Source organism: Bacillus sp. GW821-FHT01G09 (assembly GCF_059422205.1).
In genome coordinates, this window is record NZ_JBWKWL010000001.1 from 807,813 (window position 1) to 865,483 (window position 57,671).

Genomic DNA, 57,671 nt, shown 5'->3' on the forward strand with positions numbered 1-57,671 from the left:
TTTATCAATCATTTTATGCGCTAGGCATCTTCCTCGGGCCCCTTCTTGCCGGAAAAATCGCACAGCTTGTCGGGCTTGCGGGAGTTTTTTATGGAGCCGGGTCTCTGGCATTTGCCGCCTTTTTTGTGATGCTCGCGCAAAAACGTAACATGATCAATTAATAGCTTTCATACCGCCGGAAGCGCCACACAGAAAACACGGCCAGAAGCATGATGCACAGAATGGAGAAAGTGAGTGACCATCCGAAAAAATCTGCCCGCTCTCCATGAAGAAGGATATGCTCCGCCTGCTTGCAAATCTCAGCCGGAAGCCACTTCGCACCATCTGGAAATAGTGAAACAGCAAAGGAAACAGCTGCTGTGAGCCCGATCCCGCAAGCCGCAGCTGCTCCGACAGACCGGAATATCGTACTTCCGGCAAGGCCGGCGGTCACAATAAATATCACCCAAAGAGCGTAAAGGCCAAGGCTTGCGGCAAAGCGGCTGAATGATGCGTCCTCAAACAGCAGCCGGACGTAATAGTAAGCAAGTCCGTATCCAGCTGCAAACGACATAATGCCGATCACGCTTTGGATGAGCCATTTACTCACGATATAATGGGCTGCCGTCACAGGCCGCGACATAATCAGCGCTGTTACCCCTTGATTTCTTTCATTGGCTACACTGCCCATCACGCTAAAGATGACCAGAGCCATGCCAAGCGTGTTGAATTGAGAAAGCGTGCTGACCATCACTTCAGACCCGGAGGGCATCGTAAAACTGATTTTCATGCCGTCAGGAAGGTTCCCTCCATGTGCGATGATTTCCGGCATATAATAAATGGTCAGCGGCTGTGTCAGACCGACGATCATCATCGCAATCGGCAGCCAAATCAGCTTGCCGCTTTTCCATCCTTCAAGCCACTCCTTCTGCAATAGCGCCATCATCACCTTCATGCGTGCACCACCTTTAGATAGACGTCTTCTAGAGACTCCGTTTTCTGTTCAAAGCGGGTGACGGTCAATCCCTTTCGGATACAGTCACTTAATAATGACCGGCCAGCGTGTATATCAGGCAGCTCGAAAACAGCTTGGGACGGATTCTTATAGACAATAGCTGAGACGTAAGGCTTCTCTTCAAGCCAGCCTTCCAGCTTCTCTTTCACTGAAAGGGTAAAAACGTTCGTTTGCTGCTGTTGTTTCAGCTCCTGTAACTCGCCTTTCCATGAAATTTCACCGTTTTTCATCATCACCACTTGATCACACACCTGCTCTGCATCGTGCAAAACATGTGTAGAAAACAGAACGGCCATATGCTTTTTCAGCTCCCGCATCATGTCCAGCACCTCGAACCGTCCTGTCGGATCAAGTGCAGACACCGGTTCATCCAATATCAAAAACTTCGGTTTATGGAGCAGTGCCTGTGCCAGACCGAGTCTTTGTTTCATGCCTCCTGAATAGCCCCCGATCCTTTTGTGCTCCGCTTCGTGCAAACCCACAAATTCCAGCATCTCGCCGATTTCCTCTTGGCATTTTCTCTTCGAAAGACCGGACAGTCTCCCCGCAAATGTCAAAAATTCATTTGCGGTCATCCAGGAATAAAAAGCTGGATACTGCGGGAGGTACCCAATCAAACGCCGATCCAGCTTTTTTTCTCCTAACAGCTTAATGTTTCCGGAGGTTGGTGAAAGCAGCCCGGCAAGCATTTGCAGAGTCGTGGTTTTGCCGGCTCCATTAGGTCCTAATAGTGCGACACACTCGTTTTCATTCACGTGAAAACTGACATTCTTTACAGCTTCATGATGCCTGTACGATTTGCATAATGATTCAATAGACAGCATATCGGCTTACCTTTGCTTTCTGCCGACGGTGAAAAATAAAATCGGCCCGATAATATTGATACATACGATGATTGCAGCCCACATCCACTTTGGCCCGTTCGTCCGCTCTTCTTTTATACAGCTGATAAGGGCAAACACCGCCAAAGCCAGCTGTAATACAATCAGCGGCAAAATCATTTCCCAAGAAATATTCATTGCTTGATCCCCCTTTTCTTCCGATCCGGCCTAATGACAAAAAAGTAATAACAAATCAGAGGCATCGGTGCTTGAATCAATCCGACAATCCCCCAAACCCATGCCATGCGATTACGTTTTTTCGCATCAATAAATAAAAAGATTCCCTGCGCCAATACGATGAGACAAGCCGCAACCGTTATGATAATTTCTGTTTGTGTCATCCGCGTTTCACCTCGCATTCGCCGAGATGCCTTTTTTTCTCAGCCGCAATCAAAATCGGCAGCACCGCAAGCACACAAACCTGAAGCACAATAAACACAGCAGGAACTTGAGTGAAAGCTAAGATTGCAGCACTCACAACCATCAGCGCGCAGAATACAAATAAAATGATCTCTTGAAGAAGTTTTTTTCTGTATTCAGCTTTCATTTGTGACAGCTGGTGAAGCAGTTCTTTTTGATTCGGTATAGAGGGATTGGCTGTTTGATCAATTTTTTTCCATTCTGACTTTAAATGATCAGAAAGCTTTTCTTTATTCATCATCCCACTCCTTTCTGATTTGCTGGAGCCCTTTATGAACTCTGGACTTTACAGTGCCTTCTTTGATTTGAAGCATCACCCCGATTTCAGCGTAGGTATAGCCGTAGTAATGCCTTAATAAAACCGGTGTGCGCAGTTTAGGGTCCAGCTTTGAAAACAGATCGAGCGTTTCGCTCCACTCTGCCCCTTTCGCCGACACGTCCCACTTGATCTTGCGGATTGTTTCCTCCGTAACTGTCTGATTCCGTTTCCATTCTCTCTTTCTCTTTTTCTGGTGATCGAGATAGAGCCGCGATGCAATGGAGATCAGCCATGTGGAGAATTTTGAACGGCCCTGAAAGCTTCTTAAATGGATGTACCCTTTCAGAAAGGTTTCCTGAACAAGTTCCTCGCTGAGATCGGGGTGAAGGGAAAGCTTTAACAAGTATTTATATAAGAAAGAATAGTGATAGTGGAAAAGGGCTGTAAACGCCTCGTCGTTTCCCTCTTTCGCCTGCTGGATCAGCCGCTGTTCTTCATGTGTATCCAATGACCGTGATCCCCCCTTTTTTGTTTTTCTGCCTTATGAGACGACACCGGATTCAAAAGCGTTCATCTTTTTTACAATTCTTTTCAGCCATTGACAGATCAGGCTTCCCGGCCGTTTGGCTGCATATCCTTATTTGTAAACCCCCTTATAGTCTGTTAAGCTATGACTTTATGTCGATTTCAAAAAAACATCCAATATGGAGGACGATGCATTGAAAGTAGAAAGGCGAACGATTGAATATATTCCGAATGAAGAAAGACATGGTAAAGCGAAAGATTTATTTCCCGTATGGTTCGGGGCTAATATGCATATCACCACGTTAGTGACCGGCACGATTCCCGTTGCAATGGGACTTAATCTGTTTTGGAGTGTTGCCGCTATTATTTGCGGAACCTTAATCGGTGCCATATTTATGGCGTCTCATTCCGCGCAAGGCCCTCAGCTAGGCATCCCGCAAATGATTCAAAGCCGTGCCCAATTCGGCGTAATCGGAGCGATTCTTCCCCTCTTCTTAGTCATGTTTATCTACCTTGGTTTCTTCGCAAGCAGCACGATTCTGGCGGCCGGAACCTTAAGCAGCTTTGTTCCCATCCCGGGATCATGGAGCATTATAGGCTTAAGCGCCGTATGTTTTTTACTCACCATTTTCGGCCATGATTTGATTCACAAAATGCAAAAAATCCTTTCTTGGACCTCTTTTGCTGTATTTTTTGCTGCAACGATTCTCATTTTTCAATTGCCGATTCCAGCAGGCAGCTGGATTCCCGGAGCGATTGATCTGCCAATTTTCTTGGTGGCAGTCAGCGCAGTTGCGACGTGGCAGCTTGCCTACGCGCCGTATGTTGCCGATTATTCAAGATATCTGCCAGTTAAAACACCGGCTTCAAAAACATTTTGGTACAGCTATGCAGGTACATCTGTCAGCTCCATCTGGATGATGCTGCTCGGCGCATTGCTGACAACCTCACTTCCTGACTTTACGGCAAACTCAGGCAGCCAGATTGTCCAATTGTTCGGTCCCTTCTCGTTTATTATGCTGATCATTGTGTTATTTGGGCAAATGGCAATCAATGTTTTTAACCTGTATGGGGCCTTCATGTCCACGACAACAACGCTGGAGCCGTTTCTGAAATTAAAAGTCACGCCCAAAGTCAGAATCATCATGATCCTGGGTGTCACGCTTGTCGGCACAGTCTTAAGCCTACTGGGACAGAGCAATTTTATGGAGCTGTTTTTGAATTTTATCTTTTTCATCAGTTATTTCTTAATTCCGTGGACGGCAATCAATTTAGTCGATTACTACTTCGTTCGCCACGGAAAGTATCAAGTCAAAGCCATGTTCGACGTAAACGGGCCTTATGGAAAGGTCAATTGGATCACCACAATTGCGTTCGTTCTGTCTATCTTGCTGGAAATTCCGTTTATCAACACAAGCTTTTACATCGGACCGCTTGCCAAAATGTTTGGCGGCGGAGACATCGCATGGATTATCGGCTTGGCCGTGCCTTCTGTGCTTTACTATGTATTAATGAAACCGCGTCTGAAAAAACGGGCGGGGTATCAAGAAAAGCTGTCTTCTCTCTGAAGACAGCTTTTTTATCATTCAAATCGTTTCCACACGCGGGGCAGGATGTCAGATAGCTCATGAGCGAGCAACGTATGAGCGGAGTGCTCGTCCGTCCAGAGCTCGGCGCACGCACCATGCAAATAGACCGCGTTTAATATGGCGTGCTTTGGATCTTCATGGCAGCAGAGCATCCCCAATATCATGCCCGTCAGCGTGTCACCGGTTCCGCCCTTGGCGAGCGCCCCGTTTCCGGTTGGATTGAGCCAGCAGTCTCCATCAGGAAACGCGATGACGGTTTGGTTTCCTTTTAACACAATGACAGTCTGCAGCTGAGCCGCCCATTCCTTTGCATATTCCGCTCTTTTTTTCTGCAATTCGTTCACGGGCACCCCTGTCATTCGGGAAAACTCGCCCGGGTGCGGCGTGAGGGTGACGGGGGCCTCCCGTTTCGGATATGTGCGCTTCGCCAGCGCTCCGGCATCCAAAATAACAGGACAATCAGCCGCAAGCACATGATCGACTGCCTGCTGTACGCTTTCCGTTTGCGGAAGGCCCGGTCCGATGGCAATGGCCCGGTACGTCTCTTCAAGCTGAGCATCCGCCGCCTTTTTCCAGCCGTCACGCCAATAGGTCGCCTCGGGCAAAACAGGAACAATTAGCGGGATTACGCTTTCTGATGTACCGATGACAAGCTTGCCGAGACCGCTCCGCATGGCCCCAAGCCCTGCAAGCAGCGCTGCCCCCGGCATGTCGTCACTTCCAGCCAGCAGCAAAGCCGTACCGTACGTGCCTTTATGGCTCTCCGCATCTCTTTCAGGAAGCGTGGCCCTTACATGCTCTTCCGTCCAATATGGAACATTCATCTCTATCCCTCCTCTGCTTTCTTTTCCTATTTTTCCTGTCCCTTTTCTTTTTCAAACAAAAAAGACAGCCTTTTAGGGCTGTCTTCTATTTTACAGGAACATCAAGGTGATACAGGCGGCTGTACCGTTCGTTTGCCGCCAGAAGCTCCTCATGGGTTCCTTCCATTTCTGTTTTGCCGTTTTCGAGAAATACGATTTTATCAGCCGCTTCCACTCCCGCGAGATGGTGGGTAATCCATAAAATCGTTTTTCCTTTCAGCACCTCAAACACCGTTTCCATCAATTCACGTTCGGTAATAGGATCGAGGCCGACTGTTGGCTCATCGAGGATGATGATCGGTGTATCCTGCAGCAAAATCCTCGCAAGTGCGATCCGCTGGCGCTCTCCACCGGAAAAACGGATGCCGGTTTCTTGTACAGAGGTATGATATCCATCAGGCAATGACTCAATGTAGTCATGCAGGTTGACCTGCTTTGCGGCGCGGCGCACATCCTCGTCGCTTGCTTCTCCGTTTCCGAGCCTGATGTTGTTCAAAATACTTGTATCAAACAGGTGCGGTTTTTGATTTAACACGGCCACCGCATCCGCAATCTGATCCTTTAACAGCGCTGTCTCCACTCCGTTTAACGTCACAGAACCGGAGTCCGGTTTCAAGGCGCCTTCGATTAATGCAAGCGATGTTGATTTCCCAGAGCCGCTTCGGCCGAGCAGCGCCATTTTTTCTCCTTGGCGCAGCGTAAAGGAAAAGTTGTGCAGCACTTGGCTGCTGTTATCATAAGAAAACGCCACATCACGAAAGACCAAGGTGACATCTTGAAGATCGAGCATTTGATCCCCTGATTCAGTTTGTGACGCCTCCAGCTGAGGAGCCACCTTGTTCATGCGTCTGATAGAATCCTGATAGCCCGGCACTTCGCCTAAGGCATCCGAAAGCGGCAAAAAGGCTTCCGTCAACGGAAACACCACTAGCACAAAAGCGGCAATCATCGTTTTAGCGAGCTCGCCGTCCGCTTGCTGTCCCGCTGTCCAAAACAGCATCAGCAAAATAAGGCCGGCGACAAGGCATTGCGCAGCAAAATCCCGCCATCTTGTAAAGCGTTGTTTTTTCCGTTCAAGCTCAAACCAATCATGTTCCTCTTTTTCATAAGCATCAATAAAAGCATGCCGGCGTCCGCTGAACATCCAGTCGCTGACACCCATCACAGCATCTGTCAGACGGCTGTACAGCACATTCCGTCCGCTTTTCAGCTTCGCATTCTTCGCTCTCGTCACGAGCAAAGACACAACCGGAAACAATACAACAAGAACAAACAAATACAGCGCAAGCAATATGGCAAACGGCCAAGAGAAGAAGCCGAGCGCTATCACTGACACAGCATACAGGAGCAAGGCTGAGATCGCAGGAAAAATCGTTTTTAAGAATGCATCCTGCAAATGCTCAATATCCTCAGACAAAATGCCGAGCATATCCCCCGTGCGAAAACGGGAACGCAGCATCAAAGCACCCGGCTCAAGCATATTGTAAAGGCGGACGCGCATGTCGGATACGATTTTCAAAATGATGTGATGCCCGACGAGCCGTTCCACATATCGCGATACAGAACGCGCAATCCCAAAGGTGCGCACTGCGACAATCGGCACATAAATGAGCAGAATGTTTTCCGGCCTTGTCGCCGCTTTAGAAATCAAAAACCCTGAGGTGAACATGAGAAAAGCAGCAGAAAAAATCGTCACCGCGCCCAAAAAGATAACCAGAACAAACAGGCGGGCATTTTGCTTGATATACGGCAAAATCCATTCTTCTTTCTTCATGCTCTTTCCCCCAGTTGTGCCTTCACGAGTTTGGTATACACACCGTTTTTCTCCAGCAGTTCATTGTGAGTCCCGATTTCCGCAACCCTGCCCCCGTCCAGCACGATAATTTCGTCCATATCGAGCATCCAGTGAAGGCGGTGAGTCGCGAGAAAGACAAGCTTATCCTCAAATAAATCCAGCATCGTTTCTTTTATTTCATATTCTGTTTCGATATCAAGATGGGCGGTCGGCTCATCCAGCAGCAGGATCGGACGGTTTCCCAAAAAGGCGCGGGCCAGCGCGACACGCTGTGCCTGGCCGCCGCTGAGCGCCCGGCCGCCTTCCCCGATCCGCCCCTCTAATCCTTCAGGAAGGCTATCCACCAGCTCCGCCAGTCCCGCCGCCGCAGCAGCACGGGCTGTATCCTCTGCCGAAGCGCTTGGATGGTAGAAGCGAATGTTGTTCCCAAGCTTGTCATCAAAAATGTACGGATGCTGGGGGATGTAAAGAAGGTTCTTCTGCCAGTTGCCGTCCTGCAAATGGGACCGGCTTGTACCATTAACCTCAATCATCCCGCCATCCGGCTCTAAAAATCCGCCGAGAATATCAATTAATGTTGATTTTCCGGCACCGCTTGCACCGATAATGCCGATTTTTTTCTTGCCCTTGAATGAGAGATGAATATCAGACACCGAACGGCCGACTGACACGCCTGACAGCTTCAGCTCATCCTGATCGGACCAAGCCTCGAGCTGAAGCGGCGTCTCTTCTTTAAAACCAGGCTGCGACAAAATCTCTTGAATGGTTTTTCCTGCTTCCTGGCCGTTCAGCGTTGCATGATAATCATTCCCCACTTCCCGCACCGGCAAAAAATACTCAGGCGCCAGAATAAGCGCCGTTAAAGCAGGGCCAAGCAAAATATCGCCGTCAATAAGGCGCAGGCCCAGAAATACTGCGACTGTCGCCACCGACAGCATCGTGAAAAAATCGAGGGCGAATGATGACAAAAACGCCACCCGGAGTGTGCTCATCGTTGCCTTGCGATACCGCTCACTCACATAGAAAATATTTTTGCTGTGTGACTTGCTCAAACCTAGGAAACGCAATGTCTCCAGCCCGCGAAGAGAATCAACAAAATGATTGGAAAGTCTCTGATAGGATTTCCACTGACGATCCGCTTTTCTCTGCGCGACAAGGCCGAGGAGAATCATAAAGATGATCAGAATCGGCATAGCCGCCACTAAAATGATGGCTGATGTGCGATCCTGAAAAAACACATAAATGACAACCGCCGCAGGCACAATCGCCATGCTGACCATTTTCGGCAGAAACAGCTCCAGGTAGCGGCGGAACTGGCTGATGCCTTCCATCGCCAGCGTCACCATTTGCCCCGTCCCCTCTTTCTTTGCAAAGCGGGGGCCTAATCGGAACAGCTGATCAAGAAAACTTTTTCTCAAATCTGCTCCTGTCCGGGCGGCGTATTGATAGACGATTTTCTGTCGCGCCACCGTCACCCCGTGCCGGGCGATAAAAGCGATGAGGAAAAAGCCGATCACCGGAAAAAGGGAGGTAATGCCCTTCCCGTTGAACAGTCCGGTTACGGCCTCACTCAGCCACTCTGCCTGCATAACAATGGCGGCTGTCTGAATCAGCGTTAAACAAGTAATCACGGTGAGAATCCGCTTCATTCCTTTATATCGAAACAGGTCTTTTCCCATTAATAAGTCATAGGCTCCTTATGGCTGACGCGCTTCCGGAAGACATAATAGCTCCAGATCTGGCTGCCGATGACGAACGGCAATAGCGTTAATGCTGCAATTGACATGACTTTAAGCGAATAATCTCCGGAAGAAGCGTTAGCTACTGTTAAATCGTATGCGCTATGAAGCGAGCTGACCATTACGCGAGGGAATAGGGAAATAAAGATCATTCCCACGGTCAGCGCCAGACCAGCGCCTGTCATCCCAAATGTCCAGCCGTCTTTTTTCTTACGAATAAATACAGCCGCGAGCATAAAGCAGATGACAATCAAAACAGCGAGCGGAATGGTAATCTCGCCGCGGCGTGTAAACATGTCTGTCTGATACGCAGAAAGGGCCGCGAAGGCAAGAACCGCTACAAAAACAACACCCATTATCTTTTGCGCCATTTTCCGGGCGCGGTTTTGCAAATCACCAATCGTACGCAGCGTGATAAACATTAATCCATGCTGGAAGCAAAGAAGTGTTACCGTCACACCGCCAAGTATAGAATATACATTGATATAATCAGATACATGTGCGTGAATGTTCATGTCGGCATCAATCGGCATCCCGCGGAATAATGTCGTGAACAGCACACCAAGCACAAACGGAGGAATCAGACTGCCGAAGAAAACGACCCAGTCCCAAACCTTTACCCATTTTAAATGATCCACCTTGCCGCGGAACTCAAACGCGACCCCGCGGCCCATTAACGCAAGCAGCACTATGACAAACGGAATGTAATAACCGCTCAGCATCGTTGCATACCAGTTTGGGAATGCCGCGAAAATGGCGCCTGCGCCAGTCAAAAGCCACACTTCATTCGCGTCCCAGAACGGCCCGATCGTGTTGATCAGCACTCTGCGTTCTAATTCATTATGGCCAAGAAAACGGGTCGCCATGCCGACCCCGAAATCAAAGCCCTCCAAAAAGAAGAATCCTACAAACAATACAGCAACGAGTATAAACCAAAGATCATGAAGAGATGCCATGGTATACCTCCTGACTAAATGGATCTGTTGATACAGGAACATCATGATGATCACTATGCTCCGCACCTTTTTTAATCTCACGGATAAACAAGAAGACAAGCAGTGCACCAAGAATCATGTACATCACACCGAATGCGATGATTGAGAATAACAAGGAGCCCGCTGTTACGTTAGGTGACACAGATTGAGCGGTTGTCATTAACCCCATAACCGTCCAAGGCTGACGTCCGATTTCTGTCATAATCCAGCCCGCGGAGTTCGCAAGAAACGGGAAGGAAATCAACGCGATCATGATGCGCAAATACCATTTGCTGTTTTCAAGCTTTTTGCGGCGGTTTAACCAAAGGCCGCCTAACGCAGCAAGAATCATGACAACACCTGCTCCTACCATGATGCGGAAGCTCCAGAATGTCGTTTTCACTGGCGGAATGTAGTCGCCTTTTCCGTATATTTTTTCGTACTCAGCCTGAAGGGTTTTCATCCCTTTGACACTTCCGCTGAATTTCTGATAAGCCAAGTAGCTCAAGGCATAAGGAACTTTGATTTCATTTGAGCTTTTTTCATTTTTTGTATCGATCGTCGCAAAAGCGGTCCAAGCAGCAGGGTCACCGCTGTCTTCCCATAGACCTTCACTGGCAGCCATTTTCATCGGCTGTGATTCCATCAAGTGCTCAGCCTGCATGTGTCCGCTAAGGCCGACGCCAAGACCGGCACAAAGGCCGACGATCATTGCGAGTTTAAAAGATTGCTTAAAGAACGGCACTTCTTTTTTCTTCAGCAGTTTAAAAGCACTCACTCCGGCAATAAAGAAAGCTCCAGTGGCAAGCGCACCGAAAATAACGTGCGGGAATTCAACCCAAAGCTGAGGGTTTGTAATCAACGCGCCAAAATCATTCATTTCCGCGCGGCCGTTTTTGATCGTAAAACCGACCGGCTCCTGCATAAAGGAGTTTGCTGTTAAAATCCAGAAAGATGACATGATCGTTCCGAATGATACGAGCCATATGCAGAGCGCGTGAATTTTCTTCGGCAGGCGGTCCCAGCCAAAAATCCATAATCCGATAAAAATAGATTCCATGAAAAACGCCAATAATGCTTCAATCGCAAGCGGAGCGCCAAATACATCTCCGACAAAACGGGAGTAATCTGACCAGTTCAGTCCAAACTGGAATTCTTGCAAAATCCCCGTTACAACACCGACTGCGAAATTTATTAAGAATAAGTGTCCCCAAAACTTTGCCATTTTGAGATACAGCTCATTTTTCTTTACAAGATAAAGAGTCTCCATCAACGCAACCATAAACACAAGCCCGATAGACATCGGCACAAACAAGAAGTGAAACAACGTTGTTGATGCAAATTGTATGCGGGCTAATACCAATTCACTCATGCTTTCTCCTCCATTTCCGGTTAAAACTGTTAATTTGCTCACTACTTCACAAATAGAACCGAGACTTTGATCAGTAATTCACAAAATAGACGAAAAAAATATTGTTCAATATTTCACAAATGTGTCAAAAAGTCGTCCAATATGAGGCAAGATTGCCAGACTGACCAAATGACACAATCTCTGACTGGTTCATATTAAGTACTTTACAACGATTCATTTCAAAAATAAAGCCTAAAATACCTAAAAAGTCCCGCACTATGTGACGGATTTTTGTCTATTTTGTTGCTTATTTATGTCGGCTGCTAGGATAAATGACCCTTTATTATCGTACATCAACACATCGTTCCTTGCGAACAAAATGCTTGCCCTGCACCAGCACTCGTTTCTCCGCACTCCGTCATAAACAGATTTTAGGCAGGATGCCTCTTTTCATTTGAACCGGCAAGTGGAGAAAAGTTGAATAGTAAATTTTTAATATATTAATAATTTCAATTTTTTAGTATACTTAACATAGTGAACAATTTCACTGCATCAAGAATAGGGGAGGTTTTTCAATGGGAGAGCTTCAAACACACATGCAATTGCAAACGGATACAATTCACGAAGGGGTTCGAAAAGAGAATTGGTTTGCGAAAGCCATGAATATAAAAGTAGGCATCATACCGCTTCCTGTGTATGCCTTGCTGTTTATATTAATCACTGTTTTTGTTATGCATCACGATGTAAAAAGTGACATTTTGACATCCATTGCCGTCATGGCGTTTTTCGGATTTACCTTTGCCCAAATCGGCAAATCGATACCGATTGTTCGTTCTATCGGCGGCCCGGCCATCCTAGCTACTTTTATTCCGTCCGCTGTCGTGTACTATCACCTGCTGCCTAATGATATCGTCAAATCCACCACAGAATTTACAGAAAACTCAAACTTTCTATATTTGTTTATCGCCGGTATTGTCGTCGGAAGCATTCTCGGCATGAAAAGAGAAACACTCGTAAAAGCATTCATGAAAATCTTTATTCCGCTTATTGTCGGTTCTGTCACAGCCGCTATTGTCGGACTGGCTGTCGGGACATTGCTCGGACTCGGATTTCAGCATACCCTGCTGTACATTGTCATTCCGATCATGGCTGGAGGAGTCGGAGAAGGCGCTATCCCGCTGTCCATCGGATATTCTGACATCATGCCCATTTCTCAAGGGGAAGCGTTTGCACTTGTTCTGCCATCGATTATGCTGGGCAGCTTGTGCGCGATTATTCTAGCGGGATTGCTGAACCGAATCGGAAAGAAAAAACCGGAATGGACAGGCAACGGCAAAGTGGACCGCTCCGAAGAAGAGTCCCCTGCGCTGGAGGAATCACAAAGCGGACAGCAAATGTTCAACCTTTCTTTATTTGCGTCAGGCGGTATCCTTGCTGTTTCTTTATACTTAGTCGGCATGCTCGCTCACGATTTTTTCGGTTTTCCGGCACCCGTTGCCATGCTGTTACTGGCTGTTCTAATCAAGCTGTTCAGATTGGTGCCTGCCTCAATTGAAAATGGCGCGTTTGGAGTGTCCCGCTTTTTTTCAACAGCTGTGACCTACCCGCTTCTCTTTGCGATTGGGGTATCCATGACGCCGTGGGACAAGCTTGTCGCCGCTTTTAACCTCAGTAATATTATTACGATTCTGTCTGTCGTTGTGACCATGATGGCCGTTGGCTTCTTCACGGGAAAATGGCTGAACATGTATCCGATTGAAACCGCCATTATCAATGCGTGCCATTCTGGACAAGGCGGTACGGGTGACGTTGCCATTTTAAGCGCCGCTGAAAGGCTTGAGCTAATGCCGTTCGCCCAGGTATCTACCCGCATCGGGGGAGCGATCACAGTGTCCTTAACCTTATTGCTGCTTCACCAGTTTTATTGATCCCCGCAAGCAAGTTCTTCGTCAAACGAAAGAGCTTGCTTTTTTGCATGTCCATGTTTTTGCAAGTTCCCGCCTCATGCTATAGTAATAGTTGGAAATACTAGATAGAAAGGAATATGGCATGCCTATGGGAACTCATCTATTTCTCTTTATGCTTCTCGGGCTGGGATTTTATTTGATATCAGCCCTGGCAGCAAAACTCATCCCGGCCGTAGACTTCTGGATTGATATTGTTCTTTGGGTCGGCGCTGCAATTTACATCTTCTCTCATCTCTCATTCATGGACGGCATTGTCTCAATCGCGACAATGTTCTTCTGCTATTGGACTGCAATGGATCTCATTGTTTCAGAGCGTGTGGAAAAACCTTCGGGAGACTGGCAGAAAATTGAGCTGGCCAGAAACAAAACACGTCTCCTGTCAGACATTACGCTGACCGCCATTGTGTTTGCAGGGGCTGTTATTTTTTTCATCTATGGACCTGACACAAGCCCTCTCAAATATGTGATCCTTCTCGGCATGATCTCCGGCGGAGGGGCACTGGTAAAGCGTATACTGAATGTTTTCAGCGTAAAGGTTTTTTATTCAGCTGCCTTAGAAAAATTGCATATCAGCTCACACTATGAAACCCGTACATACCCGCTTTCCGATTTGAAGGACATTCAGCTTGAATCAACAGCTGATCTCTTAAAGCTCCATCCGCTTCTGACGATGTATTCATCCCGTTTAGATTTGACAACAAGCTTTCAGCAAGTCATTAAACTGTCTCTTCCCGGCGAAACACTGTTTCTGACGGTGAAGGAACCGCAAAAATGGAAAACAATTCTCCAGGAATACACAGATGCAGAAAACAATGTGGACAATGTGATTTCTGTTTTGCCGTTTTATCATAGAAAAAATGTGAAGCGGCTGCTCGGGAAGCTTTATTTTGCCGCCAGCGTAAAAGGGGTATCCGCTTACGCCTTATTGGTGCTCGCGTTATACGCATTACACGCCTCTCCATGGGTCATGGCTGTTGCCGTAATCCTGTATTGGGTATTCAACATGTATATGTCAGACCGTGTGTTGCGGGCGGCAATGGACGCCAAGCCTTGTCATCATCCGCATGTACAGGCAGCGGCCGATAAGATTTTCCGATCGGCCGGCATTTCCCATGTCCGCATATACGAAACGGAGAGTGATGATTACAACGGAATGGCAGTAGGCATGAATGTCGGGAGGTCAATGGTCATCCTAACAAGCGCCACACTAACACTTCCACAGCGTGTCATTGAAGGCATTCTGGCCCATGAGGCGATTCATATCAAAAAACGTGACGTTCTGTCATCACAGCTTTTGCGTTTTCTATATCTTGGAGCTGTCGTTGGAATTTTCCTCTTATTTGAGCAGCATATCACCCATCCCGAGGCCCACAAAATTGCGCTTTGGGCTTTCATTATGGCAATCATTATCCTGTTCCAGCTCTATCAATCCTTTTGTTCACAATGGATGGAGGTGCGTGCTGACAACCTTGGCGCATCATTGCTGGGGGGCGGTTACAAACAAATGGCTGAAGCCTTGAGAATCTTGGCGGTTCGGCAGGATGAGGACATACAGAAACAAAGTGCCTACAGCTCTGAAGCAGGTGAAGACGAGCTTCAAATTGATTCTCTCACCCGTGATAAAAGCTGGTTTTTCAGATTGATTGATTTTCAGTTCGCTCCTCATCCCCCTATGTATTGGCGTGTCGGCACTTTATTGTCAAACAAAGGACATGGGGTGCTGAAGCGCTGGCTCAGAGACCGCCTGAAAGAATCGATCACTTTGAAATGAAACCGGTCAGCGTTTCATCCGTATAACAGATATGGTGAAAAAAGGGAGTGACGCGAAGTGATTGTGATCATCTTATTGTTTATATCTATTATTGTTTTTCTTTCAGTCATTCAGCCGCAGCCATCGGAAAATAAAAGCCGCCAGCAGGCGGACAGCGGGTATTTCGGTTATTCAGACAACGGCTCACACCATGATGGATGCAGCAGTGACGGAGGTTTCAGCGATTCCGGCTGTGGCGGCGGAGGGGGCGGCGATTAAACGCCGCCTTTTTTTATTTCATTGATTCGATGTACGCACCAAAAGCCGAGCCTGACATGCCTGGGGACACGCGCACACGATGGAGGGCATACATTCCCTGGTCTCTTGAAGCCACGCCCGGTTCTGTCGTCACGCCCATTTGATAGCCTGTTTTTTCAGCGGTCTTCAGCGTCTCCTCATTGTAGCGCCCTACCGGATAGCTGATGAGGGAGGTTTGCTGATGAAACATGTTGTCGAACAGCTTTTTCGAATCAGCCATCTCGCTTTGCTGCTGTTGAGGCGTTAATCCGTTCAGCTCAAGGTGGTCAATCGTATGGCTTTCAATCGATATGCCGTGCTGTGCCATTTCCTTCATTTGTTCCTCTGTCAGATGGTGCTTATGTCCGATCGATTTGCCGATCATAAAAATCGTTGCCTTCATCCCGTACTTTTTCAGCACCGGATACGCATCTTGATAATTGTCGGTGTACCCGTCATCAAATGTGATCAGCACGCACTTCTCACTCGGTTTTTTATCCTGCGTCAGCATGAGATACGCCTCTTTTGGCGTTAATGTCTGATAGCCGTTATCATGAAGCCACTTCATATGCGCCTCGAATTCTTTCTTTGGCACACGGAGGCTGTTTCCTGAAGAAATGCTGTGGTACATCAAAATCGGCAGCTTTGCCGGTTTCTCTGTTTTGATCCATACGGATGTATCGTCTTCTTTTTTCTGAACTTGTACTGCCTTTTTTTCCGGTTTCTTTTGTTCCGCTTTTGGCATCGGCTGCTCTGCATTCGCCTCTTGATCAGCGCAAGCCGAAAGAGCCAAACAGCTGCCCAAAAGAAAGATGCTTAAAAACAATCGTTTCATCGTCCTCCTGCTTTCTGTCTATTTCTTCCTCCTTTTTCATCGGTTTGATTCTGAGATTTTCAATAGCAAAAAACCGGACATCCCATGTCCGGTTTTTTTGATCTTATCGGATTCTCACTTCTGTCTCACTGTCAAAGAAATGGCCTTTATTCATATCAAATGCAACCGTCAGTTCATCGCCCGATTGAATATCGAGGCGGGCGTCGATCCGCGCAATAAAGTCTTGGTTGTCGATCTGCGAATAAATCATGATTTCAGAACCGAGCAGCTCTGCAACATTGATTTTCGCCTTAATCGAAGAGTTCTTATATGATTCGACGACAATCAATTCATCATGTATATCCTCAGGACGGATGCCAAAGATGACCTCTTTGCCGATATAGCCTTTTTCACGCAGCACTTTCATTTTTCCTTCCGGGACGGTTAATGCCGCAGAACCGATTTTGATTAAGCCATCCGTGAGCTTCCCTTTGAAAAAGTTCATCGCCGGTGATCCGATAAACCCGCCGACAAAGACGTTTTCAGGGAATTCATAAACATCCTTCGGCGTCCCGATCTGCTGAATTTTCCCATCTTTCATGACTACAATCCGTGTCGCCATCGTCAGCGCTTCTGTCTGGTCATGCGTCACATAAATCGTAGTAGTCTGCAGTCTCTGGTGGAGCTTAATGATTTCCGCCCGCATTTGCACCCTCAGCTTCGCGTCCAGGTTTGACAAAGGCTCATCCATCAGGAACACCTTTGCATCCCGCACGATTGCCCGGCCCAGCGCAACCCGCTGTCTCTGTCCGCCTGACAGCGCTTTCGGTTTACGGTGCAAATATTCCTCCAGCCCGAGAATTTTAGCGGCTTCTTCTACTCTTTTTTTGATTTCAGGCTTCGGCATTTTCCGAAGCTTGAGCCCGAACGCGATATTATCGTAGACCGTCATATGCGGATAGAGCGCGTAGTTCTGAAATACCATCGCGATATCCCTGTCCTTTGGCGCTACATCATTGACCCGTTTTCCTTCAATATAAAAATCGCCTTTCGAAATTTCTTCAAGTCCTGCGACCATTCGCAGCGTCGTTGATTTCCCGCAGCCGGACGGGCCGACGAATACGATAAATTCCTTATCGGCAATATGAAGGTTAAAGTCATCAACCGCCGGTTCCTTTTGATCATAAAATTTATAAATATGCTCCATCCGCAATTCAGCCATCTAACATCCCCCTTTGTTATTGTAAACGCTTTCTTATATTGAGTGTAACAGCAATTCCCTCTCGCTAAAATGGGCAGCGTTCATAAAATCACCCAGCCATTTTTCGTGCATATTTCCAATTTATTCTGAACTTTCATTTTGCAGGCAGATAAAATAGGCAAGAAGCGCGCCTTTGTACGATTTGATATCTATCCCTGACCGCTCAATAAATTTATCAATCCGATATTGCAGGCTGTTGCGATGCAGATGCAGCTTTTTCGCTGTTAATGTGACGTTTGAGTTGTTTTCAATAAACAGCTTAATGGTCTTCCTTAGCTCAGCTTCACTTCCAAATAAAAGCTCAGCTTCTTCAGAGAGCAGCGTTTCCAGTTTTTCTTTTTCTTTTTCTAATAATAGAAAAGGAAAGATCATCTCAAAGGTCACACTCTGCACCTGAGGCAGCCGTTTTTCAGCAAACAGGAAATACGCCTGTTCACGAGCATAATGTTTTCGCAGACACTCATCCGGCTCGTAAAATCTTCCGGCGTAAAAACGGACACTGAAGTAGAAATCACTTTCAAGAACCTTTGCGAGCGATTCCAGTTCGCCCTTCTCCGCCGCCGCTTCACTTTCCTGCTCGACAATCACGCCTCTGTCCTCATGGATCCACACAATCACAAAAGACACCGGCCAAAAATGGCGAACCGCTTCCGTAAAGGACGTCCTTTCTATTTTGCCGAACAAATGAAAGTGAACAAATCTCGTCCGTTTCTTTATGTACGCCGGCAATTCCCCTTTGGAAAAAAGGAACGAAAACCACTTGTTTTCCTCAGGTGATTTCATAGACATTTGATTGCCCTCATCCGCAGGCGTCAAAAATGCCTGCAGCACCAATACTTCTTTTTCACTGATCTCTGTTTTCGGAATGGAGATATATCTCTGATTGCTCTCATCAAAAAAACATAGACAGCCTTCCCTTATGCAAAGCTCCTCAGACACAATCGAACCGGGATAAATAGCCAGCAGCGATTTCATAGAGTCTCCTCTCTTATGTAAGGATCTGTATATTCAGTATAAGGCGAAACACACATGTTCTCCACTAAAAAAGAGTATATCCGGTATAGATAGACGAGAAACTGAAAGGGAAACCTCATTCGTTTACATATTGGCTTCAGCGGAAATAGAAGAAGACATGCAGGACCAAAGGAGGGTCATCTTATGAGTTTCGAAACGTTAAACAAAAGTTTTATCAACGGAAAATGGACTGGGGGAGAAAGCGGACGTACGGAGGACATTTTGAATCCGTATGACCAGTCTGTGATCACAACAGCATCTTTGGCAACGGGCAAACAGCTTGAGGATGCGTTTGACATTGCACAGAAAGCCCAAAAAGAGTGGACCAAGAGCACGACGGAAGACCGAAAAGCCGTGCTGCAAAAAGCGCGCGGCTATTTACACGAAAACCGTGATGACATCATTATGATGATCGCCCGCGAAACTGGCGGAACGATCATTAAATCAACAATCGAGCTGGAACAAACGATTGCGATTTTAGATGAAGCCATGACGTATACTGGTGAATTAGGCGGCGTCAAAGAGGTGCCATCCGACATTGAAGGGAAAACCAATAAGATTTACCGCCTTCCGCTTGGTGTCATTTCATCGATTTCTCCATTTAATTTTCCGATGAATTTATCTATGAGATCCATTGCGCCCGCAATTGCGCTGGGTAACAGTGTTGTTCACAAGCCTGATATCCAAACCGCTCTTTCCGGCGGGACCATCATTGCGAAAGCGTTTGAACACGCCGGTCTTCCTGACGGTGTCCTTAACGTCATGCTGACGGATGTAAGGGAAATCGGGGACGGCATGCTCACCAATCCAATCCCGAGATTAATCAGCTTTACAGGATCAACAGCAGTCGGGCGCCACATCGGTGAAATCGCCGGGCGTGCCTTCAAACGAATGGCACTTGAGCTCGGCGGCAACAATCCATTTGCCGTTCTTTCAGATGCGGATGTCGATCGTGCTGTGGATGCCGCGATTTTCGGAAAATTTATTCACCAGGGACAAATCTGTATGATTATCAACAGGATCATCGTTCATCAAGATGTATACGATGAGTTTGCAGAAAAATTCACCGCCCGTGTCAAACAGCTTCCGTACGGCGATCAAACCGATCCGAAAACCGTTGTCGGCCCGCTGATCAACGAGCGCCAAATCGAGAAAGCGCTGGAGATCATTGAGCAGGCAAAGGCAGACGGCATTGAGCTTGCGGTTGAAGGAAAACGCGTCGGAAACGTGCTGACGCCGTACGTCTTTGTCGGTGCGGACAACAACAGCAAAATTGCCCAAACGGAGCTGTTTGCCCCAATCGCAACCATTATTAAAGCTGGCAGCGACCAGGAAGCGATTGACATGGCAAATGATACTGAATACGGTCTCAGCTCTGCGGTTTTCACTTCTGATTTAGAAAAAGGCGAAAAGTTCGCCCTGCAAATTGACAGCGGCATGACCCATGTCAACGACCAGTCCGTCAATGATTCGCCGAATATTGCCTTTGGCGGCAACAAAGCAAGCGGTGTCGGCCGTTTCGGCAATCCGTGGGTCGTCGAGGAATTTACCGTGACGAAATGGATTTCGATACAGAAGCAATACCGCAAATATCCGTTCTAAATGAAAAAATCCCTCTGTTTCAAGTACAGAGGGATTTTTCTTTATTTAGATATATCCACAAACCCTTCGCCAAACACATCGCGTACGTCATGTACGATCACAAACGCTTTTTTGTCGCAGCTTCTAATGATTTTTTTCAGCATAGACAGCTCCTGTTTGTTAATGACGATATACAAAATCTCTTTTGACTGGCCCGTATAATTTCCCTTCCCTGATAAAATCGTCACGCCCCGATCCATCAAGGTATTTACCTGCTCTGCAATCTCACTCTTATTTTCTGAAATGACCGTAATGGCTTTTTTCGTATTCAAACCTTCAATAATGAAGTCCATCACTTTGGTACCGATATACAGCATCACGATCGTAAACATCATTTTTTCTGCACCAATAATAAAATAAGAGCTAAATACTACGATTAAATCAAAAAACAAGAGCGCATAGCTGATATTCCAGTCTAAATATTTATTAGCAATTCTGGCCAAAATTGCGGAACCGGCTGTCGTCCCGCCGACCCGGATAATCATGCCGATCCCGACTCCCGCAAATACACCTGCGAAAATCGTATTAATGATCAATTCATCAGACGGAATGCTCCACCCATGTGTCAGATGAAGAAAAAGCGAATTTGCCGCAACCGCAATGATCGTATAAACCGTTGTTTTTCCATCCAGAAACTTGTAGCCGATTAAAAGCAAAAACGCATTTAAGATAAAGTTCGTGACACCAGGAGACCATTGAAACAGATAATACAATATCAGCGTAATCCCAGTGACTCCGCCTTCCCCAAGATCATTGGGAATCGCAAATAAATTAACCGCAAGCGCGAAGAAAAAAGCGCCAATCACAAGCATAAGTACATCCAACATTCTCTTTTTCATCACGAAAACACTCCTTCTCATTGTTCTGTTCTAGCAAATAAAAAAACCCAGGAGAACGCTCTCGAAAAAGAGCAGAAACTCCTGGGCTTTTATCCCACCGTGTCATAACAGCCAAGCTGCTATGTGTTTTCTCTCGGTCACAGTCCAATTTGCATTGCGGAACCCTAGAAAACCACTGTTTTTATCATATCCTTTTCACTTTCCAATATTAGCATTATAAGGGACGGTTCGAATTGGTTCAAGGGGTATTTACGGAGTTTTAATCGGTAAATTAATAGGAATAAAAAAGATGACTGCTGTTAATAAATGAAAAATTTGACCGATATGATACAAAGTACCTTTTTTAAGAAAAAACTAAAATAATATTTCTGATTTATCATTGACTACACAGAAATATATAGGCAAAATAGAATATATATTAAGCATTTAATTACATAGGAGGAAATATTATGTCAGGTAAACTAACACACTGTAAAGCTTGCGGTCAAGAGATTGCAAAGGGTGTTAAAAAATGTCCGAACTGCGGTAAAGACCAACGTAATTTTTTTATGAGACATAAAATCATTACGATCATTCTAGCGATAGTACTCATTATCATTATTGCAAACATTGGAAACAGCGGAGATTCTCAAGCTTCTACTACAACAACCAGCTCCGATTCTAAAAAGTCGACAAAAACAGTACAAAAGACCGATATAGAAAAACTATATACCAATGCCGATCAATTTAAAAATTATAAAGTTGATCTGTATGTAAAGGTTTTTGACGTTGAACAAGACGATGATGGTACATATCTCCAAGGCTACAATAATCCAGAAAAGTTAAGCAAAAATACGCTTATAATGAGCGACGACTCTGATTTAGACATTAAAGATGACGACATTATTCATGTAGTCGGTACAGTGAAAGACAAATATGATGGGGAAAACGCATTGGGCGGTTCTGTTTCAGCACCAAGAATCATTGCCGATTCCATTGAAAAAAGCGACTATGCAACAGCGTTTGCTCCTGCTAAAAAAACAATTAACGTGAATAAAACACAAAACCAGCACGGATTTGCACTCACGCTTCAAAAAGTTGAACTTGCTGAAAAAGAAACTCGCCTTTATGTAAAGATAGAAAACAAATCACAAGATGAAATCAGCTTTTATGACTTCAATGCCAAAATTACAGCTGATAATAAACAGATTGAGCCTAAATCTGACCTTTCTGAGTATCCTGAAATTCAAAGCGAAATCTTACCTGGGGTTAAAACTGAAGGGGTTATTGTTTTCCCTAAAATCGATAGCAAAACAGCTAACGTCATTTTAGAAGGATCTTCCGAAAACTATGATATTACAATCAATCCATTTACATTTGAAATAAACTTAGATAAATAAAAAGAAGGGCTAGGGAAAACCCTGCCCTTCTTTTTATGATTTTACACTCTTATACCCATTCACATTTGAAGACTGCCATCTCCAGGAATCAGCACACATTTCCTCAAGGCCGCGTTTCGCTTCCCAGCCCAGTTCCCGCTTGGCTTTCGCAGGATCTGCAAAGCATGTGGCGATGTCTCCCGGACGGCGGTCCGCAAAACGGTACGGAACCTCTTTCCCTGACACTTTTTCAAAGGCTTTGACCATTTCAAGTACGCTGTAGCCTGTGCCTGTTCCAAGGTTGTATGCATCGGCTCCTGTAGAGTTCAATACTTTTTCCAGCGCCTTGACGTGGCCTTCTGCGAGATCAACGACGTGAATATAATCGCGTACGCCTGTCCCGTCTTTTGTCGGATAGTCATTTCCAAATACGTTTAATTGCTCAAGCTTCCCGACTGCTACCTGTGCCACATACGGCATAAGGTTATTTGGGATTCCGTTCGGGTCTTCACCGATCCGTCCGCTTGGATGCGCGCCGAACGGGTTAAAGTAACGAAGCAGCGCAACGCTCCACTCATTGTCGGCTGTATGCAAATCACGCAATATTTGTTCAAGTATGAGCTTCGTCTGCCCATAAGGGTTTGTCGCACCTAATGGAAAGTCTTCCGTAATCGGCGATGTTTCCGGAACGCCGTACACTGTCGCAGATGAACTGAATACGATTTTCTTGACGCCGAATTTCTCCATGGCCTCGCATAAAATAAACGTTCCTGTCAGATTGTTATGATAATATTTGAGCGGAATCGCCACAGATTCACCGACTGCTTTTAACCCAGCAAAATGAATCACAGCTTCGATTTCATTTTCAGCAAAAACCGCATCTACCGCTTCCCGGTCCAATAAATCCGCTTCGTAGAACGTTAAATCTTTTCCCGTAATCTCCTTGACACGGTTCAGCGCCTCAGCCGAACTGTTGGACAGATTATCAAGAACAACAATCTCGTAGCCGCTGTTCAATAATTCAACACATGTGTGGCTGCCAATGTACCCGGCCCCGCCAGTAACAAGTATTGCCATGATGTAAACCCTCCTAAAAAATGACCTGTTTTCATTATATAGTGTTTAGAACCGGTCCACATCCATTTTTAAGAAGTTTAATCGTTTATTAATAGTTTCTTCATATATTATTAGCATTTTCATACCTTTATGCAGCGAGCAAGTATAGAGCTGAAAAATCAATCTGCCGGTTGACGTTTTTCTTTCCTATTTTCGCTATGCTTAATGCAGAAAGGATTTGATGACATGGCGATGAGCCCTTATATTTTTATTGTATTGATTCTTATTATTTTATCGATGTATCGAGAAAGAACGGTAAAGCCCGGAAAGTTGCTGATCATTCCACTGTTGCTCTTATGGGGCGTATCTGCATCGTTTCAGCCGGCGTATTTTCATTCCGTATTACATGTGGCGATCAGCGGCATTTTATTACTGATCGGGCTGGTCTGCGGGTTTGGCATTGGAAAGATGGTAAACGTGCGGATTCACCCAGATACCGGAAAGATCACTTCACGCGGCTCACTTGGGAGTGTTATCCTCATTCTAGTGATACTTTCTTTGCGCATGGCCGCGAGAACATGGCTGCCTGAGAGCAACGAGATGTTTATTGCCATTATTCATTCTATGTTCTTCGTTCCCCTCGGCACCATCACAGCCCGCAACATCATGCTTTACAAAGCATACAGACGGCTGACCGCCGGCAAAGTATCCATTCAATAACCGAAAGAAGGACCAGCATGAACGGACAATCTCCGGCTCGGCACTACAAGAAGCTTGTGCCGAGCCTTATTCTCATTTTGAATTGCATACAATTTTTATCTCATCCAACTAAGGCTGATCCCATTTTGTTAGCATTTGTATTTGCGGTATACTTAGCATTCATTTGGATCATTCCCTATGTGGTATCCACTGCTGTTAGTTTGAGCATATTCATCGGACTCTGGCTCCTGACCGATTTCTTTTGGGCTGTTTCCGGCCAAGAGCAGGGTGCCGCCTATTTTTTGATTGTATTTTTAATGATATATGCCGCCTTTAGACTCCCTTCACGGCTATCCTTGATCTTCACAGCATGTTTAATTGGAGGCAACATATTACTCCTATCCTCACATGGAGGAAGCTTGAATACCATCATCAGCAACATCTCGATCATGATCGGACTCTACGTCTTCTTCTCCTCCATGCGTTTCAGACGAGAAGCAAGAAGGGAGGCTGAACGGAATCATGCTGAATTGGCAAAAATGCATGTGCAGCTGGAGCATGCTCATAAAGAACTCCAGAAAGCGCATGCAGAGCTGCAGGAGGCTTCTGTTCTTTCATTAAGGTACGCGGTCCTTGAGGAACGTACAAGAATCGCCCGCGACATTCATGACAGCATCGGTCACGAGCTGACTTCTGTGATTGTTCAGCTTCAATCTCTTCCCTATATACTCAAAAGCAGCAAGGAGGATTCAGAAAAAGTCATTCAAAATGTACTGAGTGTCGCCAGGGAATGTCTTCAAGAGGTACGGTCTGTCGTTCACCAAATGGGCCGTAGTGAATCGATGGTGGGGCTTACCGCTTTGCGGGGGCTCATTCATCAAGTGGAGGAACGGAGCGGCTTGCACGTTTCTTTAGATACTGCCGGACTGTCAGAAGAGTCTTGGCCTCCAAACGTGAGCGAAACGATCTACCGCATCTTGCAGGAAGCGCTGACCAATATCATTCGTCACGCCGATGCTTCCCATGCGGCGGCCGTCATTTCTAACGACAAGTCCCATCTCTATGTCACAATCACCGACGACGGACAATTCACCGGCAGCCTTACTTATGGATTTGGCCTGACAGGAATGAAAGAGCGCGCAGAAAAAGCAGGCGGTTCCCTTACTTTCAGTGCCGTACAGCCGAGCGGCCTGAAAATTGAGCTGTCATTGCCGCTCATGACAACGAATAAGGAGCAAAAAGATGAACAAAGATAAAATACGCGTCGCGCTTGCCGATGATCAGCCGCTTGTGCGTGAAGGCTTCCGCTACGTCATCAACGCACAGACGGATATGACAGTTTCTGGCGAGGCCGGCGACGGTCACGATATTATAGCACTCGCAAAACAAACAAAACCCGATGTCATCCTCATGGATGTCCAGATGCCGCATTGCTCAGGCATCGAAGCGGCGAAAGACATTATGTCCGCACTTCCAGATACAAAGATAGTCATTTTAACCACCTTTGACACGGAAGAATACGTATTTGAAGGCATCCGTGCGGGCGCAGTCGGCTATCTGCTGAAGGATACACTTCCTGAGGAGTTGATAGATGCGATTCGCGCTGCGGCGAGAGGCGAGGCGATTTTCCGTACAGTCACAGCTGCTAAAATTATCAGTGAGACATTTCGAGCGAAGCAACAGCCCCATGCCGAAGAACTGGCAGAGCCGTTCACCAAAAGAGAGCTTGAGGTTCTTCAGCAAATGGCCTACGGATTGAGAAATGAGGATATTGCTGAAAAGCTTTTCGTCAGTGAAAGCACTGTGAAAACCCACGTGCACCGCATCCTGCAAAAATGCAATGCCCAAGACCGGACACAGGCAGTCGTATTTGCCATTCGAAACGGTATTGTGCAATAGAAATCTCTCATCCCGCCATGCTAAAATAAGACAAAGGAGATGATTGGAAATGAAAGAAGAAATCATTGAACGGTTTACTACATATGTAAAAGTCGACACACAGTCCGATGAATCCGTTGACACTTGTCCTTCCACACCCGGCCAATTGACATTAGGAAACATGCTCGTTGATGAATTGAAGTCCATCGGCATGCAGGATGCAGCCATTGATGAAAACGGCTATGTCATGGCAACTCTTCCCTCCAATACTGAAAAAGACGTGCCGACAATCGGCTTTCTCGCTCACGTCGACACCGCTACAGACTTTACCGGCAAAAACGTGAATCCGCAAATCATCGAAAGCTATGATGGAAAAGACATCGTTCTCAACAAGCAGCTGCAGGTCACCCTGTCACCTGATCAATTCCCTGAGCTGTCCGGCTATAAGGGCCATACACTCATCACCACAGACGGCACCACCCTTCTCGGCGCAGACAATAAGGCCGGTATCGCTGAAATCATGACAGCCATGGATTACCTCATCAAACACCCTGAAATCAAGCACGGCACAATCAGAGTCGCCTTTACGCCTGATGAAGAAATCGGAAGAGGGCCGCACAAATTTGATGTGAAACGGTTCAATGCATCCTTTGCCTACACGGTTGACGGCGGGCCGCTCGGCGAGCTTGAATACGAAAGCTTCAATGCCGCTGCCGCAAAAATTACGATTAAAGGCAACAACGTACATCCCGGAACAGCTAAAGGGAAAATGATCAACTCTGCGAAAATCGCGATGAAGCTGAACAGCCTGCTGCCGGCAGACGAAGCGCCTGAATATACGGAAGGCTATGAAGGCTTCTATCACCTGCTGTCGATTCAAGGAGACGTAGAGGAAACAAAGCTCCACTACATTATTAGAGACTTTGACAAAGAGAATTTCCAAAACAGAAAAGAAACAATGAAGCGTGCCGTTGAAGAACTTCAAAACGAATACGGGCAAGACCGGATTCTGCTGGATATGAACGACCAATACTACAACATGAGAGAGAAAATTGAACCTGTCATCGAAATCGTCAACATTGCCAAGCAAGCGATGGAAAACCTCGGCATCGAACCGAAGATTTCCCCCATCCGCGGCGGCACCGACGGATCGCAGCTGTCCTACATGGGGCTTCCGACGCCAAACATCTTTACAGGCGGGGAAAACTTCCACGGCAAATTTGAATACATCTCAGTTGATAATATGGTCAAAGCCGTAAATGTCATCGTTGAGATTGCAAAGCAGTTTGAAGCGCAAGCCTAATGCCAAAAGCCAGTCCAAAAAAGGACTGGCTTTTTTGTGTGAAAATGAAACATTTTAAACGCGTCCTCCGTAAAACAAGTATCAACAAATGAGGAGGAAAAACAATGACAAAACATGCAATCGCTGCAAAGAGTCTCTTGAAAAAATGGATCATTTCCAGGCCGCTTAACATGCAAAAGAAATCCAGCCCATTTCAAAAAATCAGAAAAATGTTCAAACGCTTCTTCAAATAAAACATTCAAATCCCCAAGATACAATCCGTATTCACCCGTACCGCCCAAATGCTCCGAAATTTGGGTTTTTTGTGTTCAATTCCGCAAAATAGGGTATAAACCAAACAAGCAAGAAAACAGCACCTAAAAACAGGTAATTTGAATTACGGAAACTTAGGTTAAAAGTTATATAAAGGAATTTATTTTATCGTCGATAGTAACTATAGAACCAATCATCAACAAGAGCAAACAGCGTGATTCAAGACTATTTTCAGGTCATAAGGTTATACTGTTTTAGAGGGACAGTTTCTTGTTATTTATTGATTTAGAATTTTTTGAATACTTTTTGGCATTTTATCCGTACAATAGAGAGTACCAAAACTTTTTTTGGGAGGTATGTAATATGATCCTATTTATTATCATCGCATTATGCGGCTATCTTCTTTTTTCTTTCAGCAAGGACAATCGCCGCAAACCGCAAAAGACAAGCCCTCTGCCAGCAGCCGCACCTCATCACAACAACCTAATCGACCTTGACGCCATCCGCCAAAAACGCCGGATGCATCTTTCCTAATTCTATATTTCAAACGAAAAGGCTGCTGAATCACGCAGCCTTTTAAAATTGTTTTGATTTAGAGCCTGAAACCTTTTCGCCACCTATCCGTAATTTCATACAAGGCAAACCCAAAGGAGACTTCAGCAATGATCGAGTTATTTATGAAACAAAAAATGTTCTCATTTAAAGATGCATTTCACATTTATGACCGGGATGAACAAGAAACATTCAAGGTGGAGGGGCGTTTTTTCTCGTTAGGAGACTCATTACAAATGACAGACTCATCTGGGAAAACGCTCGTTTCCATAGAACAAAAACTAATGTCTTTATTGCCGCGCTATGAGATTTCAATTGGCGGGAAAACAGTTTGTGAGGTAACGAAGAAAGTAACGTTTTTCAAACCGAAATTTGTGATTTCCGGGCTTAACTGGGAAATCGATGGTGATTTATGGAGGGATGAATTCCAGCTGACGGACGGGGAAAATGTCCGGATGTCAGTGAGCAAAAAGTGGCTAAGCTGGGGTGATTCCTATCACTTGGAGATTGCAAACGAGGAAGATGTTCTGATTTGCACTGCCATCGCTATCGTGCTTGATATGGTTTTATATAACGATGAAGATGAAAGTATTCTCTAAAAAGCATTGACAATTGATCCAAAAGTAATAATATTAAGATAATTGAAATCTGAATATGAAGTTATACCTTATCAAGAGAGGTGGAGGGACTGGCCCTATGATACCCGGCAACCGCTGTTTCAAACAGAATGGTGCTAAATCCTTAAGAACATTGCGTTCTTGCAGATGAGGCGGAGATTTGATCGTTCAAGCTCTTCCTTACACAAAGGAAGAGCTTTTTACATGCTCAATATTTCAGAAAAGAGGCGAATAACATGGCTCAACAAACGAATGTTGCAGGACAAAAAACAGAAAAACAACGCAAAGCACCTTTCCGCGCCGATCATGTCGGCAGTTTGCTTCGTTCCGTTCCGGTAAAGCAAGCCCGGCAAAAAAAAGCGGCTGGTGAGATGACAGCAGAACAGCTTCGTGATATCGAAAATCAAGAGATCATCCGCATCGTGGAAAAACAAAAAGAAATCGGTCTCGATGTGGTAACAGACGGGGAATTCCGGCGTTCTTGGTGGCATTATGACTTCCTGGAAGGGCTTGACGGTGTGGAACCGTTCATCCCGGCTAAGGGGATTCAGTTCCATAACACAAAAACGAAAGCGCGCAGCATCAAAGTGACGGGAAAACTCGATTTTACGAGCCACCCAGCGCTTGCTGATTATCAATTTTTACATGAGATTGCCGGTAACGCGACGCCAAAATTGACCATTCCCAGCCCAAATATGCTGTTTTTTGGCGAAAAAGCGGATAAAGGGATTTATGACGATCAAGAGGAATATTTTCATGATCTGGCCCAAGCGTACAAAAAAGCAATCAAAGCCTTCTATGATGCTGGCTGCCGTTATCTCCAGCTCGATGATACGTCATGGTCTCTCTTCTTTGAGGAAAAAGGCAGAGAGGTTGTCCGGGCGCTCGGCGGCGATCCAGAAACATTGCCTGCCTTGTTTGCCAAAACGATTAACGATGCAGTGGCAGACCGGCCTGGCGATTTAACGATCACAATGCACATTTGCCGCGGCAACTTCCGCTCAACCTGGGCGGCATCAGGAGGGTACGACGCTGTAGCGGAAACGATTTTGGACGGCTTAAACCTTGACGGCCTGTTCTTGGAATACGATGATGACCGCTCCGGAAACTTTGATCCGCTCCGTTTTGTGAAGCGCAAGGATCTGCAAATTGTGCTCGGCTTGATCACATCGAAATACGGCGAGCTTGAAAATCCTGAGGATGTGAAACGCCGTATCAATGAAGCCGCGCGTTTTGTCAGCTTGGACCAGCTATGCCTGAGCCCGCAGTGCGGTTTCGCCTCTACAGAAGAAGGCAACCTTCTGACAGAGGAGCAGCAATGGGCAAAGCTTCGCCATGTCATCGACATTGCCAACGATGTGTGGAGATAATCTATCATTGACAGAAATAGAAAATGTGTGAATAATAGATACTATCAGAAAATTTCATAAAAAGGTTTTCCTTATCAAGAGAGGTGGAGGGACTGGCCCTGCGATACCCGGCAACCGCTGTTTAACAGAATGGTGCTAAATCCTTTAGAGCAATGATTGCTCTTGAAGATAAGGTTGAGATTGTCACGCAAGCTCTTCCTTATCCAAAGGAAGAGCTTTTTTATATTTGAATGGAAAGAAGGAATGGACAACATGTCACAACAAACAACACCCGCAGAACAAAAATCACTTCAAAGAAAAAAACCGCCGTTTCGCGCGGATCAAGTCGGAAGCCTGTTGAGATCTGAGCCCGTTAAAAAAGCGCGGCTGCAAAAAGCGGCCGGCGAAATTACGGCTGAGCAGCTTCGCCAAATTGAAAACGATGAAATCATCCGCATTGTGGAAAAACAGAAGGAAACCGGCCTGAACGTCGTGACAGACGGTGAATTCCGCAGAGCGTGGTGGCACTTTGATTTCCTGGAAAACTTAGATGGCGTTGAGCCGTTTACTCCTGAGCAAGGCATTCAATTCCATAACGTACAGACAAAAGCACGTGGCATTAAAGTCACAGGCGATATCGACTTTTCAACTCACCCAATGCTTGAAGATTATTCATTTCTCCATAGCATTGCCGGTGACGCAACGCCAAAGATGACGATTCCAAGCCCGAATATGCTGTTTTTCCGCGGAAAACTGGAAAAGGATGCGTATAAAAAAGATTATCACCTTTTCCAGCATGATGTATCCAAAGCATATAAAAAAGCGATTCAAGCGTTTTATGACAGAGGCTGCCGCTACCTCCAGCTTGATGATACAGCGTGGGCCGTTTTCTTATCAGAAAAAGGCTTAAAACAAATCGAAGCGTTCGGAACAACGCCTGATGAGCTTCGCCAGCTGTTTGCGAAATCTATTAACGACGCGATTGCAGACCGCCCGGATGACTTGACGGTAACCATGCATATTTGCCGCGGCAACTTCCAGTCCACTTGGACAGCGGAAGGCGGCTATGACGCAGCAGCCGAAACCATTTTTGACGGCTTGAATCTTGACGGACTTTTCTTAGAGTATGATGATTCACGCTCAGGCGGATTTGAGCCGCTCCGTTACGTAAAACGGTCTGATCTTCAGCTTGTTCTTGGCTTAGTGACATCTAAATTCGGTGAGCTTGAAAATCCGGATGACGTGAAACGCCGTATCGAAGAAGCATCCCGTTATGTAAGCTTAGACCAGCTTTGCCTCAGCCCTCAATGCGGATTCGCTTCAACTGAGGAAGGCAATAAGCTGACTGAAGAACAGCAATGGGCGAAGCTCCGCCATGTGGTTGAGATCGCTAATGATGTTTGGAAATAAGCAAAGAAAAAACACACTTGATTCCCTAGCGGAGCAAGTGTGTTTTTTATGTCATTGTGCGGTGTAGCCCCCATCAAGGACGACAGCCTGCCCAGTGACGCCCTTCGCCTTCTCACTTGCCAAAAACACGGCATAATCCGCAATTTCCTTGACGGAAAGCAGTCGCTTTTGCGGCACAAGCGGAAAAATGACTTGTTCAAGTACAGAGTCGTAAGGGACATTTCTAGTTTTCGATAGATCGCTAAGCTGATTGCGTACAAGCTGGGTATCGACATAACCCGGACAGAGCGCATTGACTGTTATGCCGTGGGGCGCGCCTTCCAGCGCCCCTACTTTTGTGAGTCCAATGACGCCGTGCTTGGCGCTATTATAAGCGGATTTCCCTGCAAAGCCGACTAATCCATTAACAGACGCGATATTAATGATTCTGCCAAACTGCTGTTTTTTCATGATCGGAAAAACATGCTTCATTGCAATAAAGGGGGCCGTCAGCATGACCTTGATCAGCTGTTCAAAGGTGTCTGTCGGAAACTCTTCAATCGGAGCGACGTGCTGAATACCGGCATTGTTCACCAGAATATCCAAGCGGCCGTATTGTTTTTGGATGACGTTCACCGTATCAGCAACTTGCGCTTCCTTTGTCACATCATACGGAATGGCCGCCGCGTCAAAGCCTTCTTCTGCAAGCTTGGAGGCTGCTTTTTCACATGCTTCCGGACGGAGGTCTGAAACGATGACGCTGGCACCTTCCCGGGCGAATTCTCTTGCCATTTCGAATCCGATTCCGCCGGCAGCCCCTGTCACCAAAGCGACTTGTTTTCTCATGTCAAACACCTTCCCATTAAGAATTAAGTACAGATTGGCTTACAGCGAAATCAGCTTCTGTTTTTTCATAAACCTCTTCAATTGTGACACCATCCTGAAGCTCCGTCAGTGTCATGCGGCCATTTACAAAATCAAATACAGCCAAATCCGTAATCAGCCTGTGTACGACTTTCTGGCCTGTCAGCGGAAGGGAGCATGTTTTTTTCACCTTTGATTCGCCATGCTTATTGACGTGCTCCATGATGACAACGATCCGTTTCGCCCCGTTGACGAGATCCATGGCGCCGCCCATCCCTTTTACCATTTTGCCGGGGATCATCCAATTTGCCAAATCCCCCTGCTCCGAAACCTCCATTCCGCCAAGAATAGCCAAATCGATATGCCCGCCTCTTATCATCGCGAATGACTCAGCGCTGTCAAAATAAGAGGCGCCCGTCACTTCAGTGATCGTTTCCTTTCCCGCATTGATCAAATCCGCGTCTTCCATTCCTTCCAGAGGATAGGGGCCGATTCCGAGCAAGCCGTTTTCCGACTGAAGCATGACGTGAACGCCATCGGGTATCTCATTTGCGACAAGCGTCGGCATTCCAATCCCGAGATTCACATTCATGCCGTCCTTGATTTCTTGTACAGCCCGTTTGACCATTCGTTTTCTCGCTTCCTTCACTTGGCCTCACCCTTTCCCGATGCTTGCTGAACTGTTCGTTTTTCTATCCGTTTTTCTTGGCTCGAGCCAAGCACGACATGCTGTACGTAAATTCCCGGCGTATGGATGTGATCTGGATCGAGCTCTCCTGCTTCCACGATTTCTTCCGCCTCGGCAATCGTGATCTTGCCTGCCATGGCGGCAATGGGATTGAAATTTCTCGCCGTTTTCCTAAAAACCAAATTGCCCATGGTGTCCGCTTTCCACGCTTTGACGATCGCCACATTGCCGGTAATGCCTCGCTCCAGCACATAAGTCCGGCCGCCGAATGTTTTATGTTCCTTTCCCTCGGCTATGGAGGTGCCGACGCCTGTCGCCGTATAAAATCCCGGTATGCCTGCACCGCCTGCACGAATTCTCTCAGCGAGCGTTCCTTGGGGAACAAGCTCGACCTCAAGCTCTCCGCTTAAAAACTGCCGCTCAAAAATTTTATTTTCACCGACATAGGAAGCGATCATTTTCTTGATTTGCTTGTTAGCCAGAAGCAAACCAAGCCCCCAGTCATCCACTCCGCAGTTATTGCTGACAACGGTTAAATCCTTTACCCCCTGATCTCTTATAGACAAAATGAGCTGTTCAGGGATGCCGCACAGCCCAAACCCTCCCGCGATCAGCGTATCCCCATCATGAATCAATTTCGCAGCTTCCTTGCTTGATGACAGCACTTTTCCCATATTGATGCCCCTTTCGTTTTCTTCTACACTAGACCAGTCAGGCTGTAAATCGCGATCACAGCAAATACGGCAGCCGTTTTAATGAGCGTGATCGCAAAAATATCGCGATAGGATTGCCGGTGTGTCAAACCCGTCACGGCCAGAAGCGTGATAACGGCGCCATTATGCGGCAGTGTATCCATCCCGCCTGATGCCATTGAAATGACCCGATGCATCACCTCTGGCGGAATATTGTAAGCCTGAATCGCCTGTAAGTATTGTTCTGACATCGCGCTTAACGCAATGCCCATTCCTCCTGAAGCCGAGCCGGTGATTCCCGCCAGCGCAGTTGTCGTAACGGCGCCATTTACAAGCGGATCGGTAAAAGTATGTGAAATTCCGCTGCTCAGCTTATGAAACCCCGGCAGCGCGGCGATAATGCCGCCGAACCCGTACTCGGCACCCGTATTCATAGATGCCAGCAAGGCGCCGCCAATTCCTTCATTCAGCCCTTCCTTCAATTGGGCAAACACACTTCTCCAATCAAATAAAATCGTTGTGATGATGCCAATCACTAAAGCAATCTCCACCGACCAAATAGCAGCCGCTGAAGAAGTATCAAGCCTGCCGAACTCCTTTAATCCTATGGAAGAAAAATCAAATCCATTCGGATACCACTTTGGCAGGTAAATGGTAAAATATTTATTCACTGCACCGACGAGAATAAGCGGGACAAAGGCAAGCGCGTGCCGAATCGGGCTTTTGTCCGGTTCAGCCGCGGACTCAATCGATTCAGGAGCAGGAGCATTCTGCGAATCAAAACCGCCATAGCCTTCGCCAGATGCCTGCGCTTTTTTCCGCCTTGATTCCAAATAGAGCATCCCAGCTGCCAGCACAATCACTGCGCCCATCAAGCCCAGCCAAGGGGCGGCATAAATGTCTGTTTTGAAAAACGACGTCGGAATGACATTTTGGATTTGCGGCGTTCCCGGAAGTGCGTCCATCGTAAACGTAAAAGCCCCTAAAGCAATCGTTCCCGGGATGAGGCGTTTTGGTATGTTTGCTTCTTGGAACATGTTTTTCGCAAAAGGATATACGGCAAATACGACAACAAACAGGCTGACACCGCTGTACGTCAAGACAGCACCCATCAGCACAATGGCAAGTATCGCTCTTTTTGCCCCGACAAGCCGGACAATTGTTTTCGCGATTGATGCCGCAAGCCCGGCCATTTCAACGACCTTTCCAAAAATGGCACCGAGCAAAAACACTGGGAAATACAGTTTAATAAAACCCGCCATCTTCTCCATAAAAATTGATGAGAAAAAAGGAAGCACATGGCTTGGATCTGTCAGCAGCACCGCGAATAACGCGCAAATCGGCGCAAACAATATGACAGAAAATCCCCGATACGCCGTAAACATCAGCAAACCTAACGCCAATAGAATGATGATCAGTTCCACACACACATCCCCCGTTTCCGCGAACTAGAAAGCGTTTACAAAAACCTGTCCGCATCGGCTGTTTCCGTCCCCTTTCCATATATGTACGAGAAGCGTGAGCCAACTATTCCGATTAAAAAAGGAAAGCTCCTTTTTTCGGAGCTTTCCTCTGCCATTCATTTCATTCCTATTAGGATATCAACATCAACCGTAATATCGGCTGTTTTCATCTCTTTCAGCAGGCTGATTCGATCTTTCGGCGCCGACCAGGCAAGCGGCGTCATCTTGAGAAGCCAGTGGATCGCCTGCTGGTCAAGCGTTTTAACATAGCGCAGCCTGACAGGACGGCTGTGTGCAGCATTTGCTGTAAAACGCTCAACAGCTGCCGCATTGGAATACGTGCGCCTTGGTGAATCAGTATATAAAAATTGCCTTAATTCTATTAAATAGTCGCTTCGCGGCACTACTTTTACGAGCATGCCATCATTCTTCAGCAGTCTATGAAACTCTGCATAATTGGACGGCGAAAAAATAGACAGAACAACATCAAATTGGCGATCATGAAAAGGAGCACGCGCCACATCGGCAACCGCCCACATCTGATCTTTGAATGCCTTAGAAGCTTTTAAGATCCCATCTTTCGAAAGATCTATGCCGGTTCCTATCGCTGCTTTCCCTGCATAATCAAACCCGCAAAGCGCATTCAAATGAGAACCCTCACCGCAACCGCTGTCCAGGATGGTGAATGCCTCATGACCAGATGTGGGATGACTGATGAGTTCTGCAATCGCATCATGGAGCGGGTCAAAAAAACCACATTCTCCAATCAGCCTGCTCCTCGCTTCAAAAAGCTCAGCACCGTAACTGGTTTTGACCGGCTTCGTCAGAAAGTTCACGTAGCCGTGCCGAGATAGATCAAATGTATGTCCTCGTTCTGTACAAATCAAGCTTTTCCCTGATGCCGCATCCATAGAAGAAACGCAGAGCGGGCATCGAAACATGCTGAAATCAACTGTTCGCTTCATGATAAAAACACCTCATTCATTCATTTTTAGATAAATGAAAAAGGCATAGACAAATAAACCTAGGCCTATCTCAAAAATTGGCCAGGTCTGGCAGTTTGTCTACACCTGTCATTATCTATAACGAATGAATTGGATAATCATGAAAAAAACTCCCTTTCTGCTCTATGGGTTTCCCCGTTTCCATCATACAACAAATATCCAGGAGCTGGAACCTTATAGTGAAGAAAAATCAGTACTGACATGCTGGTATCCCGCCAACATCATATCAGCATAGCAATCCAGCATGTTTTTCCTTTATTTTCTCATTTTAGAATATAAATTTTATTATTGTGAAAATAGTTAAAAAGGTTGATTTTCAAAAAGTGAAAGGATAAAATACTGCTATCATCTTAGAAAAAGACATTCTTGTATATGATCAGTAATATGGTCTGATTGTTTCTACCTAGTAACCGTAAAAAACTAGACTACAAGAAAGTTTGAATAAATTTGAACGAGTTGAAAAGGACAAGTTCTTTTCTGTTTGCTCTTATTTTTCACACTTTCTGCACTTCCAGAATTTGTGAAGAATAAGAGCTTTTTTTGTTTCCATAATAACCCTCATAGGAGTTGCTATCATGTACTTTTTACTAAACCTTGTCGGTCTCATTGTGATTATGGCAGTTGTATTCCTATGTTCTCCGCAGAAAAAGAAAATCAAGTGGCGCCCGATCATTACGTTAATTGTTCTGGAATTGCTGATTACTTGGTTTATGCTGGGAACAAAAGTCGGAAGCTGGGCTATCGGTAAAATCGGTGATTTCTTCACTTGGCTGATTGCTTGCGCCAGTGACGGTATCGCGTTTGCCTTTCCGTCAGTGATGGCGAATGAAACAGTAGACTTTTTCTTTAGTGCGCTTCTTCCAATTATCTTTATCGTCACATTCTTTGATATTTTAACGTATTTCGGCATTTTGCCTTGGCTGATTGATAAAATCGGATGGGTGATTTCAAAGGCTTCCCGCTTGCCGAAATTAGAAAGCTTTTTCTCTATTCAAATGATGTTTCTTGGAAATACCGAAGCACTTGCGGTTATCCGCCAGCAGCTAACGGTTTTAAGCAACAACCGCCTGCTCACATTCGGCTTAATGAGCATGAGCAGCATCAGCGGCTCCATTATCGGATCTTATCTTTCAATGGTGCCTGCGACATACGTGTTTACAGCCATTCCTTTGAACTGCTTAAACGCGCTGATTATCGCAAACCTGCTGAATCCTGTTCACGTGCCGGAGGATGAAGATATCATCTATACACCGCCTAAAGAAGAGAAGAAAGACTTTTTCTCTACGATTTCTAACAGTATGCTTGTCGGCATGAACATGGTGATCGTTATTTTGGCAATGGTGATCGGATATGTCGCATTAACGTCAGCAGTTAATGGCATTCTTGGCGTTTTCGTACACGGCCTGACCATCCAGACGATTTTTGCTTATCTGTTCAGTCCGTTCGCATTCCTGCTTGGACTGCCAGTGCACGATGCGATGTATGTTGCTCAGCTGATGGGCATGAAATTAGCAACAAACGAGTTTGTTGCGATGCTTGACTTGAAAAACAATCTCAAATCCCTTCCGCCTCACACCGTTGCGGTGGCGACGACATTCCTGACGTCCTTTGCAAACTTCAGTACTGTCGGCATGATTTACGGCACGTACAATTCGATCCTTGACGGAGAAAAGTCAACGGTCATCGGGAGAAACGTGTGGAAACTGCTCGTCAGCGGAATTGCGGTATCTTTATTAAGTGCTGCGATTGTCGGCCTGTTTGTGTGGTAGAAACATTGAGCCATATCCCTTTTCGGATATGGCTCTTTTCATTATTGATAAATAGAGGCTGGCACCTGCACATCCCGGATTCCCGCTGCATAAGGCCCCAAGTCATACTGGCCGAAGACGATGGCGATCCCGTTTGCCGTAAAGTAAAACATTGTGTCTTTGTTTAGGGTTATATCCTCTTTCTTTACATCAGGGAAAAACAGCTCATCGTGTTTTTTGATATAGCTATATAGGTAATCTCTCGTTTTGCTGACTTTTGTTTTGGTGTTCAGAATCTGATCCAGCGTCACCCGCTTTTGTGCTTTCAAGTCATAGTTGAAGGACTGGACAGACGTTAAACCGTGGGCGCCCCCTGAATAGATATAATTGAGTGTTTGAATGCTGAGCTTGTCTGCCGCATTGTATTTGACGCTGAAGGATGTTTGATATTCCGTTTTAAAGCCCTGCTGTTCGCCTGCTTTTTTGTTTTTCAGGTATTCCTGATACGATTGTTCAATGTAGGCTTTCAGCTCTTGATTGATTTTCTTTTCAAACGCGGCATTCCCGATGTGATGCACTTGTGGATACGTTAACTCCTTGATCTTTTTGTACGTATGGGTGCTGACAGTCGGTGTTTTCGCTTGAACTGCTTTTAAAGATGGGGCCGCATATGCAAATACGGAAAAAAGCAAGACTGCAATCCCCGCGGCTTTCAGCATTTTATTCCATTTCATACAATCTCCTCCTTTGATGTCGTTGTTTATCATTCCCTTATTTAAGCAATACACACTTTTATAGACTGATTAAATCGAAAGAAGTTTCTAGGTCTAACAGCATGATTTTCCCAATAAAAAAAGAGACACAGGATGTCTCTTTTTTTACTGTTTGCGCCCAGAAATCGCTTCATGAACGGCTTGTGCCAAATCTGTATTTCCGAACATCTCTAATACCGCAATGACAGTCTGGTCCGGAATGTGCTCTGCTTCGTGTTTTGGCACGACCAGATCGTCCATGGTTTTTTTCAAGCTTTCATTCAGCTTTTGCTGCGGATACGCTTTGGCGTACAGCTCCATCGGATCAAGATCATGGTTCACGCACCATTGGGCAAACACCAAAATCATCATATTTTCATCGCGTTCGTAAGCTTCAGCGAGCTGTTTTTCGTTCATAGTTATATACTCCTGCAATATAGTTAAATAAATATTAAGTTAATACTTCTTCATTAATTCTATCAGTAATATTGAAATACTTGCAAATCGCATCGGATAATAGATTATCTGATGATTGCATTTCTTTGCACTTTTCATTGTATAATAAAGCAACTTTTGTTTTGATTTTTTTATCAGCTAAAAATTCTGCTATTTTTATTTTATTCTGAGCTGCCTCTATATTCATAGGAATTAAAAAAGATGAGGATTCGTCTAAAACTCTCGAAAATCTTGTATTTTCATTAAACCGATACATGCTAAAAAGTTGTTGAATAGTCATATTTGCATCGGAATTAATTATTTCTTTAATGACATTGTAGTAAACTTTCGGATTTAAGCAGTCTTCTATAACAGTCTTCTCATAATATTGTCCTTGTTTCCAAGGCTCTAACAGTCTAACTGATTGAATATTATTACTTGTTAACGTTTGTAATCTTCTTATATCAATTCTTCCATTACCCTCCGGTGCTTTTGTTATTTCCATTCTTTTTGAATCCGTATCAATTAAACATAGTATTTTTCCATTCATAGCATTAGCTGTAGTTTTATCTGCTAATGGATAACTTAGGAGACCATATAATTTTATAACATTTGCACAACCCCCTACCGGTAATACCTTGAAGTTTCCATTATCCCTAAGGATCTCTTCAAGATATAATTTATCTGTACTCCCTTCACAAATAATCCAGTTAGTATTATTAGCAGATTTTGAATAACTTATTATACTAGTTGCCAAATCAAACATGCTTTTAAGTCCAATATCATTAGGAAATCTTCTTTGTTCGTCTAAATAATCAAAAAAACTAAAATTAGAAATACATACATCGCCTTCAATTTCTTTATGTAGATGAAATAGGTGACCGCTATTCGTTATAGGTAAAGACCCGTACCAATGAGTAGTAATAAGCACTTGTCTATTATAAACCTTTGATAACTGTTCAAGTCTTTCAAACTGTGGAAAACAGTTAATTACATTCATAGAAACTTCAGGTTCATCAATAGCTAATATAATTTCCCTATCCATTTCTTTTACATTTGATAAGAATGCATATGATATATCAATTAACGCCTTTCTTTGTTCACCAGAACTTAGTTTATTTACTTCACGATTTTTATACCTTAAAGGTCTTTTAGAAAAATAGGCTTCTAAAACTTTTTCTCTTATATCTGTTACAGTTAAGTTTCTTTTACTATTCGCTTCAGGACTATAATTATATTGTTTATCAATCAGTTGTATGGATTCATTTATATTTTCCATAAACGTATTTAAATAATCATTTATAAACGACAAAAAACTTTTATTTCTCCCTTCTATTTCATACTTAGTAGTTAATACATTATCAATTTCATTTAGGACGTCTTTATTCATTAAAGTTTGCATTTGCCTATCCTCTATCTTTAGAATTTCATCAGCACTTTGTTCAACAGGAATGTAGACATATGCATAATAATCTCTAAGTAATTTTCTTAACCTGTCAATTTTCTTTTCATACTCTTTGTCACCTAATAAATTTTTAAAATGACTATCGAAGGGAGCCAAAGTCGGTTTTCCATTAAATTTTGTACCTGAAGGTAATATTAGATATTCTTCTTGGTCGGTATCCTTAGTTAAAGTGGACAGAAATGTATAAAATGTGTTAATATACTCTCTTCTTGCAGCTCCTTTAAGCGAATCTTGTATGCCATTCCAAAATTGAGAACTTATATTATTTAAATCATTTAAAAGTTTCCTATTAACATCAATATCTGACTTACTGTAACGATGACTGTTAAATAAAAACGTTAGAAATCTTTTCTTCTCAATAAAAAAGATCGGGGTGATATATCGATCTTCGCGAGTAGAACCTCTTGTAGCATTCCACTCACGCCCATTGAAAAAAACATCTAATGCTTCTAAAATACCACTTTTCCCAACTCCGTTTGCTCCAATATAGACAGCGTATTTTTGATCATTATTATTTGCAATAGGAGCAAAAATTGATTTTGCATAAGATTTATACCCATTAATAAAAGTTCCAATTATCATCCTTTTTGCCCACCTCAACAATCTATTTATATAATAACTATGGAATTAAAAAGAAAACATTCAAAACTTTACATATTTAGACTATCATATTCATTATAAATATTCTACTTAATATGATTTTAGAAAAAACAAAAAGAGTACCTTATAAAAGATACTCTTTTTAATAAATTATATCTGTCTATCCCAATGGCGATGAGCAGCAATCGCATCGATAAATGCCTTGCTGAAAGCGGTGTAGTCAGGTTTTTCTTCAGCCGCTACGATGCCTGGTCCCTCTGTTGTCCCGACAGAGGATTGAAGAAGGTCAATTCCTTCATTTGCCGCACCGATTGCCTTGTAGTGATTGTAAGCTTCTCTGATAAACGCCATCGCTTGTTTGTTGTCTTTTAACTCCAGTCCTCCTGCGGCATAGACGGCATCATACAGAACAGAATCAACCGTCAGGAACGTGCCGTTGGCCTCAAGCTGCTGTCCGCTGCCGCTTGTCATATACCCCAGATTTTGACTGATGATATCTACTGTGATTCCTTCTTGCTTTAAGGCTTCCAGCACTGTTTGCAGCTCTTTTTCATGAAATCCGTTTCCGGCGAGTACAGCGACTTTTCTTGTTGACGCGGTTTTCACTGTACGGGCTTGGCTTAACGCAGGCGAAGTAAGAATTTCTTTAGATGCTTTACGCTTCGCGGGCGCCGCCACGCCTACTCCTTTGGCGATTTCTTCTGCTAAATCAGCATCGACATTGCTGAAGACATCAACGACCTGCCGCTGTACGTCTTTGCTTTTGACCTTCCCGACCTCGAAGCAGAAAGCAGAAATGATGTGCTGTTTCTCCACAGGAGACATGCTGTTCCAGAAAAGCTTCGCCTGTGAGTAATAATCGTTGAAGCTGTCGCTTCGCTGGCGGATTTTTTTGCCCTCGACTTTTTCCTGATAGTGGACGTAGCCGCCTTCTTCAGCTGTCGCAGGCGACGGATCATTGTTTTGCAGAGAGTTTTTATGATAAGCGACAGGTCCCTTATTGATCGTCATCCGGTGATAGCCGTCATATTGATTGTTATGGAATGGACATACCGGCCGGTTAATCGGAAGCTCATGGAAGTTCGGACCGCCAAGACGAATCAGCTGTGTATCCGTATAAGAGAAAAGTCGCCCCTGCAATAGCGGGTCATTTGTAAAATCGATGCCCGGCACGACATTTCCCGGGTGGAATGCGACTTGTTCTGTTTCCGCAAACACATTATCCTGGTTGCGGTTCAGCGTCATTTTCCCAATGATCTTCACCGGCACAAGCTCTTCCGGCCACAGCTTAGTCGGATCAAGAATATCAAAATCAAACTTGAATTCATCTTCCTCATCAATCATCTGCACGCCGAGCTCGTATTCAACCTTGCCGCCGTTTTCAATTGTTTCCCACAGGTCACGGCGATGGAAATCCGGATCTTTCCCGGCAATTTTCTGCGCTTCATCCCATACGAGAGAATGCACGCCGAGCACCGGCTTCCAGTGAAATTTCACGAAACGTGCCTTTCCTTGTTCATTGACAAAACGGAACGTGTGAACGCCGAAGCCTTCCATCATTCTGTAGCTGCGCGGGATGCCTCTGTCTGACATCGTCCACATCACCATGTGAGCCGACTCAGGGTTATTGGCGACAAAATCCCAAAACGTATCGTGAGCAGTCGCGGCCTGAGGCATTTCATTGTGTGGCTCAGGCTTAAACGCATGAACCAAATCCGGAAATTTGATCGCATCCTGAATGAAAAACACCGGAATGTTATTTCCCACAAGGTCATAGTTTCCTTCTTCAGTATAAAATTTAGTCGCAAAGCCTCTGGCATCCCGCACCGTGTCTGCGGAGCCTTTAGAACCCGCAACCGTAGAGAAACGGACAAATACCGGTGTCTTCACCGAAGGGTCCTGAAGAAATTTGGCCCGTGTATATTCCGTCATTGGTTCGTAAACCTGAAAAAAGCCATGCACGCCAAATCCGCGCGCATGCACAACGCGCTCCGGAATCCTCTCATGGTCAAAGTGCGTCATTTTCTCCCGGAAATGAAAATCCTCCATCAGCGTCGGGCCGCGAACCCCGGCTTTTAACGAGTGCTCATCCTCTGACACTCGCAAGCCTTGGTTTGTCGTCATTTTCTTCCCGCTGTTATCGGTCCTGTACTGCTCAAGCTGCTCGTCCTTTGAGTGTTCATTTACACGTTTGTTTTGGTCATCACTCATGTCTGCTCCCCCTTTTTAAAACGAAACATTCTACAGCACATTTACCCGTGGCGTTCTTCATATAAACTGCTAATCCGCTCATTAGGATTTTTGGTCTACATATAAATATGCGGTCATACACATTTGAAATAAGCCTTCTTCACAGAAAGAAAGGATGGAAGCGCTTACTAAAAAAGCTGTTGAATAGGGGAGGTCATATCATGCTTGCCATACTCGGTTTTGTGATGATGATTGTCTTTATGTACCTTATTATGTCTAACCGGCTTTCCGCTCTTATTGCTTTGATTGTCGTTCCTATTGTGTTTGCCCTGATCAGCGGATTTGGCAAAGATCTCGGCGAGATGATGATTCAGGGCGTTACAGACCTCGCCCCTACCGGTATCATGCTGTTATTCGCCATCCTGTATTTCGGCATTATGATTGACTCAGGTCTGTTTGATCCTCTCATTGCCAAAATCTTATCGTTTGTCAAAGGAGATCCGTTAAAAATCGCCGTAGGCACAGCGGTTCTGACCATGACCATTTCGCTGGACGGAGATGGGACAACAACCTATATGATTACCATTGCAGCAATGCTGCCTCTTTACAAACGGCTCGGCATGAACCGTTTGGTGTTAGCGGGAATAGCGATGCTCGGTTCGGGGGTTATGAATATTATCCCGTGGGGCGGGCCGACTGCGAGGGTTTTGGCCTCCTTAAAATTGGACACGTCAGAGGTCTTTACGCCGCTGATTCCCGCTATGATCGCCGGCATTCTCTGGGTGATCGCCGTTGCTTATATCCTCGGAAAGAAAGAGCGGAAGCGGCTCGGCGTCATTTCGATTGATCACGCACCGTCTTCCGATCCGGAGGCCGCACCGCTCAAGCGTCCCGCTCTTCAATGGTTTAACCTGCTGCTGACTGTCGCTCTGATGGCCGCACTGATCACCAGCCTGCTTCCGCTTCCTGTTCTTTTTATGACTGCGTTCGCCGTCGCCTTGATGGTCAACTATCCAAATGTCAAAGAGCAGCAGAAACGAATCTCGGCGCATGCGGGTAATGCGTTAAACGTTGTCTCAATGGTGTTTGCTGCGGGCATATTCACAGGCATTCTCTCCGGCACAAAAATGGTGGATGCCATGGCGCATTCTCTCGTTTCACTCATCCCTGATGCCATGGGCCCGCACCTGCCGTTGATCACTGCGATCGTCAGCATGCCCTTCACCTTTTTCATGTCGAATGACGCCTTTTACTTCGGTGTCCTTCCCATCATCGCCGAAGCCGCTTCCGCTTACGGAATAGACGCCGCTGAAATCGGGAGGGCCTCCTTGCTGGGGCAGCCTGTGCATCTGCTCAGCCCACTTGTGCCTTCCACCTATCTATTGGTAGGAATGGCAGGCGTCAGCTTTGGCGACCATCAAAAATTCACTATTAAATGGGCCGTGGGAACAACGATTGTGATGACCATTGCGGCGCTTTTGATTGGGATTATTTCTTTCTAAATGTATGAGCTTGATCGTAGCATTGAGTACAGAGGGGAGAAGATCAAATAGGATATTATGAGTGAATAGAAGATTCATGCCAACAACTCCTCATTACAATCATAAGAGCCTGCTATATTGCAGCAGGCTCTTTCACATTTGGCATTATTTTTTTGTATAGCGCACCCAGTCATAATGAGCGTATAGCGGATTTACACCATTGTAGGAGCCAAGCCATTCATCGACACCCGTGCCATTCCACAAGTTCATCATGATCTTTCCAGGTGTTGTCGGAATTTGGTTTGTTGCAGTATGTTTTAATTGCCCGTCGACATACCATTTAATAGAGTTTGGCTGCCAATCGAATGCATACGTATGATAGGCATTGGCTGCATCAAACCCGAGATCAACAATCTTCTCATGGTTTCCTGCACCATTTGTATAATAGTTAAATTGAACCTTCGTTGTGTCTTTTCCTAAAAATTCGATATCAATCTCATCCCAAGGAGTTCCATCTGTTGGACCTGTGTAAGTGAAGAACGATGAAACGATCCCTGTGTTTTTAGCTGGTTTCATTCTGACTTCATAAAGTCCATAGCCATATGTTTGAACAGAACGGTTTTCCCCGCAGTCAAACTTGTTATAAGCTGGGCTTGTTAGCGCTAAACGCATTTCACCCAATGACGTCATTGATACGTTATTAGCCCGCCACGTGCAGTTGAACATATTTCCATTCGAATAACCATCTGCTTTTTGCCAAAAACCGGAGTTATAGCCGTTAAAAGGGTCAAAAAACGATCCACCTGTTTGAGCCGAGGCAGTAGAAGTGACTGCAAACAAACTCATAAACAATCCAGTGACAAGAAGCAGCAACACTCGTTTCAGATAAGGCATATTGGCATTCCCCTTTCATTGAAAGCGTTTTCTATGTTGATCTTACATGATTCTTTTAAAAGGGAACATCGGTCAAAATAATGATAATACCGAATCTTACTTACTTGAATCCTGTAACTATCTTCATCTTCCCCCTGAAAAAAATAAAAACCTAAATTACCATCAGCACAGACAGAGATGATCCGCACTCATTGTAATTTAGGTTTTGCCTGCTTTATCAGTAACAATCCTAACATTATCATATGGAAATGTAAGAAAAAAACGAACACACGAAAATAAAAATGTCAGCGCTCTCATTATGCTTGTTTAACTACCCTTTCTATGTGAATGGTTAAATACAGCAGCTCGTCACTTGTGAGCTTGTGCTCATACTCCCGCTCAATGTAGGTTTGGATTTTCTTCGTGCATTCATACGCGCGATGATACTTTTCTTTCACTGTATCCAGCAAAAAATCGTCCTGGCTTTCCATGTGAGTGCCGTTAAAAAGGCGCTGCGCGAAAAATTTTAAGTGGGTGACGAACCGATAATAGTGAAGCGATTCTTCGTTGAATTCAATCTTAAAATGGTATTTTACAATACTCAAAATCTCTTGCATGACTTTTGTAATGTTGATGATATTGGGCATCTCTTCATTCAGCTCGGCATTTACAATATGCAGAGCAATAAAGCCTGCTTCATCCTCTGGCAGAGAAACACCTGTCTTGTTTTTTACCATAACCAACGCTTCTTTGCCGATCACAAATTCGTCTTTGTACAGCCGTTTTGTTTCCCACAGCAAGGCGTTTTTGATATCAAGCCCTTTCTGGTTGCGCTGGATGGCAAAGTTAATATGGTCGGTCAGCGACACATAGATGCTGTCGTTGAGCTTTTTGCCAAGCTGTAATTTTGCGTAGCTGATAATCTCTTCGGATACTTCCATACACTCGATCGGTATATCATACAAAAGGGTTTTGAACTTTTCTGATACATCCTTGTTATCGAGCGTGAACACTTTCTCAATGCGGGCTTCATCGACATCATCGCCGGACTTTTTCTGAAACGCGAGCCCCCTGCCCATGACGACCAATTCTTTCCCCTGTTCATTGACCACACTGATCACATTATTGTTGATCACCTTCGCAATTTTCATGACATGTCCCTCCAATCAACTAAGAACAGACTATATCTTGATTGTACATTCTTTTTGTACTAGGTCAATATCATCAGGGAAAGACGGAAGCTGATCAGTACAATTCACTCCGTACCTGCTGTCCGGGCTGTTTTTGAAGCAGCGCCTCCAGATGGCGTTCAAATGATGCCTTGTCAGCTTTCTGCTTTCTGACAATGCTGTTCATGCTTTTGACGCTTTCGGCGCTGTATTGTGTATATTGTTTTTTCAGCTGATCCAGCTGCTGTCTTGTCTTCTTCGCGTTTTTCGGTGTGACTTGGCCGATGAGTTTGATCATATTGTCTGCGGTCTCAAAAAAAGCGGCTCTATTTTCTGTCAGCTGCTGAATTTCGATGCGGCTCATGTCTTGATTACGCGTTTTTTGAAGCAAGGCGACCGCCTCGCTGTTTTGTTTTTTGAGCGATTTGTTCTCAAGCTTAATCGATTCGAGATTCTCCTTCGCAATGTCTGCTTCTTCTTCAGTCATGCTGCTTCGCACGAAGTATTCTGGATTGCCGATTCCATAATCAAATGCTTCGCTCACTTGTATCATGGAACTGAACACAATGGCCAGCTGCCTGTCGCTTGCGAGGGCTTGGAAATCCTGCTTTTTCTTACTGCTCATCGGTTTGGCTGCGGTTTGTTTTACTGTCTTTTGATCACAGTCTGCGAACATCTGAGCCTCACCTTCACTTTCGCATGCGCTCATCACAAGAACTGTGACCAGCAGGCTTATACACAAGCCTATTCGCCTCATGCTCTGTCTCCTCTCTGCTGAATCCCTTCTGGAAAATACCATGAAATATAGTTAAATGGTACCAGATGCACCTAACCCCAGCAATAAATCAAAAGTATGATTTGAAGCGAAAAAACATAAATATTTTGTAAAAATTGACGTGCATTCCATTCTTTTCAGGCCTATTTCTCGTACAATAGAAGTATCGTTACCGGAGAGGGGCTCTGATGATGAAACGTTTTACGAAACAAGAAAACAGCTGGGTGTTATATGACTGGGCAAATTCTGCTTACTCAATTGTCGTGACCACCGCGGTATTTCCGTTATTTTATAAATCAGCAGCTGCGGAAAGCGGTGTCAGCGCCGCTCAATCGACTGCCTATCTGGGCTATACCATTGCGATTTCAACGTTTATTCTTGCGATGCTCGGCCCTATTTTAGGCACAATCGCCGACTATGAAGGGTGCAAGAAAAAGTTCTTCGGTTTCTTTGTGTCAGCCGGTGTCGCCAGCACCGCGATGCTCGCCTTTATCCCTAGTGAACATTGGCTGCTATTGTTGCTGTTTTATACGATATCGGCTATCGGTTTTTCCGGCGCCAATGTGTTTTATGATGCCTTTCTCGTTGACGTCACGCCTGAGAAGCGGATGAATCTCGTCTCAGCACGGGGTTTTGGCTTAGGATACATTGGAAGCACGATTCCATTTATCATCAGTATTGCTGTCATCCTGCTCGCACAAGCAGAGACTATTCCAGTGTCTGTATCGGCCGCAAGCCAGCTGTCCTTCTTCATAACGGCTGCCTGGTGGGGGCTGTTCACCATCCCAATGATTAAACATGTCCATCAACGCTATTACATCAAAAAAGAACCTCATATTGTCATCAACAGCTTTAAGCGGCTCGGCCAAACGATGAAACGGATCAGACAATACCGGGCACTTTTCCTCTTCTTGCTCGCTTATTTCTTTTATATCGACGGAGTCGGCACGATTATTACGATGTCGACATCCTATGGATCAGATTTAGGGATCGGCTCCTCAAGCCTTCTGATCATCCTATTTGTCACCCAGGTGGTCGCCGCGCCGTTTTCGATTATATACGGAAAACTGGCAGAACGCTTCACGGGGAAGACAATGCTGTACGTCGGGATCGTCATTTATATGATCGTCTGCGTGTATGCCTATTTTATGGAGACAACGCTTGATTTCTGGATACTGGCTATGCTTGTCGCCACCTCGCAAGGCGGTATTCAAGCCCTAAGCCGTTCCTATTTCGCCAAGCTTGTGCCAAAGCGCCACGCCAATGAATTCTTCGGTTTTTACAACATTTTCGGAAAATTCGCCTCAATTATGGGGCCGCTGCTCATTGCCGTGACAGCCCAGCTGACCGGGAAATCCTCGACTGCGGTGTTCAGTCTGATCATTTTGTTTGTAATTGGTATTGTGATTCTGGCCTTTGTTCCGGAGGAGACCAGCGCCGGTGTCAGCCAGCAGCAAAATGACCTGCCCCTATAACTGGGAGCAGGTCATTCATCATTTATTCGCTTTATTCACCTTCAGCTTTTTCCCTTTGACGGTTGTGTTCTTCATCACTTTGAGAACATGAGGGCCTTTACCATTTAAAATCTCAACGTATGAGGCGTTATCCATGATCGTGATGATGCCGATGTCGTCAGCTGACACACCGTCAATTTTGGCAATCGTTCCTACAAAATCAACGGCTCTGATTTTCTTTTTCTTTCCGCCGTTAAAATACAGCTTCATAATGTCTTTATTCAGCTCTTCGCTTTTGTCCTTTTTGCTTTCCGGACGGTCATTCATTTTAGCTAGAAATTCTGGTTTCTTCCTTGCCACTTCCTCTTGAGAAGGGGCTTCTATTTTTTGAATCTCAAATCCGATATATTCTTCAATGTCGGCTAAAAACCGTTTTTCGAAGGCCGTGACAAACGAAATGGCCTTTCCTTTGTTCCCTGCGCGTCCCGTTCGGCCCGTGCGGTGGACATAGCTTTCCTTTTCAAGCGGCAGATCATAGTTGATGACAAGGGAGATATTTTCAATATCAATCCCGCGCGCGGCGACATCCGTCGCCACTAAGTAACGGTACTCGCCACGTTTAAATTCATTCATGACGTCGAATCGGTCTTCCTGAATCATTCCGCCGTGAATTTTATCGCATGGATATCCTAAGTCATCCAATTCATCGGTCAGCTGATTGACGTGCTCTTTCGTTCGGCAGAAAATGATGCAGCTGTCGGGATTCTCCGTCATCAGCATATCTTTCAGCAATGAAAATTTATGCTCTTCTCTTACTTGAATCACCGCATGTTCAATATTTCTTGTGGTAAGCCCGGCCGCTTTGACTTCGATATGCTCGGGGTTTTGCATATATTGACGGCTCAGCTTCTCGATATCCTGCGGAAGCGTCGCCGAAAACAGCATCGTCGTGCGCTCAGTCGGAAGATGCTTGATAATCGCCTCCACCTGCTCAATGAAGCCCATATTCAGCATCTCATCCGCTTCATCAATGACCAAATAAGAGAGACGATCCAACGGCAGCGTGCCTTTTTCGATATGATCCAGAACACGTCCCGGCGTACCGACAACAATGTGACTTTTTTGCTTAAGCTCAGCTTTTTGTTTATCAAAGGAGGATTTTCCAAATACGGCTGTCGCTTTGATCCGTTTAAATCGTCCGATGTTCGTGATATCTTCCTTTACTTGCACCGCAAGCTCACGGGTTGGAGTTAAAATAAGCGCCTGCGGCTTGTTTTCATCCCAATCCGCCAGCTCACAGAGAGGAATCCCGAACGAAGCCGTTTTCCCGCTTCCCGTCTGTGATTTGACGACAAGATCCTTTCGTTCAAGGGCAGCGGGGATCACGCTCTGCTGCACCTTGGTCGGTTCTGTATATCCTAGTCCTTCCAGTGCTCGTAAAATGTCATGACTGATTTGATAGTTTTTAAAATGACTCATGTATAAACTCCTGTCTCTTGCAGATGTTCTCATTATACTCTAATTGACGAAGGCATATGTGTTTTGTCGAAAATATGATGTGTTAAAAGCCATCGATTCCCTGGCGTTTTAGCTCCTGAACAGCCAATCGTGCCAGTGCGTCGGCCCCCGCGCGATTCGGATGCAGCGTATCTCCATCCATATAAAGCCCGAGTGTTCTTTCCGGACCGATCGATGTAAAGTATGCCGAGCTGAGGACATTTAAGTCAATGAGATGTGTTTTTTCCTCTTCGGCCAAAGCTAAAATAGAGGCCCTGTACCATCTGTTTACAGACGAATGGATGCCCTCAGAAGTAAAATCGGTCGCCCGGCCCTGGGGCGTTGATAGGATGACGTCCGCTCCTTTCGCTTTCACCTGACGAATCATATCACGCATCATCTCTTTAAATTCCGCTTCAGATTCATTATGCTTCGGATTTGTGTCATTAATGCCGAGCTGCAACATAAAATAATCCCCCGGCTTGATGTACTTCAAGATCGCCTCAAGCTGTCCATCATTTCTGAACCCTCTCGCGATCTGCCCGCCAGACGCCATGTTTCTCACTTGAAAGGTGTGTTTATCGATATAGTGAGGCAGCATCTGCCCCCAGCCCGCCTGCTTGCTGCTGTTGAGCGGATAATAATTGCACACCGTCGAGTCGCCGCCGACATAAATGGTTCGGTTCGTCACCGGCTGATCAGACAATTTCTTTATTTTCAAGGCGCTAAGCGTAAAAGCGGTGCCAGCTTTCCCCTCTGTCACCAGCAGATTCAGCTGCCCGTCGGTGACAGGAATTTGGAACGTATCCTCCGCGCCATCCCCTGTCATATTAATGACCTGAAACACGCCCTCCGCCGCCACACTGGCCCTTGCCGTATTGCCAAGCGTCACCTTCACCTCATAAAGGCCATTCGGGAGATCCACATTAAACGTGTTATTGCTTTTCGTCCCATACGCTAAAAACTGAACCGCATCCCTTTTCACACCAGTCCCGGATGCCGCCACATCCCTCATATTCTCCGGTGTTTGAAAACCGTAGCCCTTTGAGCGGTCATACCGATCAGACGCCCTGACGCCAATATAACCAGGCTCCACCGAACCGCTTCCAAAGTCAAACTGATACACCTTCGGCTCCGCCGCCTTCACATTCTCAATCCCGCCAAAACCCAGCATCAACATCATCACAAAAACCGCTGCCATCCATTTTTTCATCAAGAAACCCCCTCTATGAAAACGCATACATTAATGCATACTCGGTGATTGTTTCTTTATGATGACTGAATGCAGAAAAAAATGGCGTTGACAAACAAAAAGGAAGATTTTATTATATCAATAGATGATATATCATTTGTTGATATAGAAAATGAGGTGAACACTTGCCAAAGCAACGTCCGCAGGAAATGGATCAGCTTACCGATCCAGCCTATTATATTGTCTTAACCTTGCTGGAGCCAAAACACGGATATTCGATCATGCAGGAGATTGAGGACATGACCGATGACTCCTTTACGATCGGCCCGGCTACCTTATATACATTGTTAAAGAAATTACTGCAAGAAGGGATCATTGAGCTTGTCAACAATGACAACCCGCGCCGCAAAGTGTACCAAACCACCTTGCACGGCCAAGAACTACTCAAAAAAGAAATTCAGCGCAGAAAAGTGATGGCTGAACACGGTCAACGTGCTTTTCAACAATTGAAAGGGGATTAGTCATGAAACAGAAAAAATTTATGATGTCTGAAGGATTGGCCTTTTCAGAAGAAAAGGATATGAAGAGACTAAGTGATATGGCCAGCAAAGGCTGGGTACTCGATTCTTTTGCGTTTATGGGGTATAAGCTTAGAAAAGCTGAGCCGCGGAAATTGATCTACAGTATTGATTATCATGATGTTGAGGAAGAAAGCTTGGCGGAATACACCGTGATGTTTGAAGCGGCCGGATGGGAACATGTTTGCTCTTCACAAGGTATGCATATCTTTTCGGCTGAGCCCGGAACTTCGCCGATATACAGTGATCAATCCACCATGAGAGAGAAATATAAAAGAAGCGAAAAAGACGTTCGAAACGTAACCTGCACCTTGAGCTTCCTGACTCTCTTGTCAATTGCACTCCATTATGTAACAGGATTATCAAATTGGGTGCCTTTGGCTTTCCTGGTTGTGACTTTTCCGTTTCTCGTGACATATGCGGCAACAAAAGCAAGAACGCTTGGAAAGTGGGGAAAATCAGTGTGACTTCTTGTCACACTTAATCACATCCCACCCTCCGCAATAGAAACTCATCTGATCTTCTTGATCATACACATAATAACGGAGTCTTTCCCATTGATCGTCAAGTCGGTTCAATCTCCAACTCAACCGCATCGATGGATTCAAGGTCATCCAGCTTTGATAAACTAATGTCTTCAAACCGCAAATGAATGTCACAGGTTTGAGCTGATCGTTTTCATTCAAACACAGGAATTTGATATAACGATCATCTTCTTTCATATAGAAAGAAAACTCGTTTAATGTAAATGGACCTGTATCCTCATCAGAAAGATGCTTTTTCAATTTCTCGTATTGTGTGATATTCAAATGAATTCCCCGTATTTTTATGTTTCATCTAGATTTCTCACTTTCACTGCTTACTAAATTTGATGAGTCTACTTGTTAAGCATCCCCTTTTATAAGCTTTGATTATTTAACAGAAAAAGCTTATTATTATGATCAATTCCTGCAACCTTATCTTTATAGGAAGCTACTTGTGTAAAACATAGACTTTCTCCATTGTTTTCATTTGAAATTTCTTGTTCTACATAATTTTGCATGTCATTCGTCTTGAATGCTTTTTCAATATTGTAAGAGTCATCATCACGACTGAAAAGATAAATAGATGATCCATTTTTGATGCATGAACTACACTCTATTCCAACCTCAACTCTTTCTAATGTTTCTCCAAGTAAATTCAATTTTTGTAAATAATCTTCACCCATCGATCTGTAATACAAATAGATGGCATCCTCACTTACAAAAGTAGAATAATATTGGTCAATCACATAAGAACTAACACCGTGGGAATACAATTCATATTTTCCATTTTTAAAAACGAATTTATTAATCCCTCTCGTGCTTATTTCCTGATCAACGCATGAAAATATACCCGTTTCATCATAGCCGACCCATAAATTCTTATTTTGATCTATCATCATTGAATTAATGTACCGCCCCGCATAAAAAGATTGATGGAATCCTTCAATCGGATTCCACAAATATATATTGGGTTCAACGTCTCTAACACTATCCTCGTACTCTTTATCAATCAAAAACAAGAATGAATCATCAACTTTTTGTACATTTATGACTTGTTCGTTTGTTTGTATGCTAAAGCTATTTAAGAATCGTCCATCAGTGTTACAGTAGAGAACAATATGATTTATATATTTAGCACCATAATCGATTTCCTTTTTAGTCAATACAATTATTTCCGATTCAGTCATCGATAGTAATACTGTATCTTCCTCATTTACTTCGACATTCAAATCTCTAAATTTTAGTTCATGCATAGATGACATCCTTTCTATTTTTAAAAGGAAGAAAGAATCATCCCTCTTCCTTTTATTCACTTTTTAATAAGGATAACTCGTTACAACATACCTTCCAGACTTAACAACCTTTACAGTATAAGTATGCCGACCATTCGTTTTTCTTCCAATAGGCTTTTTAAACTTCTTAAAGTGAACTGTTCTACCATCTTTCTGGACGTATGCCGGTCTAGTTCTTGCTGTTGCCTTAGTTGTTCTTCTTAAAGTTTTAGCACTTCTAAACTTGCTTTTTGGTTGCCCATTTGGCATTCGTGCCTTCGACTTAGGACCATGATCTTTTTTGATATGTTTCCAGTTGAAATTTTTACCTGATTTCGCAAACCTATAAACCCTTTTAGCACCCTTAAATATCTTCCCAGGCCCAAAGTTAGAAGCAGCTGCCCAAGCAGCACCTTTCCACCCTTTACCTGATTTATATGCCTTGTACCCATCATAGGCTGCAAATCCGGCATTTACCACAAGCCATACCCAATGCCCATCCGGGTCAACATTCATCACAGGGTTATTATTTCCATAAGCATACCCATTCTGATCCAGTGAATCTCCGTCACTTCCCGGGTCTGGGTCGAGCGATAGGAACACGCCGTTTCTTGGCTCGTAGTAGCGGGCCATGAGATAGTACAGGCCGGTTTCTTCGTCGTATTGGTAGCCTGCGTAGCGATAGCGGTTGTCTTTTACTTCATCGCTTGCTTCGGTTTTTGTTGGATTTCCCCATGCGTCGTACTGATATTTGGCAACGGTTTTTCCAGTGCTGTCTGAGATCGCGATGACGTCGCCGTGTGCGTTGTAGTGATAGAAATATTTCTTGCCATTTTCTGTGTAGGATAACAGCTGGCCGCTGTCTCCGTACGTGTATGATTTTGTGACGTTGTTGTCCGCGTCTGTTTCATACAGGATGTTCAAGCTGTCTCCGTCGTAGAAGTAGTTCGTGACGTTTCCGTTGACGGTTTTTTGGATTCTGTTTCCTTTTTCGTCATACTTATATGTTGCGAATGGCTTGTCTTCGCCTTTTTTTGTAACGGCGGTCAGGTTATCTTCTGCATCCCACGTATATGTGAATTTGCCGTCGGATGTGCGGTTGCCGTTTTTATCGTAAGAGATGCTTTCATCATTGACTTTTGTCAGCTGGTTCATGATGTTGAAGGAAGCGTTCACTGTTTTGCTTGAGCCGTCTTTTACAGTTGTAACGGTTTTCCGGTTCCCGAATCCATCATATGTGTATTCAATAACAGTACCGTCTTCATGGGTTTCTTTGACAAGCTGATTCAGCTTCCCATACTCATATTGCACCTTGCCACTTGCTGAACTGTTTATAGTGGTACGGTTTCCGTTGGCATCATATTCATAGCTTTCCGTCAGAATGTTTCCGCCGTTTTTGTCACCGATATGCAGCGAGCTTACAAGGTTTCTTTCGTCATATGAAAAACTTGTTCCACCGCCGTTGCCCGTAATAAAGGTTTGGACGTTGCCATTTTCATCATAATCAAATGAATAGGAAGATGTACTGTCTTTCATCTCAATCATTTGATCCAGCTTGTTATACGTAAATTGATTCGTTCCTTTTTGGTCCCCATGAGTCCACGAGAAGGTTTTCAGCTTATCGGAGTCACTAGGGTATGTCCAAGTTTGACTGCCGCCGCGGTCAGTCAATTCGGTTAAACGGTTTTTATTGTCAAATGTCCGTTTCTTTGTGGTGTTCTGCTCTTTATTAACGACCGACGTTTCATTTCCATTTTTGTCATACGTGAAATTGTACTTTTCTGTACCGTTATACGACTTTGATTTCACCCGGTCTGTTCCATCATAAGAAAGAGATACTTCGTTGCCATTCGGTGAAATGGTTTTGGTCAGATTGCTGTTGGCATCATATTCGCTTGCTAGCACATTGCCCAGAGGGTCAGTTGTTTTGACAAGCTTGCCCATCACATCATATTCGTATTTATAGGTTTGATCTGCTCCCGCCCGGATGGTTTTGCTTACCTCATTGCCTTCCTTATCATAGCTGTGAAGGATAGAAGTGCCGTTGGAGAGCGTCATGTTTGTCAGTTGGTCTGCCTGATCATACGTATAGGATGTTTTTTCACCTTTTGCATCCGTTTCAGACGTTTTCTTACCAGTTTCATCGTAATCAGTTGAAGTAGAGTATCCTAGTTCATCTTCTTCCTTGGTCACATAGTTACCATTACTGTCATACGTGCTTTTTGTCAGAAGGCTTCCTTCAATCAAACGGATATCATCAAACCACGCGGTTCCTGTTGCGCTCTTTTGGAACAGTATGCTGATATCGACTTTATTGATCGGCTTTGTTTTTGGTATAACAACAGCTGCGCGGTTCCATTCCTGTGTTCCAGAAGGGAATTTCGCATTGTATACGCCTGTGCTGCCGTCCGCGTAAGTGACATTAGCCTGCAGAGAATAGTCTTTTTCATCTGTGAACTTGACACTGCTTGCTTTCGACATGCCTGTCAGTGTGAGATAAACCGGTTTGTCATTTGCGCTTTGCCCTAAGACAACGGTTTGTTTTGTTACTGATCCGGCTTGGGACGCACTGGTCCGGGCAGCTTTTAATGATACTTCATCATTAAAGCCTTCTTCAGAATCAACGGATGCTCCGCTTACATTCCAGCTTTCCATTGCTGCTGTGAAACTGCTGTTTTGAACTGGGTTATAGCTTGACGATACTTCGCCTTTTTCCAGCTGGACTTCATCAAACCATGCTTTTCCTTTGCCATCTTTATCTTTATGATCGACTTCCATATACACAACGGCTTTTCCTGCATTCGCTGGAGTCGTAAAAGTGATTTGCCGTTTTGTCCAGTCATTTTTTCCGGCTAATGCACTGTATTCATTGTGAATCCATTGAATTCGTTTTTGATCTTTGTCTCGCAGATCAATGTTAAAGTAGGCTCTTGATTTCGCTAGATCCGTTTTGATTTTCCCGCTTAATGTATAGGTTGTATTCGGCTCCAGTTCAACTGTTTGAGTCGCTGAGGAATACCCGTGATCGGTTCCTGCAGACGTTGATTGGCTCAAGACTTCCAATGCCTTTGATCCGGAAAGAACTCCGCTTTTATCGGCGATGACTGAAATTTTGCCGCTGTCTTTAGAGGCAGTCAGATTCCAGCCAGATTTTTGCGCTTCAAAGCTTCCATCTTTCAAAATATTAGTTGAAGCTGATAAATCTTTGCTGGATTGAATCTGATTTCCGTATTTATCATAAACGGCTGCTGACGATGATTTTCCGCTCTGATCGGTTTCGGATACAGCATCCAGTCCGTCATAAGCAATATCCGTGACATTGCCCTCGGTATCCTTCATTTTTGTGACATCGTTGTTTTTGTTATATTCGTATGTCTCAGTTCCATATGCGTCTTTAACCGACGTAACGTTGCCATCTTTGTCATATTGATAGCTTTCCGTTGCTTTTCCGGTGCCCACGTCGTTTGGATCGACATCTTCTACGACATTGTTGCCTTCATATTTTGTATTCGTTGTAATTTTTAGCCCTT

52 protein-coding genes, 2 pseudogenes and 4 riboswitches (2 of these 58 cut by a window edge) are annotated in these 57,671 nt (G+C 44.9%); of the genes and pseudogenes, 21 read left to right on the top strand and 33 right to left on the bottom strand.

Going from position 1 to position 57,671, the window contains the following annotated elements:
- A protein-coding gene (locus AC07VD_RS04040) for an MFS transporter (protein WP_345805785.1) crosses the window boundary here: on the top strand, nucleotides 1-161 show its final stretch. It extends 1,039 nt beyond the left edge of the window; 161 of the gene's 1,200 nt are visible here — the last part of the coding sequence; its start codon lies off the left edge, out of view; its stop codon occupies nucleotides 159-161.
- On the opposite strand, the gene AC07VD_RS04045 is transcribed toward AC07VD_RS04040, so the two are convergent.
- From AC07VD_RS04045 to sigY, 6 genes are read right to left on the bottom strand one after another with little or no spacing between them, the layout of a single operon-like run.
- Complete coding sequence (locus AC07VD_RS04045; RefSeq protein WP_003243335.1) at nucleotides 158-934, bottom strand: ABC transporter permease; 777 nt, start codon at nucleotides 932-934, stop codon at nucleotides 158-160. The two genes, AC07VD_RS04040 and AC07VD_RS04045, sit on opposite strands and share 4 nt — an antisense overlap.
- Nucleotides 931-1,818 (bottom strand): ABC transporter ATP-binding protein, encoded by an 888-nt coding sequence (locus AC07VD_RS04050; RefSeq protein ID WP_494721534.1) that lies wholly within the window; start codon nucleotides 1,816-1,818, stop codon nucleotides 931-933. Before AC07VD_RS04050 ends, AC07VD_RS04045 begins: the two co-directional genes overlap by 4 nt.
- A 6-nt stretch (nucleotides 1,819-1,824) precedes the next feature.
- Nucleotides 1,825-2,013, bottom strand: coding sequence for a sigma Y negative regulator YxlE (gene yxlE / locus AC07VD_RS04055; protein WP_003227293.1), 189 nt, complete (start codon nucleotides 2,011-2,013; stop codon nucleotides 1,825-1,827).
- Complete coding sequence (yxlD, locus tag AC07VD_RS04060; protein ID WP_003227291.1) at nucleotides 2,010-2,216, bottom strand: sigma Y negative regulator YxlD; 207 nt, start codon at nucleotides 2,214-2,216, stop codon at nucleotides 2,010-2,012. Before yxlD ends, yxlE begins: the two co-directional genes overlap by 4 nt.
- On the bottom strand, nucleotides 2,213-2,533 hold the full coding sequence (locus AC07VD_RS04065; RefSeq protein WP_015714946.1) for a YxlC family protein: 321 nt from the start codon (nucleotides 2,531-2,533) through the stop codon (nucleotides 2,213-2,215). Before AC07VD_RS04065 ends, yxlD begins: the two co-directional genes overlap by 4 nt.
- Entirely contained in the window at nucleotides 2,526-3,062 is a 537-nt protein-coding gene (sigY, locus tag AC07VD_RS04070) for an RNA polymerase sigma factor SigY (RefSeq protein ID WP_015250905.1), read from the bottom strand. The genes AC07VD_RS04065 and sigY overlap by 8 nt, the downstream gene beginning before the upstream one ends.
- 211 nt (nucleotides 3,063-3,273) lie before the next feature.
- On the opposite strand from sigY, the gene AC07VD_RS04075 reads away from it, so the two are divergent.
- Nucleotides 3,274-4,647, top strand: a complete 1,374-nt coding sequence (locus AC07VD_RS04075) for a cytosine permease (protein WP_003244111.1) — start codon at nucleotides 3,274-3,276, stop codon at nucleotides 4,645-4,647.
- Between the two features lie 14 nt (nucleotides 4,648-4,661).
- On the opposite strand, the gene AC07VD_RS04080 is transcribed toward AC07VD_RS04075, so the two are convergent.
- The 5 genes from AC07VD_RS04080 to cydA form a co-directional block, all read right to left on the bottom strand.
- Nucleotides 4,662-5,492: an NAD(P)H-hydrate dehydratase gene (locus tag AC07VD_RS04080; protein ID WP_494721533.1), complete on the bottom strand. Its 831-nt coding sequence runs from the start codon at nucleotides 5,490-5,492 to the stop codon at nucleotides 4,662-4,664.
- A gap of 85 nt (nucleotides 5,493-5,577) precedes the next feature.
- On the bottom strand, nucleotides 5,578-7,305 hold the full coding sequence (cydC, locus tag AC07VD_RS04085; protein WP_124059432.1) for a thiol reductant ABC exporter subunit CydC: 1,728 nt from the start codon (nucleotides 7,303-7,305) through the stop codon (nucleotides 5,578-5,580).
- Complete coding sequence (gene cydD, locus AC07VD_RS04090) at nucleotides 7,302-9,005, bottom strand: thiol reductant ABC exporter subunit CydD (protein WP_494721532.1); 1,704 nt, start codon at nucleotides 9,003-9,005, stop codon at nucleotides 7,302-7,304. Before cydD ends, cydC begins: the two co-directional genes overlap by 4 nt.
- On the bottom strand, nucleotides 9,005-10,021 hold the full coding sequence (gene cydB / locus AC07VD_RS04095; RefSeq protein ID WP_003244559.1) for a cytochrome d ubiquinol oxidase subunit II: 1,017 nt from the start codon (nucleotides 10,019-10,021) through the stop codon (nucleotides 9,005-9,007). The genes cydD and cydB overlap by 1 nt, the downstream gene beginning before the upstream one ends.
- Nucleotides 10,005-11,411, bottom strand: coding sequence for a cytochrome ubiquinol oxidase subunit I (gene cydA, locus AC07VD_RS04100; protein WP_014481318.1), 1,407 nt, complete (start codon nucleotides 11,409-11,411; stop codon nucleotides 10,005-10,007). Before cydA ends, cydB begins: the two co-directional genes overlap by 17 nt.
- A gap of 554 nt (nucleotides 11,412-11,965) precedes the next feature.
- Between cydA and cimH the strand changes: the two genes are divergently transcribed.
- From cimH to AC07VD_RS04115, 3 genes are all read left to right on the top strand, one after another.
- Complete coding sequence (gene cimH / locus AC07VD_RS04105; protein WP_003227271.1) at nucleotides 11,966-13,318, top strand: citrate/malate transporter CimH; 1,353 nt, start codon at nucleotides 11,966-11,968, stop codon at nucleotides 13,316-13,318.
- A gap of 121 nt (nucleotides 13,319-13,439) precedes the next feature.
- The gene (locus tag AC07VD_RS04110; protein ID WP_494721531.1) at nucleotides 13,440-15,128 is read left to right on the top strand and encodes a M56 family metallopeptidase; all 1,689 of its coding nucleotides are present in this window, start codon (nucleotides 13,440-13,442) and stop codon (nucleotides 15,126-15,128) included.
- A gap of 57 nt (nucleotides 15,129-15,185) precedes the next feature.
- A complete protein-coding gene (locus AC07VD_RS04115) occupies nucleotides 15,186-15,386 on the top strand; it encodes a YxzE family protein (RefSeq protein WP_024571471.1) in 201 nt (66 codons plus the stop codon).
- A gap of 13 nt (nucleotides 15,387-15,399) precedes the next feature.
- Here AC07VD_RS04115 and AC07VD_RS04120 read toward each other — a convergent pair whose 3' ends face one another.
- From AC07VD_RS04120 to AC07VD_RS04130, 3 genes are all read right to left on the bottom strand, one after another.
- The gene (locus AC07VD_RS04120) at nucleotides 15,400-16,239 is read right to left on the bottom strand and encodes a polysaccharide deacetylase family protein (RefSeq protein WP_494721530.1); all 840 of its coding nucleotides are present in this window, start codon (nucleotides 16,237-16,239) and stop codon (nucleotides 15,400-15,402) included.
- Nucleotides 16,240-16,342: 103 nt separating this feature from the next.
- The gene (msmX, locus tag AC07VD_RS04125; RefSeq protein WP_003242648.1) at nucleotides 16,343-17,440 is read right to left on the bottom strand and encodes a maltodextrin ABC transporter ATP-binding protein MsmX; all 1,098 of its coding nucleotides are present in this window, start codon (nucleotides 17,438-17,440) and stop codon (nucleotides 16,343-16,345) included.
- A gap of 120 nt (nucleotides 17,441-17,560) precedes the next feature.
- Entirely contained in the window at nucleotides 17,561-18,454 is an 894-nt protein-coding gene (locus tag AC07VD_RS04130) for a PucR family transcriptional regulator (protein WP_494721529.1), read from the bottom strand.
- Nucleotides 18,455-18,637: 183 nt separating this feature from the next.
- Here AC07VD_RS04130 and AC07VD_RS04135 point away from each other — a divergent pair, with 183 nt between their 5' ends.
- Nucleotides 18,638-20,095: an aldehyde dehydrogenase family protein gene (locus AC07VD_RS04135; RefSeq protein ID WP_217017294.1), complete on the top strand. Its 1,458-nt coding sequence runs from the start codon at nucleotides 18,638-18,640 to the stop codon at nucleotides 20,093-20,095.
- 41 nt (nucleotides 20,096-20,136) lie between these two features.
- Here the strand turns inward: AC07VD_RS04135 and AC07VD_RS04140 are convergent, their stop codons facing one another.
- Nucleotides 20,137-20,973, bottom strand: a complete 837-nt coding sequence (locus AC07VD_RS04140) for a YitT family protein (RefSeq protein ID WP_003242615.1) — start codon at nucleotides 20,971-20,973, stop codon at nucleotides 20,137-20,139.
- A 76-nt stretch (nucleotides 20,974-21,049) separates the two neighbouring features.
- A riboswitch (guanidine-I (ykkC/yxkD leader) is annotated at nucleotides 21,050-21,152 on the bottom strand.
- 270 nt (nucleotides 21,153-21,422) lie between these two features.
- Between AC07VD_RS04140 and AC07VD_RS04145 the strand changes: the two genes are divergently transcribed.
- Entirely contained in the window at nucleotides 21,423-22,352 is a 930-nt protein-coding gene (locus AC07VD_RS04145; protein ID WP_021480973.1) for a DUF4352 domain-containing protein, read from the top strand.
- A gap of 33 nt (nucleotides 22,353-22,385) precedes the next feature.
- On the opposite strand, the gene galE is transcribed toward AC07VD_RS04145, so the two are convergent.
- On the bottom strand, nucleotides 22,386-23,408 hold the full coding sequence (gene galE / locus AC07VD_RS04150; RefSeq protein WP_342819403.1) for a UDP-glucose 4-epimerase GalE: 1,023 nt from the start codon (nucleotides 23,406-23,408) through the stop codon (nucleotides 22,386-22,388).
- Between the two features lie 225 nt (nucleotides 23,409-23,633).
- On the opposite strand from galE, the gene AC07VD_RS04155 reads away from it, so the two are divergent.
- From AC07VD_RS04155 to AC07VD_RS04195, 9 genes are all read left to right on the top strand, one after another.
- Entirely contained in the window at nucleotides 23,634-24,107 is a 474-nt protein-coding gene (locus AC07VD_RS04155; RefSeq protein ID WP_342819402.1) for a CcdC protein domain-containing protein, read from the top strand.
- A 17-nt stretch (nucleotides 24,108-24,124) separates the two neighbouring features.
- Nucleotides 24,125-25,342, top strand: a complete 1,218-nt coding sequence (yxjM, locus tag AC07VD_RS04160; RefSeq protein WP_217017297.1) for a two-component system sensor histidine kinase YxjM — start codon at nucleotides 24,125-24,127, stop codon at nucleotides 25,340-25,342.
- The gene (yxjL, locus tag AC07VD_RS04165; protein ID WP_071577813.1) at nucleotides 25,329-25,985 is read left to right on the top strand and encodes a two-component system response regulator YxJL; all 657 of its coding nucleotides are present in this window, start codon (nucleotides 25,329-25,331) and stop codon (nucleotides 25,983-25,985) included. The genes yxjM and yxjL overlap by 14 nt, the downstream gene beginning before the upstream one ends.
- A 49-nt stretch (nucleotides 25,986-26,034) precedes the next feature.
- Nucleotides 26,035-27,267, top strand: a complete 1,233-nt coding sequence (gene pepT / locus AC07VD_RS04170) for a peptidase T (protein WP_024571478.1) — start codon at nucleotides 26,035-26,037, stop codon at nucleotides 27,265-27,267.
- 104 nt (nucleotides 27,268-27,371) lie between these two features.
- On the top strand, nucleotides 27,372-27,500 hold the full coding sequence (locus AC07VD_RS04175) for a hypothetical protein (protein ID WP_003227241.1): 129 nt from the start codon (nucleotides 27,372-27,374) through the stop codon (nucleotides 27,498-27,500).
- A 289-nt stretch (nucleotides 27,501-27,789) separates the two neighbouring features.
- Complete coding sequence (locus AC07VD_RS04180; RefSeq protein WP_010886640.1) at nucleotides 27,790-28,053, top strand: hypothetical protein; 264 nt, start codon at nucleotides 27,790-27,792, stop codon at nucleotides 28,051-28,053.
- A gap of 128 nt (nucleotides 28,054-28,181) precedes the next feature.
- Nucleotides 28,182-28,670: an LURP-one-related/scramblase family protein gene (locus tag AC07VD_RS04185; protein WP_151869970.1), complete on the top strand. Its 489-nt coding sequence runs from the start codon at nucleotides 28,182-28,184 to the stop codon at nucleotides 28,668-28,670.
- A 65-nt stretch (nucleotides 28,671-28,735) separates the two neighbouring features.
- Nucleotides 28,736-28,842, top strand: a riboswitch (SAM riboswitch).
- An 82-nt stretch (nucleotides 28,843-28,924) separates the two neighbouring features.
- Nucleotides 28,925-30,058: a 5-methyltetrahydropteroyltriglutamate--homocysteine S-methyltransferase gene (locus tag AC07VD_RS04190; RefSeq protein WP_494721528.1), complete on the top strand. Its 1,134-nt coding sequence runs from the start codon at nucleotides 28,925-28,927 to the stop codon at nucleotides 30,056-30,058.
- 68 nt (nucleotides 30,059-30,126) lie between these two features.
- Nucleotides 30,127-30,233: riboswitch (SAM riboswitch) on the top strand.
- A 77-nt stretch (nucleotides 30,234-30,310) separates the two neighbouring features.
- Nucleotides 30,311-31,447: a 5-methyltetrahydropteroyltriglutamate--homocysteine S-methyltransferase gene (locus AC07VD_RS04195; RefSeq protein WP_124059440.1), complete on the top strand. Its 1,137-nt coding sequence runs from the start codon at nucleotides 30,311-30,313 to the stop codon at nucleotides 31,445-31,447.
- Nucleotides 31,448-31,498: 51 nt separating this feature from the next.
- Here the strand turns inward: AC07VD_RS04195 and AC07VD_RS04200 are convergent, their stop codons facing one another.
- From AC07VD_RS04200 to AC07VD_RS04220, 5 genes are all read right to left on the bottom strand, one after another.
- Nucleotides 31,499-32,272 (bottom strand): 3-hydroxybutyrate dehydrogenase, encoded by a 774-nt coding sequence (locus AC07VD_RS04200; protein ID WP_014481333.1) that lies wholly within the window; start codon nucleotides 32,270-32,272, stop codon nucleotides 31,499-31,501.
- 16 nt (nucleotides 32,273-32,288) lie between these two features.
- Nucleotides 32,289-32,939: a CoA transferase subunit B gene (locus AC07VD_RS04205; RefSeq protein ID WP_017697224.1), complete on the bottom strand. Its 651-nt coding sequence runs from the start codon at nucleotides 32,937-32,939 to the stop codon at nucleotides 32,289-32,291.
- On the bottom strand, nucleotides 32,936-33,652 hold the full coding sequence (locus AC07VD_RS04210; protein ID WP_124059444.1) for a CoA transferase subunit A: 717 nt from the start codon (nucleotides 33,650-33,652) through the stop codon (nucleotides 32,936-32,938). Before AC07VD_RS04210 ends, AC07VD_RS04205 begins: the two co-directional genes overlap by 4 nt.
- Before the next feature lie 23 nt (nucleotides 33,653-33,675).
- Nucleotides 33,676-35,094, bottom strand: a complete 1,419-nt coding sequence (locus tag AC07VD_RS04215) for a GntP family permease (protein WP_129092809.1) — start codon at nucleotides 35,092-35,094, stop codon at nucleotides 33,676-33,678.
- A gap of 155 nt (nucleotides 35,095-35,249) precedes the next feature.
- Nucleotides 35,250-36,098 carry a methyltransferase domain-containing protein gene (locus AC07VD_RS04220; protein WP_100505986.1) on the bottom strand — a complete coding sequence of 283 codons (849 nt, stop codon included), beginning with the start codon at nucleotides 36,096-36,098 and terminating at the stop codon, nucleotides 35,250-35,252.
- A 385-nt stretch (nucleotides 36,099-36,483) separates the two neighbouring features.
- Nucleotides 36,484-36,585, top strand: a riboswitch (purine riboswitch).
- Between the two features lie 127 nt (nucleotides 36,586-36,712).
- Between AC07VD_RS04220 and AC07VD_RS04225 the strand changes: the two genes are divergently transcribed.
- Complete coding sequence (locus tag AC07VD_RS04225) at nucleotides 36,713-37,906, top strand: NupC/NupG family nucleoside CNT transporter (RefSeq protein ID WP_003227216.1); 1,194 nt, start codon at nucleotides 36,713-36,715, stop codon at nucleotides 37,904-37,906.
- 41 nt (nucleotides 37,907-37,947) lie between these two features.
- Here the strand turns inward: AC07VD_RS04225 and AC07VD_RS04230 are convergent, their stop codons facing one another.
- The 4 genes from AC07VD_RS04230 to AC07VD_RS04245 all read right to left on the bottom strand — a co-directional run bounded on the left by AC07VD_RS04230 (nucleotide 37,948) and on the right by AC07VD_RS04245 (nucleotide 43,348).
- Complete coding sequence (locus tag AC07VD_RS04230; RefSeq protein WP_494721527.1) at nucleotides 37,948-38,619, bottom strand: DUF3298 and DUF4163 domain-containing protein; 672 nt, start codon at nucleotides 38,617-38,619, stop codon at nucleotides 37,948-37,950.
- A 144-nt stretch (nucleotides 38,620-38,763) separates the two neighbouring features.
- Nucleotides 38,764-39,054, bottom strand: coding sequence for a protein YxiS (yxiS, locus tag AC07VD_RS04235; protein WP_014478421.1), 291 nt, complete (start codon nucleotides 39,052-39,054; stop codon nucleotides 38,764-38,766).
- A 34-nt stretch (nucleotides 39,055-39,088) separates the two neighbouring features.
- On the bottom strand, nucleotides 39,089-41,119 hold the full coding sequence (locus AC07VD_RS04240) for an AAA family ATPase (protein WP_217017303.1): 2,031 nt from the start codon (nucleotides 41,117-41,119) through the stop codon (nucleotides 39,089-39,091).
- A gap of 168 nt (nucleotides 41,120-41,287) precedes the next feature.
- Entirely contained in the window at nucleotides 41,288-43,348 is a 2,061-nt protein-coding gene (locus tag AC07VD_RS04245) for a catalase (RefSeq protein WP_217017304.1), read from the bottom strand.
- Nucleotides 43,349-43,548: 200 nt separating this feature from the next.
- Between AC07VD_RS04245 and citH the strand changes: the two genes are divergently transcribed.
- Complete coding sequence (citH, locus tag AC07VD_RS04250; protein ID WP_003227205.1) at nucleotides 43,549-44,829, top strand: citrate transporter CitH; 1,281 nt, start codon at nucleotides 43,549-43,551, stop codon at nucleotides 44,827-44,829.
- Between the two features lie 144 nt (nucleotides 44,830-44,973).
- On the opposite strand, the gene bglS is transcribed toward citH, so the two are convergent.
- The 3 genes from bglS to AC07VD_RS04265 form a co-directional block, all read right to left on the bottom strand.
- Nucleotides 44,974-45,702, bottom strand: a complete 729-nt coding sequence (gene bglS, locus AC07VD_RS04255) for a beta-glucanase (RefSeq protein ID WP_024571825.1) — start codon at nucleotides 45,700-45,702, stop codon at nucleotides 44,974-44,976.
- Nucleotides 45,703-45,998: 296 nt separating this feature from the next.
- Nucleotides 45,999-46,832, bottom strand: coding sequence for a BglG family transcription antiterminator LicT (licT, locus tag AC07VD_RS04260; RefSeq protein WP_160832049.1), 834 nt, complete (start codon nucleotides 46,830-46,832; stop codon nucleotides 45,999-46,001).
- Nucleotides 46,833-46,926: 94 nt separating this feature from the next.
- The gene (locus tag AC07VD_RS04265) at nucleotides 46,927-47,607 is read right to left on the bottom strand and encodes a hypothetical protein (protein ID WP_160832048.1); all 681 of its coding nucleotides are present in this window, start codon (nucleotides 47,605-47,607) and stop codon (nucleotides 46,927-46,929) included.
- A 206-nt stretch (nucleotides 47,608-47,813) separates the two neighbouring features.
- Between AC07VD_RS04265 and AC07VD_RS04270 the strand changes: the two genes are divergently transcribed.
- The gene (locus AC07VD_RS04270) at nucleotides 47,814-49,100 is read left to right on the top strand and encodes an MFS transporter (RefSeq protein WP_129092810.1); all 1,287 of its coding nucleotides are present in this window, start codon (nucleotides 47,814-47,816) and stop codon (nucleotides 49,098-49,100) included.
- A gap of 18 nt (nucleotides 49,101-49,118) precedes the next feature.
- On the opposite strand, the gene dbpA is transcribed toward AC07VD_RS04270, so the two are convergent.
- A complete protein-coding gene (gene dbpA, locus AC07VD_RS04275) occupies nucleotides 49,119-50,558 on the bottom strand; it encodes an ATP-dependent RNA helicase DbpA (RefSeq protein WP_129092811.1) in 1,440 nt (479 codons plus the stop codon).
- A gap of 82 nt (nucleotides 50,559-50,640) precedes the next feature.
- Nucleotides 50,641-51,789, bottom strand: coding sequence for a rhamnogalacturonan acetylesterase (locus AC07VD_RS04280; protein WP_129092812.1), 1,149 nt, complete (start codon nucleotides 51,787-51,789; stop codon nucleotides 50,641-50,643).
- A 164-nt stretch (nucleotides 51,790-51,953) separates the two neighbouring features.
- Here AC07VD_RS04280 and AC07VD_RS04285 point away from each other — a divergent pair, with 164 nt between their 5' ends.
- Both AC07VD_RS04285 and AC07VD_RS04290 read left to right on the top strand, forming a co-directional pair.
- Nucleotides 51,954-52,289 carry a PadR family transcriptional regulator gene (locus tag AC07VD_RS04285; protein ID WP_024571830.1) on the top strand — a complete coding sequence of 112 codons (336 nt, stop codon included), beginning with the start codon at nucleotides 51,954-51,956 and terminating at the stop codon, nucleotides 52,287-52,289.
- Nucleotides 52,290-52,291: 2 nt separating this feature from the next.
- Entirely contained in the window at nucleotides 52,292-52,813 is a 522-nt protein-coding gene (locus tag AC07VD_RS04290; RefSeq protein WP_024571831.1) for a DUF2812 domain-containing protein, read from the top strand.
- Nucleotides 52,814-53,024: 211 nt separating this feature from the next.
- Here the strand turns inward: AC07VD_RS04290 and AC07VD_RS04295 are convergent.
- The 3 genes and pseudogenes from AC07VD_RS04295 to wapA all read right to left on the bottom strand — a co-directional run.
- Nucleotides 53,025-53,155: pseudogene (locus AC07VD_RS04295) on the bottom strand (hypothetical protein).
- Between the two features lie 89 nt (nucleotides 53,156-53,244).
- Nucleotides 53,245-54,164, bottom strand: a pseudogene (wapI, locus tag AC07VD_RS04300) (immunity protein WapI).
- Nucleotides 54,165-54,186: 22 nt separating this feature from the next.
- Nucleotides 54,187-57,671, bottom strand: the end of a protein-coding gene (gene wapA, locus AC07VD_RS04305) for a tRNA nuclease WapA (RefSeq protein ID WP_342819399.1). Its footprint extends 3,523 nt past the window's final position; 3,485 of the gene's 7,008 nt are visible here — the last part of the coding sequence; its start codon lies off the right edge, out of view; its stop codon occupies nucleotides 54,187-54,189.

Coding starts and splice junctions, on each gene's coding strand:
- AC07VD_RS04045 (WP_003243335.1), bottom strand. CDS start 934: ATGAAGGTGATGATGGCGCTATTGCAGAAGGAGTGGCTTGAAGGATGG.
- AC07VD_RS04050 (WP_494721534.1), bottom strand. CDS start 1,818: ATGCTGTCTATTGAATCATTATGCAAATCGTACAGGCATCATGAAGCT.
- yxlE (WP_003227293.1), bottom strand. CDS start 2,013: ATGAATATTTCTTGGGAAATGATTTTGCCGCTGATTGTATTACAGCTG.
- yxlD (WP_003227291.1), bottom strand. CDS start 2,216: ATGACACAAACAGAAATTATCATAACGGTTGCGGCTTGTCTCATCGTA.
- AC07VD_RS04065 (WP_015714946.1), bottom strand. CDS start 2,533: ATGAATAAAGAAAAGCTTTCTGATCATTTAAAGTCAGAATGGAAAAAA.
- AC07VD_RS04080 (WP_494721533.1), bottom strand. CDS start 5,492: ATGAATGTTCCATATTGGACGGAAGAGCATGTAAGGGCCACGCTTCCT.
- cydC (WP_124059432.1), bottom strand. CDS start 7,305: ATGAAGAAAGAAGAATGGATTTTGCCGTATATCAAGCAAAATGCCCGC.
- cydD (WP_494721532.1), bottom strand. CDS start 9,005: ATGGGAAAAGACCTGTTTCGATATAAAGGAATGAAGCGGATTCTCACC.
- cydB (WP_003244559.1), bottom strand. CDS start 10,021: ATGGCATCTCTTCATGATCTTTGGTTTATACTCGTTGCTGTATTGTTT.
- cydA (WP_014481318.1), bottom strand. CDS start 11,411: ATGAGTGAATTGGTATTAGCCCGCATACAATTTGCATCAACAACGTTG.
- cimH (WP_003227271.1), top strand. CDS start 11,966: ATGGGAGAGCTTCAAACACACATGCAATTGCAAACGGATACAATTCAC.
- AC07VD_RS04110 (WP_494721531.1), top strand. CDS start 13,440: ATGCCTATGGGAACTCATCTATTTCTCTTTATGCTTCTCGGGCTGGGA.
- AC07VD_RS04120 (WP_494721530.1), bottom strand. CDS start 16,239: ATGAAACGATTGTTTTTAAGCATCTTTCTTTTGGGCAGCTGTTTGGCT.
- msmX (WP_003242648.1), bottom strand. CDS start 17,440: ATGGCTGAATTGCGGATGGAGCATATTTATAAATTTTATGATCAAAAG.
- AC07VD_RS04130 (WP_494721529.1), bottom strand. CDS start 18,454: ATGAAATCGCTGCTGGCTATTTATCCCGGTTCGATTGTGTCTGAGGAG.
- AC07VD_RS04135 (WP_217017294.1), top strand. CDS start 18,638: ATGAGTTTCGAAACGTTAAACAAAAGTTTTATCAACGGAAAATGGACT.
- AC07VD_RS04140 (WP_003242615.1), bottom strand. CDS start 20,973: ATGAAAAAGAGAATGTTGGATGTACTTATGCTTGTGATTGGCGCTTTT.
- AC07VD_RS04145 (WP_021480973.1), top strand. CDS start 21,423: ATGTCAGGTAAACTAACACACTGTAAAGCTTGCGGTCAAGAGATTGCA.
- galE (WP_342819403.1), bottom strand. CDS start 23,408: ATGGCAATACTTGTTACTGGCGGGGCCGGGTACATTGGCAGCCACACA.
- AC07VD_RS04155 (WP_342819402.1), top strand. CDS start 23,634: ATGGCGATGAGCCCTTATATTTTTATTGTATTGATTCTTATTATTTTA.
- yxjM (WP_217017297.1), top strand. CDS start 24,125: ATGAACGGACAATCTCCGGCTCGGCACTACAAGAAGCTTGTGCCGAGC.
- yxjL (WP_071577813.1), top strand. CDS start 25,329: ATGAACAAAGATAAAATACGCGTCGCGCTTGCCGATGATCAGCCGCTT.
- pepT (WP_024571478.1), top strand. CDS start 26,035: ATGAAAGAAGAAATCATTGAACGGTTTACTACATATGTAAAAGTCGAC.
- AC07VD_RS04175 (WP_003227241.1), top strand. CDS start 27,372: ATGACAAAACATGCAATCGCTGCAAAGAGTCTCTTGAAAAAATGGATC.
- AC07VD_RS04185 (WP_151869970.1), top strand. CDS start 28,182: ATGATCGAGTTATTTATGAAACAAAAAATGTTCTCATTTAAAGATGCA.
- AC07VD_RS04190 (WP_494721528.1), top strand. CDS start 28,925: ATGGCTCAACAAACGAATGTTGCAGGACAAAAAACAGAAAAACAACGC.
- AC07VD_RS04195 (WP_124059440.1), top strand. CDS start 30,311: ATGTCACAACAAACAACACCCGCAGAACAAAAATCACTTCAAAGAAAA.
- AC07VD_RS04200 (WP_014481333.1), bottom strand. CDS start 32,272: ATGAGAAAACAAGTCGCTTTGGTGACAGGGGCTGCCGGCGGAATCGGA.
- AC07VD_RS04210 (WP_124059444.1), bottom strand. CDS start 33,652: ATGGGAAAAGTGCTGTCATCAAGCAAGGAAGCTGCGAAATTGATTCAT.
- AC07VD_RS04220 (WP_100505986.1), bottom strand. CDS start 36,098: ATGAAGCGAACAGTTGATTTCAGCATGTTTCGATGCCCGCTCTGCGTT.
- AC07VD_RS04225 (WP_003227216.1), top strand. CDS start 36,713: ATGTACTTTTTACTAAACCTTGTCGGTCTCATTGTGATTATGGCAGTT.
- AC07VD_RS04230 (WP_494721527.1), bottom strand. CDS start 38,619: ATGAAATGGAATAAAATGCTGAAAGCCGCGGGGATTGCAGTCTTGCTT.
- yxiS (WP_014478421.1), bottom strand. CDS start 39,054: ATGAACGAAAAACAGCTCGCTGAAGCTTACGAACGCGATGAAAATATG.
- AC07VD_RS04240 (WP_217017303.1), bottom strand. CDS start 41,119: ATGATAATTGGAACTTTTATTAATGGGTATAAATCTTATGCAAAATCA.
- AC07VD_RS04245 (WP_217017304.1), bottom strand. CDS start 43,348: ATGAGTGATGACCAAAACAAACGTGTAAATGAACACTCAAAGGACGAG.
- citH (WP_003227205.1), top strand. CDS start 43,549: ATGCTTGCCATACTCGGTTTTGTGATGATGATTGTCTTTATGTACCTT.
- bglS (WP_024571825.1), bottom strand. CDS start 45,702: ATGCCTTATCTGAAACGAGTGTTGCTGCTTCTTGTCACTGGATTGTTT.
- licT (WP_160832049.1), bottom strand. CDS start 46,832: ATGAAAATTGCGAAGGTGATCAACAATAATGTGATCAGTGTGGTCAAT.
- AC07VD_RS04265 (WP_160832048.1), bottom strand. CDS start 47,607: ATGAGGCGAATAGGCTTGTGTATAAGCCTGCTGGTCACAGTTCTTGTG.
- AC07VD_RS04270 (WP_129092810.1), top strand. CDS start 47,814: ATGATGAAACGTTTTACGAAACAAGAAAACAGCTGGGTGTTATATGAC.
- dbpA (WP_129092811.1), bottom strand. CDS start 50,558: ATGAGTCATTTTAAAAACTATCAAATCAGTCATGACATTTTACGAGCA.
- AC07VD_RS04280 (WP_129092812.1), bottom strand. CDS start 51,789: ATGAAAAAATGGATGGCAGCGGTTTTTGTGATGATGTTGATGCTGGGT.
- AC07VD_RS04290 (WP_024571831.1), top strand. CDS start 52,292: ATGAAACAGAAAAAATTTATGATGTCTGAAGGATTGGCCTTTTCAGAA.